The organism is Vibrio sp. Vb2960 (assembly GCF_033337665.1).
GTDB classification, from domain to species: Bacteria; Pseudomonadota; Gammaproteobacteria; order Enterobacterales; family Vibrionaceae; genus Vibrio; species Vibrio alginolyticus.
The window spans coordinates 115,343-173,013 of the sequence record NZ_JAWORD010000007.1; the positions used below are offsets into that span (position 1 = coordinate 115,343).

A 57,671-nucleotide genomic window follows, 5' to 3' on the forward strand; every position below is an offset into this window, starting at 1 on the left:
TAATACGGTATCGAGGTGACCTGATTTTTCACCCGCCGCAACCATGGAGCGGTACAGTTCATCAAACACGTGTGGGTAATCGGCAAAACTGTCGGCAAGCGGATAACCCTCTGTTACTTTCGAGCGAACCGCAGCCAACATAGAACGAATCCTCGGCTTTTCAGCCTGCTCAGAGACCGCACGCAAACACTCTTCCAAAGGCATTCCTGATTGGACTAGCGTAGACAATTGCCGTGTGATGAGTGCCAGCTCAGATGTTGAGATACCGCGCTTAAAGCTGACTGAACCTGAAGACTTAGCCGATTTAGCTTTCGTCTCGACCACTTCAATCGGGATCATCCCTTGCTCTTTGAGTCGCTGGCGCACTTGTCGGGCGTTGTCCCCTTCTATCGTGCCTTTTTTATGCTTGCCTTTTGCATCTAGCGCTTTGTACTCAAATGCCGCCATTAGGTTTCCTTCGTCACTCGCATCACTTCTTCAAGTGACGTAATACCACGACGTACTTTGCTTAAACCATCACTGCGAATACTTGGCGTATGGGCGCGAACGGCTCTCTCAATTTCTTGTTCACCAGACTCTCGATGAATCAACTCTTGCACTTGCTCATCAACCATAATGAGCTCGTGGATACCTGTTCGACCTCGGTAGCCTTTTTGGTTGCACGCTTCACAGCCTTTTGCTCGGTGCAGTTCTAACGGTTCATGCGCTTCCATACCAAACAGTTTTTTCTGTTCCGCATCGGCTTCATACGGCTCTTTACAGCTTGGACAAAGCGTTCGAACTAAGCGCTGCGCTAGCACCCCTAATAACGAAGAAGAAATAAGGAATGGCTCAATACCCATATCACGTAGACGCGTAATCGCACCCACTGCGGTGTTGGTGTGGAGAGTAGACATTACCAAGTGACCCGTTAAGGACGCTTGCACTGCAATTTGTGCGGTTTCTAAGTCACGGATCTCACCGACCATCACCACATCCGGGTCCTGACGCAGAATGGCACGCAAGCCGCGCGCAAACGTCATGTCGACCTTTGGGTTCACCTGAGTTTGACCGATGCCATCAATATCAAATTCGATCGGGTCTTCAACCGTTAGAATGTTGCGTTCGTTGCTATTGATCTCTTGCAAGCCAGCGTACAAGGTGGTGGATTTACCAGAACCTGTCGGGCCCGTCACCAAGATGATACCGTGAGGGCGGCCAATCAAGTGACGGAAGTTGTCATGCACTGAAGGTGTCATGCCCAAACTATGTAAATCAAGACGAGTCGCGTTTTTATCCAACAAACGCATTACCACGCGCTCACCATGTGAGGACGGCATCGTAGATACACGCACGTCCACCGCACGACCACCGATACGCAACGAAATACGGCCATCTTGAGGCACACGCTTTTCTGCGATATCTAGTTTAGCCATAACCTTCACACGAGAAACTAGCAAAGGCGCTAGCTTACGGCTTGGAGTCAGGACTTCACGCAATACGCCATCGACACGGAAACGAATCGAAAGGGTTTTCTCGAACGTCTCAATATGAATATCCGACGCACCTTCTTTGATCGCTTCGCCCAACATGGCGTTGATCAATTTGATGATTGGCGCATCGTCTTCCGATTCTAATAAGTCTTCATCATGCGGCAGTTCTTCAGCCAAAGAGAAGAAATCATCGCTATCAGCACCAATATCTTCCATCAACTGACGCGCTTCAGACGAGTCGCGTTGATATGCTTCGGTCAGCTTTTTATCAAAGGCTTCTTTATCGATAGGTTGCGGTACGAAGCTTTTCTTTAATACACGACGGACTTCAACCAGAGCCGCAGGGTTAAGCGGCTCGACATAGTAAAGAATAGGTGGACGCTCAGGATGCTCTGTCTCCAGCACCAGTTTAAAGCGGTTGGCAAAACTGAATGGCAGACGACGCATACTTGGCGCTGTGTCTAACATATCAACCATTAGTTGTTTTCCATTTGATCAATAAACGCTTGAATCTCTGTTGGGTGCTGACGCTCCTGGCCAAAGGCTGGCATAACCGGGATCTTCTCGTCTGCCATCAACTTCAACCCTTGATCCGCTTTATAAAGCTGTTCTGCGCGAATAAAGTTGTATTTACGCTGCGTAATACCGTCAGCCGTCACACCATCGCGAATAATCGTCGGCTTGATGAACACCATCAAGTTACGTTTTTCTGTTTGCGTGCTAGTTGACTTGAACAGGTGACCCAGTACCGGAATGTCACCCAATAGCGGCACTTTAGACTCACTTTCAAGTGCGCGTTCATCGACCAAACCACCAAGAACCAACATCTGACCATCTTGGATCATGACAGAGGTGTTTAACTGTCGTTTAGCAAAGCGAACGTCAACCGCACCGTTCGCGCCTAATACGTTGGAAACTTCTTGTTCAATGTTTAACTGTACAGAGTCACCTTCGTTAATTTGTGGCACTACTTTGAGTTTGATACCGACTTCTTTACGGTCAACCGTTTGGAATGGGTTGTCGTTGTTTGAGCCAGCCGTAGAGCCCGTAATAACCGGAACCTCTTCACCCACAATAAATGATGCTTCGCCATTATCCATTACAGTGATACTTGGAGAAGATAGAATGTTTGAGTTGGAGTCAGAAGCAACAGCACTAATTAGCGCTGTCCAGTCACCCATGACAATACTCATTGCCGCACCATTTACTCCGCTAAGTGCTGACGCTAGCGTAGAGTAGTCACCTGATTCAGTAACATCATATGGCGTTCGTTCGCCATTAGAGTTGGTATAGTATTCAGTTCGGGTTTGATCTTTTGCTTCTTCTAGACCAACCATCACCTGACCAATCGGGGCTCCTGAGTTACCGTACTGAATTACAGCACCCGTTTCTAATGAACCCCACTGAACACCTAGGTTAATACCATCACCTTCAGACATTTCGACAATTAACGCTTCAATAAGAACCTGAGCACGACGAATATCGAGTTGAGAAATGACGTCTTGTAATGCCATCATAATATCTGGTGGCGCTGTTAAAACTAACGAGTTAGTTGCAGCGTGAGCAGCAATGACGACCTCACCACGCGATGCGCCTGATGTTTTCTGACCGGCTTGCTTTTCAGCTTGCAGGTTATCGGAAACACCTTTCAATACATCCACCAAGTCTTCAGCTTTCGCATTTTTCAGGTACACAACTCGGTTGTTACCTTTTGTCGCCATTTCAACATCAAGTTGACGAATCAAACGTTTCAAGCGGGCTCTTACTTTTGGATCACCAGAAATTAAAATCGCGTTAGTACGTTCATCGGCCACAATTTTAGGTTCAAGGAACTCTGGCGTGCTTTTCTGATTCGCACTTTTATTCAGTGCTTCGACAATGCGTACCATTTCAGCAGCAGATGCATTACGCAGCTCCACCAATTCAATTTCTTTATCGCCGGCTTGGTCAACACGCTTGATGATCTCTGCTAAGCGATTCACTACTGCCGCACGACCAGTAATCAAGATAATATTCGCTGGATCATAATGAACCACGTTACCGGCACCGGCGTTATCAATCAGCTGACGAAGTAGAGGAGACAACTCACGGACCGACACATTACGCACCGCGACAACTCGAGTGATAACACTATCGCCTTGCGCGCTGCCATCACCTAACACAGGGATTGCTGAGGTTTTTGAGTCTTTTGCTTTGATAACCTTAAGTACCCCATTGTCCATCTCTACGACTGCGTAACCGTATACTTCAAGGACATTAAGGAAAAAGCTGTAATATTGCTCTTCGTTAAGTACGTCATAGCTGCGGACATCGATCTTACCGCGTACTGAAGGATCAACAATGATGGTCTTTTCGAGGTTACGACCCACTATGTTGATGAATTCTTGAATATCAGTGCCTTTAAAGCTCGCACTAAATTCGTTTGCCATTGCACCTGGTACGCAGAGTAAACTTCCTGCTAGTAGCCAAGCACTTTTGCTGAACCAATGTTTCACGTATGTCTCCCTGAACTTACGCCGGTTGCCTAAGTCTTACAATTGGATATAGATATCGTACTGTTGGCCGTCTCGCTCAACAGTTAAATTTAATTCTTGCGGATCGCTCATCACTTGCATCAGTTGTACTGAAGAAGACGGATCACTTAAATCGATCCCGTTCAGTTGAACCGCAATATCACCGGGTTGTAGCCCTACATCATTAAATAATGCGGCATCACGACCAGGTGATACTCGATAACCAACAATGTCTCCGTCTTTTTTGACGGGTGAAATGGTGATGTATTTAAAAACGCTTTGTGGATCTTTCGCAATTTCCTCGCGGATTTGCTCTAATTTCTCTCCAACGTCAGACGTCGCTGCTTCTGCTCGCTGAGCTTGCGCCCTAGCTACCTGCGGCGATTCAGATAGCTTCTTATATTCTATACCTTGCATCATTAAGGTCTCGTCTCGACCTTGGTTATCAATGATGACGCGATCCACCAATACCGCTTTTAGCGTCGCACGTGTCCCTTCGATTTCTTCACCCAAACCGTACGTAGCTTGCTTACCTCGGTTAGCAATAACAGCAAGGCTGGTATTGGCATCACTGCTGGCAACCGCACCGACTAGCGTGAGGTTAAGGCGCGTCTTAGGGGCGTCTTTAACAATGGGCTGTTCTACAACTGCCGCTTTTTGCTCAGTGTATTTACCGAATAGGTTGGCATTCTGAAGGGCATTAAAATCTATCGCGTCGCCTTTATTGCTCGCGACAACGCCACTCGCCGATGGACGCCATTGCGGCACTTCCGACGATTGAGGTATGGCTAACCACACAATTTTGCCAAGTATCCATCCGGTTATCGCAATAAACAGACAGGTAAGCAACAAGCTAAGTTTGGCTTGAATGGTATAATGATTGGACTTGATCTGAGCCAGTAGCGGTCTGCTTGATAATCCTGCACTTAGCTCTAAACGTTTCACTGAATGGATTCCTTTATTCTAACGTCCGTCATTTAAGCTATAACGATAGCTATCGACTTTAAATTGCTAAATTTGCAATAAAATTATTACTCAACAAAGAGCAGTGAACTATATCACAAGTTGTCTTTCATACCTTTTTCTTATGCAGTTTTTGCCAACTCCCTTGAAAAAAATACGCCTTGACTCCATCTGTAGGTGAATAATCCATCACTCATTGCCGTATTCGGGCAGTGATTAGATAGCGTAGTGTTCTATGAGTTCCCTAAATGAAGCCGTTAGGCTAGATAAATGGCTATGGGCCGCAAGATTTTACAAAACCCGCTCCATCGCGCGTAACATGGTCGATGGCGGTAAAGTCCACTATAATGGCCAACGAAGCAAGCCGAGTAAAATCGTTGAAGTGGGCGCTGAAGTAAGACTTCGTCAAGGCAACGAAGAAAAAATCGTGATCATCGAACAAATCTCAGATCAACGCCGAGGCGCTCCCATCGCACAAACCTTATATCGCGAAACTAATGAAAGTATAGCGAAACGTGAGGAACACGCGACTCAACGTAAGCTTAATGCCCACAACCCAAGTCCGGAACGCCGCCCAGATAAAAAGCAGCGCCGAGACATCATTAAGTTCAAACACCAATAAAAGCCGGAATTACCAACGAGGAAAGCACTCCATGGCAAATAATGTTTTAAACCGCTACCTATTCGAAGATCTTTCAGTACGTGGCGAGTTGGTACAATTGGATGAAGCGTACCAACGTGTTATCTCCAGCAAGGAATATCCGGCAGCAATAGAGAAACTGCTGGGTGAGCTACTCGTTTCAACTACTCTTTTAACTGCCACTCTTAAGTTCGAAGGTTCGATCACCATCCAGCTACAAGGCGATGGTCCTGTGTCTCTTGCCGTTATCAACGGTGACCATAACCAACGTGTCCGTGGCGTAGCTCGCTGGGAAGGCGATATTGCCGATGACGCAAACATTCACGATCTAATGGGTAAGGGCTACCTTGTGATCACTATCGAACCGAAAAACGGCGAGCGTTACCAAGGTGTCGTTGGATTAGAAGGTGACACTTTAGCAGAAGTGCTAGAAGGCTACTTTGCAAACTCAGAGCAGTTAAAAACGCGCCTATGGATCCGCACTGGTGAGCATGAGGGCAAAGCACACGCAGCAGGTATGTTGATTCAAGTGATCCCTGACGGCACTGGCTCTCCAGATGATTTCGAACATCTAGAGCAGCTCACTGATACAGTAAAAGATGAAGAATTGTTTGGTTTAGAAGCGAACGAGTTATTGTATCGACTATATAACCAAGACAAAGTACGTCTGTACGAGCCGCAACCTGTCGAGTTTCATTGTGGCTGTTCTCGTGAGCGTAGCGGTGCCGCAATCATCACCGTTGAGAAATCTGAAATTTATGACATTTTGGCAGAAGTTGGATCAGTTTCTTTACATTGTGATTACTGTGGCACAACTTATACGTTCGACGAATCTGAAGTCACTGAACTGTATGCACAAGCTTCTACGGACAAGAAAACCCTGCATTAATTTACATAGCTTATCAAGCACGTAATTTACCCTACAAAAGGCCAGCTTAATGCTGGCCTTTTTGTGATCAACCCCTCGTAATAACTAGCCTCAAGCGTAATAAAACAACTGCTTAATTTTAAACAATTAATAATGATTTTGCCCTAGCGCAAAGGATTGCGTGCACGATAGACTATTCCCACCAATATGTGACGGGTTACCTAAAACCTTATTGAAATCATGGGTAAATTTTGAGCTATCTCCCTGTTTTCTCCCCGCCCCGTTGCTAGCATGGTGAGCAGATTAAAATTAAAACATTCTTACAAAATCCCTACAAAATCCTTATAAGGAGCACCTATGACCGTTATGGAACATACTAAGGCTGCAACACTTGATCTAACCAAGCACGGACTGCATAACGTAAAAGAGGTTATTCGCAACCCAAGCTACGAAATGTTGTTTGAGGAAGAAACGCGTGAAGACCTAACCGGTTATGAGCGCGGCGTGGTTACTGAACTAGGTGCGGTTGCCGTTGACACTGGCATCTTTACTGGTCGCTCACCAAAAGATAAATACATCGTCAAAGACGCTACGACAGAAGAACATATGTGGTGGACGTCTGATCAAGTGAAAAATGATAACAAGCCAATCACTCCTGAAGTGTGGGACGAGCTAAAAGAACTGGTCACAAACCAGCTTTCTAACAAACGCTTGTTTGTTGTTGACGGTTACTGTGGTGCAAACCCAGATACACGTTTGAGCATTCGTGTTATCACAGAAGTCGCATGGCAAGCGCACTTCGTTAAAAACATGTTTATTCGCCCGACAGAAGAAGAGTTAGCGACATTTGAACCAGACTTCGTGGTAATGAATGGCGCAAAATGCACTAATCCAAAATGGGAAGAGCAAGGCCTGAACTCAGAAAACTTCACCGTATTTAACCTAACTGAGCGCATGCAACTTATCGGCGGTACTTGGTACGGCGGTGAAATGAAGAAAGGTATGTTCGCGATGATGAACTACTTCCTTCCACTAAAAGACATCGCATCAATGCACTGTAGCGCTAACATGGGCAAAGATGGCGATGTAGCGGTATTCTTCGGTCTATCTGGTACGGGTAAAACGACCCTGTCGACTGATCCTAAACGTGCGCTAATTGGTGATGATGAGCACGGCTGGGATGATGACGGTGTCTTCAACTTCGAAGGTGGTTGTTACGCAAAAACCATCAAACTTTCGAAAGAAGCGGAGCCGGACATCTACAATGCAATTCGTCGTGATGCACTGCTAGAAAACGTAACAGTACGTGGCGATGGCTCTATCGACTTTGATGATGGTTCGAAAACAGAAAACACACGTGTTTCTTACCCTATCTACCATATCGATAATATCGTTAAGCCAGTATCAAAAGGCGGTCACGCGAATAAAGTGATCTTCCTATCAGCCGATGCATTTGGCGTACTGCCTCCAGTATCTAAATTGACACCTGAGCAAACTAAGTACCACTTCCTGTCTGGCTTTACCGCCAAACTAGCGGGAACAGAGCGCGGTATTACTGAGCCAACACCAACTTTCTCTGCTTGTTTCGGCGCGGCGTTCCTAACGCTCCACCCAACAAAATACGCGGAAGTACTGGTAAAACGCATGGAAGCAGCGGGCGCTGAGGCTTACCTAGTGAATACTGGTTGGAACGGCACTGGCAAACGTATCTCTATTCAAGATACACGCGGAATTATTGATGCCATTCTTGATGGTTCGATTGAAGAAGCACCAACTAAGCACATTCCAATCTTCAACCTTGAAGTACCAACGTCACTACCAGGTGTGGATCCTAGCATTCTAGACCCTCGCGACACGTACGTTGACCCACTTCAGTGGGAAAGCAAAGCGAAAGATTTAGCAGAGCGCTTTATCAATAACTTTGATAAATACACAGACAACGCTGAAGGTAAATCCCTGGTTGCGGCTGGTCCTCAGATTGATTAAATCGAGTAACAGCGACGTCGCGTAAACGCAGTGAAAAGTTGGCATTAACTTATCACCTTTACGTAGGCCAAGTTACAAAAATTGCTTCAAGCCCCTCTTTTGAGGGGCTTTTTATTGAATACCACAGAATATTGATACAAGCTAAAGCCTATCTAGTTTTATTTCATAACACACGTAGGTTCTAGCAAAGATGAAAACAGCGCGTCGAGTTCTACTTCTGTTACTGGTTATCTTAGTTGCCATTCCAGCCGCTACGATTGCGCTGCTAACAACATCTTACGCGGACGCAACCTGGCGCTTGCTGTCAAACACCTTTTCTCTTCCCTTCCGGGCCGGAAGCGTGCGTTATGGCTTTCCCTATCACCTAACTTTACAACGCGTGAACACCAGCGGAGACGATGCGTCTTACATCGAGCAAGTCGATTTATGGATGAATCCCGATGTTTATCGCGATGGTAAATGGATCGTTGATAGTTTATTGATTGATGGTATGAGCTTGCAGTATGGCGCACCAAAGCTCCCACCTTTAGACAACGTTTTATTCCATCAAATCGCGCTCAAAAATATTGATTACGCCGACGAGCAGTTCTCTGCCAATGGCATTGACCTTCAAATTCAATCACCACAATGGAATGGTCAATTAATACCATATGGCGAAGTTCAACTTGCAGCTGACCAACTCTATTGGAATGGCGAAGCCTTTAATCAAGTCTTAGTCGATATAGACTACAAACCGCAAGACAGTACGCTTTATGGCACCTCTTTTAACTGGCGTAACAGTCAAATATCTGGGCAAGGGGAGCAGTATCCTCAAGGCTGGTCTTTAGTAAATGTGACCATCAACAAGCTGAAACTGAGTAATACGCAGCGCCAATCACTGCTTGCAAAACCTTGGCACGATCTACCATTTAACATTAATCATATTAATAGCTTAGATTTGCTTAACGCCGATATTGAATGGGGCGACTGGCACTGGCAGAACTTGGATCTTTCTGTGGAAAACGCCACACTGCCACTGTCTCTCTGGAAGACAAAAGCTCAAGTGTCATTGCAGGCGGATAGCGTTCGATTCCAGCAGCAAACCGCAATAGAGCCACGTTTGAGTGCCGCTATCGAGCCAGGAGTAATCCAGCTCAACGAGCTCAGCTTAGATTGGCAGCAAGGTCGAGTGCAAGTTTCTGGATTGTTCACGCCAACACAATGGAAGCTCAAAGAAGCCTCTATTCAAGGCCTCAAGTGGGCAACACAGCCAGAAGACAACCTAAATTGGTGGCACGCCGCCACCAGCGAGTTAGAGCATGTTGCAATCGAACGACTCGACATTGAGCGCAGCCAAATTATCCAGCTATCTCACGAACCTTATTGGCAACTTTCCGGTTTAAATATCGAAGGGCAACAGCTTGATATTAAACAGTCGGCTCAACGTTGGGGCCTTTGGCAAGGCGAATTGGAAGTCAGCGTTGTCAATGCCAGCTATGACCAAATACTCACGTCTCACGCAGCACTTGCCATGCAAAGCAAAGATGGCTTTTGGCAATTGACTCGCCTTTTTGCGCCACTCGAGCAAGGCTACGTAGAAGGCATCGGACAAATAGATTTGAGTACCCCGAGCCAACCTTGGGCGCTCAACGTCAATGCTGATGGTATTCCCTTATCGCTCTTCCACGATTATTTTTTACCCGACACACTGGCTATTGATGGTTTTTCCGATCTCAGCCTCGATCTACAAGGGTTATCAGGTGATCGCAACATGCTGGCCTACAGCTTATCGGGTGAAGTGGAAGCCAATCTCCGAGATACCCGCTTGAAGTCCCAAGCGGATCATTCGCTCAAAGCCATTACCTTAAGTCCACTGCGTTTAAGCGCGCAACGAGGGGAAGTATCCATAAAGCCGGTCACAATCTCAGGAAAAGCCATAAGTGGTAAGGTTTGGGGAACATTTGATATGGCCAACAACCCGCTAAGTGGCATTACTTATCAATTGGAAGAGTCGTGCGGAAACATTGAAGGCGATCTACTAAGTGGTGAAACCCACCGTAATGAGTGCGTGAACGCATCAAAACTGGCCGAGCCTACTGATATTGAGACTCCACAGAAAAATGAACCTTCCATCGAGCAGCCAACCGTAATTGATAACATCAATTTGGAGACTCAAGAGGAAGAGCTTTACGAAGAAGTTATCGAAGAAGATGAAGTACCCGACACGAATTCCGCAGCAGAACAAACCCTCTCACCGACAGAGCAAGAAGGTGAAACAGATAAGCGCCCAGCAGATCAGTCGGCGTTTACCCCATCAGCAACTGAGTAACTGCGAGTAATTCGGTATCAGCATATAGGTACCGACAAAATCCACAGCGGGCGTGTCACCACTATAAATCACTACGTGAATAACGATGCGTGCTTTGCGTCCCGACTCCAATCGGTCTAGGTCACCACTGATCCCATCCAACGAAGTACTCGCCACGGGGTTTTGTTCGACTGGTTGACGATAACGAATCGAGCTGTCGGCTAACACAATATCACCGTGCAGCCCACGCTCTTTAAGCAGCAGCCACGTCATCCCCCACCCTGTCAGGGTTGCTAAGGTAAAAGCTGACCCGGCGAACATGGTGTTATGGGGATTAAGGTTAGGATTAAGCTGCGCACAGCATTCAAACTGGTAACCCGTGTACTGGTTAATTTTGATCCCCATTTTGTCGCTAATTGGGATTTGTTGCTCCCAGCGCTGTTGAAGCTCAGTACACCATTCAGGGCGACGTAACACATTGGCCATCGGATCCAGTTGCTTCACCATTTGCTGATGGCGCACAGGGCCACGCTCATCGGTTAGCTCGCCTCGACGCTCAAAGCCATTTTTTTCATAAAAGGCGATGGCATCTTCACGGGCATTACACACCAAGCGTTTCGCTCCTTCTTGGCGCGCTAACGACTCTAGTGCAACCAAAACCAGCGAACCCATCCCTTTGCTACGGCGATTATTTTTAACCGCCATATAGCGGATCTGGCCATCATTATCCGGCGTAATGTATAAACGTCCAATCGCCATAGGACGACCTCGACCATCAACAATCATGCGGTGATGGCTCATTTCGTCGTATTCATCGCGCTCAGAGCCGATCGGCATACGCCATGGCTCACGAAGCAGTTGCCAGCGAAACTGATAATACTTGTTTATCTGATTATCGGTTTTGGGAGTAATGAGTTTGAACATATCAATCCTTTGAAAGCACAACACTAATCAGTGTCGGAAAAATTACTCCAAGCCAATTCCATGAGCTTGGAGTTAAAGCTTAGACTATGGCGCCTGTGTTACCAGATTAGACCTGCAACCAAAACGTCACTGGACCGTCATTCACCAAAGACACTTTCATATCGGCAGCGAAGCGGCCACGCTGTGTGGGTAAGACTTCTTCACACAAGTCAGAAAAGTAATCATACAAGCGCTCTGCATCAACAGGATGCGCACCGCGAGAAAAGCCAGCTCGCGTGCCCTTTTTCGTATCCGCAGGCAGCGTAAATTGAGAAACCACCAGCACTTTACCTTCCACCTGTTTAACGTTCAGGTTCATCTTGCCTTCGTCATCTTCGAACACACGGTAGGTTGTAACACGCTCCATTAAACGCTTTGCTTTAGCTTCATCGTCGTCCTTCTCTACGCCCAATAAGACCAGCAGACCACGATCAATTTCTCCTACGACTTCACCATCCACACGGACGGCTGCTTCACTGACTCGTTGAATTAGCGCTATCACTACTCTCGCTTCCTTCATCTGTTAACTGAGATTCAGCGGTCGAGTGTATCATGTCTAAATCTTCACTCCAGTGCTCTCGCTCACCAAGCGCAGCCGTAACTTCCGCCCCCAATAACACGATCATCCAGCATAAATACACCCAAACAAATAAGATAGGAATCGCCGCTAACGCGCCGTAGATGAGCTGATAAGACGGAAACTGAGTGATGTAGAGTGCAAAGCCTTTTTTACTCAACTCGAACAGTATCGCGGCGACTGCTGCCCCCATGGCACCATGAGCGAGGTGTACTTTTTTATTCGGCACTAGAATATACAAGCCAAGAAAAGCAAAAAAGGACAGCAACAACGGTAGCCAACGCAGAAATAAATTAAACGCACCAGATAATGTCTCGTTCTCTAAAATTTGCAGCGAAGTCACGTACGACGTCGCCGCAATACTCGCACCGACCATGATCGGCCCTAACGTGAGTACCATCCAATACATAGAGAATGAAAAGACTAAACGGCGCTTATCTTTAACTCGCCAAATGTAGTTTAAGTTCTTATCAATGTTGGAAATCAGCATGACCGCTGCGATGAATAAAAACCCACCGCCAACCGCGCTCATTTTGCCCGTATTCGCCACAAATTCCTGTAATGCCGTATGTACAGCTTCTCCAGAAGCTGGCACAAAATTCTCAATAATGTAGCCTTGCAGCACTTCACCAACGTTCGCAAAAACGGGAAATTTCGACAATATTGATAACAATACCGTCAGCATTGGCACGATGGATAACAAGGTAATGTAGGCAAGATAGCCCGCGTTCACATTCACACGGTCATGCGTTAATCGCTTAAGAAGGTACGTAAAAAACGCGACGCAACTTGGCAGTAGATTGATTAATCTCGCCTTGTAACTCTCTGATAACTGGTTCATAGTTCATCCCATAATTAGCGCCGAGGACATAAGAATGCCTTATTTATTAGCAATTGTACTATCAATTTTCACTTTAACAGGGTGTCAATCTGCTTATTACTCAGCAATGGAGCAGGTTGGGTATCATAAACGAGATATTATGGTCGACCGCGTCGAAGATGCCAAAGAATCTCAACAAGATGCACAAGAAGAATTCACCAGTGCACTTGAAGCCTTATCTGCGATCACCAACTTTGATGGTGGTGAGCTAGAAAATGTCTACAACAACATCAATGACAAATACGAAGATAGCGAAAAAGCGGCTCAAGACGTACGTGACCGTATTGCTGCGATTGAAGACGTATCCGGCGCACTGTTTGATGAGTGGCAAGATGAGCTAGAGCTGTACTCGAGTGCGAAACTGCGTCGTTCAAGCGAGCAAAAGCTACGTGAAACCAAAGCCTCGTACAAAACCATGCTTAGCGCTATGAAGCGTGCAGAGAAAAAGATGACACCGGTACTGGACACGCTGCGTGACAACACGTTGTACTTAAAACACAACCTTAACGCCAGTGCGATTGGTTCTTTGCAAGGTGAGTTCTCTAGCTTAGAGAAGGACATTCAGTTTGCGATCAAACAAATGAACGAAGCGATTGCAGAGTCCGATAAATTCCTACAAAAGCTCAATCAAAAGTAAATGATTTAGACCTCCTCCTAGTGAGGAGGTTTTAGTCGGCGACCTTACCGAGTAAACCGATGACTCTTCGAACAAAGCCTACTCTCTCTGGCACAGTTCCCCATGGTACTTCTATCACTTCATAACCCAACTCAGTATAGACACTCACTAACGACTGATGAATCTCCAATGCTTCTTCAAAGCTGTGCGGACGCACTTCATCTTGTACGTAAATGGATGCTTCAGGTCGACAAGTAAACACCTGACTATGGTACCCAGCGCTTTCGGTTAAGAAAGCTTGGTCAACCTTACAGCCGCCCACTTGTAGGTATGCAATGATGTCGGGGATGGCGCGATCAACAAACGCAACATCATGACAACGCGCATCACTCTTTTGTTTGTCCATCAACCCAAGGCATAACTTGGCAAACTCAGGTAAATTCGTCCACGGCAAAATACCATTTTCTAACTGGCTTTGCTGCTCAATCAAGTCGCGGGACCCTTCAGGAAACGTGGCGTAACCACACGCGTCTAGCGCATTCAGCAGTGTTGTTTTTCCCGCACCAGGCCCACCGGTGATAATAATCGGGTTCATATTCAACTCCAGAAAACAAAAAGCCCCGAGCATAACTCGAGGCTTCTTCTTAATTGAATCGCTTAACGAAAATTATTTCGCGCCACGAGAAGCACGCTTACGGTCGCTTTCCGTTAGGAACTTCTTACGGATACGGATGCTTTCAGGCGTTACTTCTACTAGCTCGTCGTCATCGATGAATTCTAGTGCTTGCTCAAGAGTCATCTTGATTGGCGGAGTAAGAACCTGTGCGTCATCTGTACCTGATGCACGAACGTTGGTTAGCTGCTTACCTTTCAGTGCGTTTACCGTTAGGTCGTTGTCACGGCTGTGAATACCGATAACCATACCTTCGTAAACTTCAACACCGTGACCGATAAATAGACGACCACGCTCTTGAAGGTTGAACAGTGCGTTAGTTAGCGCTTTACCCATCGCGTTCGCGATTAGTACACCGTTTACACGTTGACCGATGTTACCGCCTTTGTGAGGGCCGTAGTGATCAAACGTATGGTAAAGAAGACCTGAACCTGAAGTCAGTGTCATGAATTCCGTTTGGAAACCGATCAGACCACGTGATGGCATAACGAAGTCCATACGCACACGACCTTTACCGTCTGGAGACATGTCTTTCAGCTCACCTTTACGTAGGCCGATGTTCTCCATGATGCCGCCTTGGTGCTCTTCCATTACGTCGATAGTTACCGTTTCGAACGGTTCCATCAACTGACCATCTTCTTCTTTGATGATTACTTCTGGACGAGATACTGCTAGCTCGAAGCCTTCACGACGCATGTTTTCGATCAGGATAGAAAGGTGAAGTTCACCACGACCTGATACGCGGAATTTATCTGGATCGTCTGTTTGCTCAACGCGTAGTGCAACGTTGTGTACCAGTTCCTTCTCAAGACGCTCAAGGATGTTACGTGACGTTACGAACTTACCTTCTTTACCCGCGAATGGAGACGTGTTTACTTGGAATGTCATCGTTACTGTTGGTTCATCAACAGACAATGGTGGTAATGCTTCTACTGCGTTTTGTGCACAGATAGTGTCAGAAATTTTCAGCTCGCCAAGACCAGTGATTGCGATGATATCACCCGCGTTAGCTTGTTCCACTTCGTGACGCTCTAGGCCAAGGTAGCCCATTACTGTACCCACTTTACCGTTGCGAGTTTTACCGTCAGCACCAATAATGGTTACCTGCTGGTTTGGCTTAACGCTACCACGAGTTACGCGAGCCACGCCGATAACACCAACGTAAGAGCTGTAGTCTAGCTGAGAAACTTGCATCTGTAGTGGACCATCAAGGTCAACATTTGGCGCGTCAACAACATCAACGATAGTTTGGAATAGTGGTTCCATATTCTCGCCAGTTTCGCCTTCTTCTAGAGAAGCCCAGCCGTTAAGTGCTGATGCGTAAACTACTTTAAAGTCTAGCTGGTCATCAGTTGCACCTAGGTTGTCGAATAGATCGAACACTTGGTCCATAACCCAATCAGGACGTGCACCAGGGCGGTCAATCTTGTTGATTACAACGATTGGTTTTAGACCGTGAGCAAACGCTTTTTGTGTTACGAAACGCGTTTGAGGCATTGGACCATCGACTGCGTCAACGATAAGTAGTACTGAGTCTACCATCGACATGATACGCTCAACTTCACCACCGAAGTCCGCGTGTCCCGGAGTATCTACGATGTTGATACGGTAATCGTTCCAGTCGATTGCTGTGTTTTTAGCAAGAATGGTAATACCGCGCTCTTTCTCGATGTCGTTCGAGTCCATGACTCGCTCTTCAGCTTCACCGCGAGACTCAAGCGTGCCTGATTGTTGTAGCAGCTTGTCAACCAACGTGGTTTTACCGTGGTCAACGTGCGCGATGATCGCGATATTTCTTAATTTATCAATCTGTGGAGTAGCCATGGATATTGATTCACTTAGATAGATGAAATGCCCCCACGCTGAGAACGGGTGCTCTCTGGCGACATTTGCTGATTAAAAAAACGGCCATAATGTACCAGATTTTAGCAAAAAGCCTAGAAATATGTGATCTACTCCCGAGCATTTCTGCGATTTTTACGCTTAATGCCCATTTTCTTCCTCAGAACGAATTGATTAAACGCAACTTTATTCTAATCGATGCATAATTCAAATTGACTCTTGCTCAAAAACTGGGCTGAATACGCAATGTACCTGTCACATTATGGTGCAACAATGATTTTTGGCACCATAATAGTGCAAGCAAAGATCATTTTGGTGCAAGCAAGTGCACCAAACTAGCATTCAAAAACACAATTGCTTGAAATTAATGGAATATTTTTTTTGGCACGGTTTTGGCTTTAGTGAAAACAGCATCGATTAATGAAAAGTCAAATTGATTAATCAATGCCAGGTTTCATGAGTAATTCATAAATCGAGCTTTTACCGCTTATTAACACTGGAGGTTATCCAAGATGTCAGTAGAAAACGTTCTATCGCTGATCCAAGAAAACGAAGTTAAGTTTGTTGACCTACGCTTCACTGATACAAAAGGTAAAGAGCAGCACATTTCGATCCCTGCTCACCAAATCGACGCAGACTTCTTCGAAGAAGGTAAAATGTTCGATGGTTCATCAGTTGCTGGCTGGAAAGGTATCAACGAATCAGACATGGTAATGATGCCTGACGCATCTTCTGCTGTGCTTGACCCATTCACGGAAGACGCAACACTAAATATCCGTTGTGACATCTTAGAGCCTGCAACAATGCAAGGCTATGACCGTGACCCACGCTCTATCGCAAAACGCGCTGAAGACTTCATGCGTTCTACAGGTGTTGCAGATACTGTACTTATCGGTCCTGAGCCAGAATTTTTCCTATTTGATGACGTGAAGTTCTCGACGGACATGTCAGGCTCTTTCTTCAAGATCGACGACGTAGAAGCGGCATGGAACACAGGTTCTGACTACGAAGAAGGTAACAAAGGTCACCGTCCAGGCGTTAAAGGTGGTTACTTCCCAGTAGCTCCAGTAGATTCATCTCAAGACATCCGTTCTGCTATGTGTCTAGTAATGGAAGAAATGGGTCTTGTTGTTGAAGCGCACCACCACGAAGTGGCAACGGCGGGTCAAAACGAAATCGCAACTCGTTTCAACACGCTAACAACCAAAGCTGACGAAATCCAAATCTACAAGTACGTTGTACACAACGTTGCTCACGCGTTTGGTAAAACAGCGACGTTTATGCCTAAACCACTTGTTGGCGACAACGGCAGCGGTATGCACGTTCACCAGTCTCTAGCAAAAGATGGCGTAAACCTATTTGCTGGTGACAAGTACGGCGGTCTATCTGAAATGGCGCTTTACTACATCGGTGGTATCATCAAACACGCTCGTGCAATCAACGCATTCGCTAACCCATCAACAAACTCGTACAAACGTCTTGTACCAGGCTTCGAAGCACCAGTAATGCTAGCTTACTCAGCGCGTAACCGCTCTGCTTCAATCCGTATCCCAGTGGTACCAAGCCCGAAAGCACGTCGTATCGAAGTTCGTTTCGGTGACCCAGCGGCGAACCCATACCTATGTTTCGCAGCAATGCTTATGGCTGGTCTTGACGGTATCAAGAATAAGATCCACCCAGGCGAAGCGATGGATAAAGACCTTTACGATCTTCCAGCTGAAGAAGCAGCAGAAATCCCAACTGTTGCATACTCACTAAAAGATGCGCTAGCAGAGCTAGATGCTGATCGTGAGTTCTTAACAGCGGGCGGCGTATTCTCTGACGACTTCATCGATTCATACATCGACCTTAAGTCTCAGGACGTAGAGCGTGTAAACATGACAACTCACCCTGTTGAGTTCGAACTTTACTACTCTGTGTAAGGTCGACACTGTGTAAAATGTAAACACAGCAATAAAATATTAGGCTCGCCTCGCAGGCGGGCCTTTTTTGTATTCGCCACTCAAGCTTCGACGTTTAACATGAGGGGATAATAAAAATACGCTTAGAATTTTTCCTTACAGGTCAAAGAGCTAAGCCATTGAAACGTGAAATCATCGAACAAGAGAAGGTGAGCAATGAAAGTTCAGCTTATTCCATCACTGTGTGCACTCAGCGGATTGTTAATCGCCTCTATCGCCTTCGCGCAGGTCGCGTATACGTGGGTAGATGAAAATGGCGTGGTTCACTTTAGTGATACGCCAAACAAAGGAGCAAAAGCGATCGCACTGCCAAACCTTGAAGCCAGCGCACCAGCTCCTGAGGTAGAAAGTACTGAATCGCTCGCACCTCAGACTACGCCATCTACTGCATCACAAAACAAGCCAGAGAAAACAACCGAGAAGCCTCTTCCATTAGAACTCTCGATGCTGACTCCCAAGCACAACGAGACCATCCGCAGCAATCGAGGCATCATCAATATTCAATTAGAAACCAATCGCAAGCTTGGTATCGGTGAGCAATTGCAATTGTTACTCGATGGAAAACCTTATGGTGCACCACAAAACCATATAGTGTGGCAGTTAAACAATATTGACCGAGGCACTCACACACTTGCTGTGCACGCGAAAAGAAGCGGCAAGCTTATTGCATCTACTAGCCCTATAACGGTGCATTTACATAGAGCAAGTGTTAAGCCGACCGTAAAAGGGGCAAAATAGAATATCTGGTGAAAAAAATCACATCACAGCGATGCTTTTCACTTTTTCTTCTAAGATTTATTCGCCATACTTAACGTTCAATTGCACCATTATTGTGCATCGCACAATCTTAAAGCAAAACAAGGACGTAATGTGGATACCAGTCTTCCTAGTGCCATTCTCAACAATATGGTGACAGCAACGCTGATTCTTGATGATGGATTGGCCATCCGTTATGCCAATCCGGCTGCCGAATTGCTGTTTTCTCAAAGCGCCAAACGAATTATTGAACAATCACTTTCTCAATTGATTCAGCATGCGTCGCTGGATCTCGCGCTGCTCACTCAACCGTTGCAAAGTGGCCAAAGCATCACCGACAGTGACGTCACTTTCGTTGTTGATGGCCGCCCTTTAATGCTAGAGGTGACGGTTAGCCCTATCACTTGGCAAAAGCAGTTGATGCTTCTGGTCGAGATGCGCAAAATTGATCAGCAGCGCCGACTCTCTCAAGAACTGAACCAACACGCCCAGCAACAAGCAGCGAAGCTGTTAGTCCGAGGGCTTGCACATGAGATCAAAAATCCGCTTGGCGGCTTACGCGGTGCGGCGCAATTGTTAGAAAAAATGCTGCCAGAGCCCTCTCTCACCGAATATACACACATCATCATTGAGCAAGCAGACCGTTTAAGGGCGCTCGTGGATCGATTACTAGGACCGCAGAAGCCAGGTAAGAAGACACAAGAGAATCTGCACCAAATTCTTGAAAAGGTTCGCCAGCTGGTTGAATTAGAGTCACAACGCTCAATCATCATTGAACGAGATTATGACCCAAGCTTGCCAGAGATTTTGATGGATACAGACCAAATCGAACAGGCAATGCTTAATATCGTCAGCAACGCCGCACAAATTCTTAGCCATCAAGAACACGGGAAAATAACCATTCGCACCAGAACGGTGCACCAAGCCAATATTCACGGCAAACGCTGTAAACTCGCTGCTCGTGTCGAAATCACAGACAACGGCCCAGGTATTCCACCGGAACTACAAGACACGCTGTTCTATCCCATGGTCAGTGGCCGCGAGGGAGGAACTGGATTAGGGCTATCTATTTCGCAAAATTTGATCGACCAGCACAATGGAAAAATAGACGTAGAAAGCTGGCCTGGTCACACAACATTTACTATTTATCTGCCGATCTGAGTGCGCTAAAGGACTTCAAGTCGCGTCAGTTTTTCGGTTTGCTGCAAGGATTACTACATGAGTAAAGGATATGTTTGGGTCGTTGATGACGACAGTTCAATTCGCTGGGTAATGGAGAAAACGCTCTCCTCTGCCAACATCAAATGTGAAACCTATGCCGATGGGGAAAGCGTGTTAATGGCGCTCGAACGCGAAGTGCCGGATGTTCTAGTATCAGACATTCGCATGCCAGGTATTGATGGGTTGGAGCTACTAAAACAAGTACAGCGCGATTACCCAGACCTTCCCGTGATTATCATGACCGCGCACTCAGATTTAGATGCAGCAGTGAATGCGTACCAAAAAGGTGCTTTTGAATATTTACCAAAACCTTTTGATATTGATGAAACTTTAACTCTGGTTGAACGAGCCATTGCACACAGCCACGAAAACAAACGCGAGCAGCTCTCTCCAGAAGACATTCCAGCAGAAACGCCTGAAATTATTGGTGAAGCACCAGCGATGCAAGAGGTGTTTCGCGCCATTGGTCGTCTTTCTCGCTCCTCTATTTCAGTCTTGATTAACGGTGAATCGGGCACGGGTAAAGAACTCGTTGCTCATGCACTGCACCGTCACAGTCCACGTGCTAACAAACCTTTCATTGCGCTCAATATGGCGGCGATTCCCAAAGACTTGATTGAATCAGAACTGTTTGGCCACGAAAAAGGCGCGTTTACGGGGGCAAACAATGTTCGTCAAGGACGATTCGAACAAGCCAATGGCGGCACTCTATTTTTAGACGAAATCGGCGACATGCCATTGGACATTCAAACTCGTTTACTACGCGTTCTAGCTGACGGGCAGTTTTATCGAGTGGGCGGTCACTCTCCGATCAGTGTCGATGTACGAATTGTCGCGGCAACACACCAGAACTTAGAAAAGCTGGTGCACGAAGGTGACTTCCGTGAGGACCTCTTTCATCGCTTAAACGTGATTCGCGTGCAGATCCCGGCACTGCGTGAGCGTAAGCAAGACATTGAAAAGCTTACACAGCATTTTCTTATCCGTGCGGCTGATGAGCTTGGTGTGGAAACAAAAACTCTCCACCCGTCGACCGTGGAGATTCTTAACCGCCTTGATTGGCCTGGCAACGTTCGTCAATTAGAGAATATTTGCCGTTGGTTAACCGTTATGGCCAGTGGTAGCGAAGTGTTACCAAATGACTTGCCAAGCGAACTACTCGAAGAGAAAAAATCCATTTCAGACTCTGCACATGGTAGTTGGCAAGAACAATTGGCGGATTGGGCACGGCATTCACTCGCAGCAGGAGATAAAGAACTACTTTCTTACGCTTTACCAGAATTTGAACGCATTTTATTAGAAGCAGCCTTAGAGCACACTAAAGGTCATAAGCAAGATGCCGCTAAAGTATTAGGCTGGGGGCGAAATACACTCACCAGAAAATTAAAAGAATTGTACTGACAATCACTTACGTGGTGCATTAACAACGAGCGTCGTTTGTCACTCGATATTAATAAAAACATCAGTACAATTGTGGCGCACCACCATCTATGTGATTAGGCGATGTCTACTGCTACGACTCAAATTACACTGCGTACTGCTGTTTTGATTCCATTTGTCATGATCTTCTTACTGGCGATCGGTGTCATTGTCTACGTCCAAAAACAAAGTTACGAAGAAGTGGTCACGGATATCAGTGACAAGCAACTTTCCGTGTTAACCGAAAGTGTCCACGACCACCTCAATAGCTATCTACGTAAGCCTTTTACTGCGGTTATGGCTCTCGCGCACAACGTCAGCTATCACAACCTTTATCGCCCTCACGATACCTCAGACATTCAAAACTACCTGCTGAGTGCATTCAAAAATCTTTACCAATCGATACCGCAGTTGGATGTAATCGCATTTGGTTCAGAAAACGGCGACTTTGCAGGCTTTCGCCGCGAGCTTTCCGACGATTACACCTTAATGGTGCAAGATCGCTACACCGATGGTGATCTGGTTATTTATGGGACCAACCATGTGAGTAACAACATTCGAACGGTTATCTCCCAATACGATCCTCGCACTCGCCCATGGTATAAGCCCGTTGCGGAGAGCCAAAACGCCACTTGGTCTGAAATTTATACCAACGCTGATGAACGCCAGGATATTACGCTATCAGCCATGACGCCGGTGTACAAACACGACCAATTTGCTGGTGTTTTGGTGACAGACATTCGTATCAATACATTCAACGAATTCCTGCGCGAGTTAAAATACAACACTAAAGCGTCGGTCTACATCATGGACCCAGATCATCGTTTAATCGCTCACTCAGGCCCGGGAAGCGTCATCTCATGGGGCACAAAATTTTCGGATAAAGGGCAGCGTTTGCTTGCCGCTGAAAACGCAGACCCGATCATCAAAATCAGTGCGAGCCGCGTCCGGTCTTTCGATCTCAACAACACCAAGCAACCTTATACTTTTTCATTTGAACATGATGGACAACGTATTTTCAGTCGGCTAACCCCGTATCGAGACCAAAATGGCTTAACATGGTTTATTGGCACCTCCATTTCGGAGTCCGAGCTTCTCGGCCTGTTACCAAAAAGCCAGCAAGAGAGTTGGCTCGTTGGCATTATTGTAAGCCTATTTGGGATCGCCATCAGTTGGATCATTTTCAACCGAGTTACCAGACCAATTAACGCGACGGCCGCCGCCGCTCAGCACCTGGCAAATGGGGATTGGGATAGCGGCATGCCAAAGCCTGGTTATGTGTATGAGACAACCGTACTAGTTCATGCTTTTAATGAAATGGCGAACAATCTAAGAGCTTCATTCAAAGCATTGCGTGAACAGTTAGTTTATGACTCTCTAACACGCTTATATAGCCGTCAGGGTTTGGTCGAAATCTGTGAAAATCAGTCTCATCTTTGTCACGGCAGTTTATTTTTACTTGGTATCAACAAATTTAGAGATATCAACGACAGTGTGGGTCATCACAACGGCGACCAGTTGTTGGTCAGCATCGCTGAAAGGCTAAAACAGCAGTTTCGTGACAACGCATTATTGGCTCGGATTGGTGGTGATGAGTTCGCGGTGTTTCTCTCAAATGTCGACACTGAAACCAAAATTAAACAAACCGAGCGTCGATTACAGCAACTCTTTTCCACCCCATTTATGGTGGAAGGCGAGAATGTAGTGATGAAGATTTCACTTGGTATTGTACAAACCCAGCCAAACGAAACCATGCCTTTATGGTTACGCAACGCCAGCATCGCATTAAGTTACGCTAAACAAGACTCACTGACTGGTGTTTGTCACTACAGCCCAGAACTAGCGAGCGCTTCAAAGTTTCGTACGCAAATGCTGACCAAGATCCAAACTGGCATTGAAAACCGAGAGTTTATTCCTCATTACCAACCGATTGTGGATCTCGTCAGTGGCACAGTGTGTGGCGCCGAAGCACTTGCGCGCTGGCATAGCGACTCAGGTATGGTGTCACCATTAGATTTTATCCCAATCGCGGAAGAAAGCGGCATGATCAAAGCCATCGGCCAACAGATTCTGTTACAAGCTTGTCGCGACACTTACCAAGCGATCGAAAGCAAACAGTGGCCGTCGGACTTCCAACTGCATGTGAATATCTCTGTTAATCAACTATCCTGCCCAAGTTTTGTTGATACGGTGACAAGCGTATTGGATATCACGAAATTACCAGCAAGTAACCTCACACTAGAGATCACAGAATCACGTATCATTGATAGCGCACCGACCACACTAGAAAACATGACTAAACTGCGTGAAATGGGTATTGGTATCGCGATAGATGACTTTGGCACCGGCTACTCATCACTGGGTTACCTCCACTCTCTGCCGTTTACCTGCTTGAAGATTGATCGCACCTTCATCAATCAACTCACACAAGAAAACTTAAACAGTTCAGTCGTCGCTGCCGTCATCAATATCACAGCAGGTCTCAAAACTAATGTCGTCGCGGAAGGTGTCGAGGATAGCAATCAAGCACAATTACTGCGCTCTTTAGGCTGTAATCAGGTGCAAGGCTTCTACTACAGCCGCCCTATGCCACTAGAAGAATGGCCAACACATTTGGTGAACATGAAGTAGAAAAGAGCGAGAATCGTTGATTTCCTAGTCATCCTCTACTGACAATCTACCCAACTGTTATTTATACTTAACTGCAAATCTTACCCATGTATTGTCACAGATGATGTTTGGGCCCTGTTCCAGTTCATAACTATCCGGATCGACAAAATGATAACGAAGAACCTTCCTCTTACTGATTTGCACCGTCACCTCGACGGTAACATTCGTACTAAAACGATTCTTGAGCTAGGCCAAAAGTTTGGCATTGCCCTACCAGCGTACGATATTGAGTCTCTCACTCCTCACGTTCAAATTGTCGAAGCGGAACCCTCTCTTGTTGCTTTCCTTTCTAAGCTCGACTGGGGTGTTGCTGTCCTGGGCGATTTAGATGCGTGTCGTCGTGTCGCGTACGAAAACGTAGAAGACGCGCTAAACGCACAAATCGATTACGCAGAGCTGCGTTTCTCTCCTTACTACATGGCGATGAAACACAAACTACCAGTAGCGGGGGTTGTTGAAGCCGTCGTGGACGGTGTGCAAGCGGGTATGCGCGATTTTGGCGTGAAAGCCAACCTGATCGGTATCATGAGTCGTACATTTGGTACTGACGCATGTCAACAAGAACTGGACGGCATTCTGAGCCAGAAAGATCACATCGTTGCCGTTGACCTTGCGGGTGACGAGCTAGGCCAACCGGGTGATCGCTTTGTGTCTCACTTCAAGCAAGTACGCGATGCTGGCCTTGGGGTAACGGTCCATGCTGGTGAAGCAGCAGGTGCAGAGAGCATGTGGCAAGCAATCAATGAGCTGGGCGCAACTCGTATCGGTCACGGCGTAAAAGCGATTCACGATCCAAAACTGATGGATTACCTAGCAGAAAACCGCATTGGTATTGAATCTTGCCTGACGTCAAACTACCAAACAAGTACGGTAGAAACGCTAGAAAACCACCCTCTCAAGCAGTTCCTAGAGCATGGCGTTCTTGCGTGTTTGAACACTGACGATCCAGCGGTTGAAGGCATCGAACTGCCATACGAATACGAAGTAGCGGCACCAGCCGCTGGCCTGAGCCAAGACCAGATTCGCCAAGCGCAAATTAATGGCCTTGAGATTGCATTCCTTTCAGAAGCAGAAAAAGCGGAACTGAGAGAAAAAGTAAAAGATCGCGCTTAAATCCAGCGAAAACATAAAAAAATGCCAGCATCTGCTGGCATTTTTTATATCTTGAATCTGTATCTCTGATTAAATAACACGAGAGAATTGTTGCTGACGCGCCTTCGCTCGCAGGTACTTATCGAAGCTCATACAAATATTACGGATCAACAAACGACCTCGCAGCGTCACACGAATTTCATTGTCATCCACTTCCACCAGCTCATCGTTGATGAAGGTCTGAAGTAGCTGTAAGTCTTCTTTAAAGTACTGATCAAACTTCACTTTAAACTCAGACTCAATGGCTTTCTTGTCTAACTTGAAGTTACAAATCAGCTGCTTAATCACTTCGCGACGGAGCAAATCATCAGAGTCCAGCGAGACCCCTTTCCACAGAGCGTGACGAAGTTCGTTGACTTGAGCGTAGTATTTCTTCAGCTCTTTCTGGTTTTGCGCGTACGCATCGCCGATCATCGAGATTGCAGAAACACCAAAGCCAACCAAGTCACATTCACCTTGTGTGGTGTAGCCTTGGAAATTGCGATGCAAAATACCTTCGCGCTGGGCAACAGCAAGTTCATCGTCCGGCAAAGCAAAGTGGTCCATACCGATAAATTGGTAGCCAGCACCAGTCAGTGTCGCGATGGTGTCTTGCAGAATTGCCATCTTCTCTTCTGCCTTTGGCAGATCTTCGTCTTTAATCTTACGCTGCGCTGCAAATAGCTGTGGCATGTGCGCGTAGTTAAACACGGATAGACGGCCCGGCTGCATCTCTAGTACTTGTTCTAGAGTCTTGGCAAAAGATTCTTTGGTCTGCTTCGGTAAACCGTAAATCAAATCTAGGTTCGTCGAACGAAAGCCTAACTCTTTTGCGCGCGCAACCATCGCAACGATGAACTCTTCATCTTGCTCACGATTCACCAGCTTTTGCACTTCTTTGTTGAAGTCCTGAACACCGATGCTCAAGCGATTGAAGCCCTCACTACGCAGATGATCCAGCATGGTCAGCTCGATTTCACGCGGGTCAACCTCGATACTGATTTCAGCATCGCTGCTAAAAGTAAACTCTTGGCGTAGCAGGCTCATTACACGCGTGATTTGCTTTTCAGAGAGAAACGTCGGTGTACCACCACCAAAATGCAATTGCGTCACGGTGCGACTAGCAAGTAATGCAGCACGTTGACGAATTTCGTGTTCAAGCACGTCGAGGTATTCATCCGCTTTGTGCGAGTGGCGTGTAATGACTTTATTACATCCACAGTAGTAACAAAGCTTGTGACAGAACGGAATGTGAACGTACAGCGATAATGGGCGTTCTGGGTATTGAGTGCATGCCATATCATAATCAGAAATGGTGAACGCTTCATGAAACTCCAGCGCCGTTGGGTACGACGTATAACGAGGCCCGGAATAGTTGTACTTATCCAATACCGCTTGATCCCAGACGATTTGCTGTTTCGATTCAGTGTGTTGATTCGACATGGTGGTACTTTCCGTTAAATGCTAGGGCAACGAAAGCCGTCACCCGATATTCAGAGCCGCTATTTTGCCATACGACGATGACAAGCGTGGCAACGCCGACTGGCTTTTTAAGTATAAAACTAAAGAAGTGCTAGCGTGATCACGATACCCCCATTAGTCATAAGGAGACTATTGAGGGTCGCGCTTAAATCATCTGAATATTGATTTGATTATTCAGTGGCTGGACGTTTTTCTGCAACACTTTGAGCTCCTCAATAATCGCATCAGTGAGGCGGCTTTCCGCTTTATGACGCGTCAAGTTCTGTTGCATACGCTCTTTCTTGGCAAGTTTTTGGCGTTCTTCGCCACGCGCCATATCTTTCACGATGTGGTAAAGCTCAGAAATCGCAGGGTACGTTTTATCGAAATCAACGCGGTCTTCACCTTGTACATAATCCATGATGTTATACACACGGATACTGATTTCAGATAAATCGCACTGGCCTTGAATGCCCGCCTGACACAAGGTATGCACATTCTCAAAAATGTTGGCGTTACGTTTGTCTATCGCCAATTTTTGATGCTTCAGCTGCAATTCCTTTTGCTTTTTCAATTGAAGCAGAAGGTAACCTGCATAAGAAGCGAGTGCGATGATAATCACAACACCAGCAATAGCTAATAAGGTTACATTCATAGCTTAATTATCCTTTATAGTCGTCGAAATTAATGTCGTCGAAATCTGCCAGCAAGTCATCATCGTTGCGCGTGCTTTTCTCAGCAGGTGCAGTGAAGTCTTCCTCTTCTTCAGGTTCCAACAAACCTAGTTGGTCCATTAGCTTCTCAATGCGATCGAGTTTCTCATCGACGAATTTCTGTAGACCTGTGCCCAGGTTTTCACCCGCTTCAATACGGTCTAGCAACACGTTCAATTGCGCGTCATTTTCTAGCATCTCTAGTTCTTGCTCTGCCGACAAACGACGCTCTTGCTTCGTCATTTTCTTCGCAGGTTCAACAATCAGAGGTATTTTCTTTTTGCTGCCTAAGCGCGGGTCGCGATTTTGTGCAGCAGCTTGCTTTTTCTGCTCGTTAACTTCTGAGTTACGGTTACCCGTTTTCAGACCTTTACGCTTTTTAGCACGCTTGCGTAAGCGGCCTTCCACATCAGATTCTGTACGGTTACGAGTTACAACAAACTCAGGTGCACCAGCGGCACCCGGTTTTCTAGATTTTTTACTACGGCTCATTACTGGGGTTTCCTCAGTAAAATTACATCATTACCAATAAATTCGAGTTCGAGCTTATCCCGCTCTGCTAGGAACTGGAACGTGTCACGACTAAAGAACACTACGTGAGTGAGATCGTTCTTATAATGCCATGATTTGAAAGCCTCCACGTCGATGACCATTTTCGTCATCAGGCCTATCCAGCCCCCTGGCTTAACTAAATTCAACCATTGCTTCCACACCAAATCTGGGTGGTAGAGGTGCTCTATCACCTCTGTTGCTGTCATGAAGTCGTACGTTTTTTCTAAAACCGACGTATCAGGGTGGTAATAGAGATCGTACAACGCCATGTTGTGCCCCGCCTCTTCCAGCATCAAGGAGAGCGTTGGGCCAGGACCACAACCAAAGTCGATACCATTTGATTGTGGAGAAATTCGCTCTGTGATCGGGTCAGCAATACGCGACAAAAAGCGTCGGTAACCCAAATCATCGGGGTTGTTCTCATGCAAATCATAGTGAGCTTTTTCGCTTTCCGCATCCAAACGTTGGTCTGGATTTACGAATACCAAGCTGCACTGCTCACATTGAAGATATTCACGACGCTTATCTTCAAAATAATGGTGAGTGCGCTGATTTTGGCATAAAGGACAGGTATGCATGCTGACTTCCTCAAACAGGGATGCGAAACATACCAGAAAGTGAACTCGGATTGGAGTGTTGTTGAGTATTTTTTCAGCAATTTTTGTTAAAAAACTTTGTTTACAACCTATAAAGCTAAATAAGTGCAGTAATCTCAATTCAAGTTACGACTGAGCAAGTCAACGGATATAAAAAAAGCGACAGTCAGACTGTCGCTTTCTAAGTGCCATCAATTGGCGAAACTGTGTTGCACACATTTGGTGCACCAATGATCCCTTTGTTTTTAGAGCTTTCCCTGCCAAAAAGAGTTGTTTTTCATCTTCCTGATGAGTTTTGGCTATCCGTTTACTTCCTGTCTACTGAGCAACTTCCTGTGCCTGATCCGTTTCACTGTCTTAACCGTCAGACGAGATGACCATCCTTATCTGATAGGCTCCCTACCTATCTAAATCCCTTTCTAAATCACCAAGCATCCGAGCTACATCCTTGGAGACCTAAACCGTGGTCTTAAATCCTTACATTCACTCCCTGTGAACGACTTCTACTTTACGCCATCCCGTTATGCTCACAAGTAATGGGTTGAAAAAATAATCCGCCTATTTTTCTAAAAAATCAAAATTATCATTTAATCAAAAACTTAAAAACACTAACAAGAAAAAGCCAACATCAAGTATGGCAAATGTCTCACAAACTGCCGAGCCAACTATCGCTTTCGTATCCAAACTCGACTGTGATATCTGTCACGAACAAAAATGCCCTAGTGGATTCACTAGGGCATTTTTGTACAAGTTGCTCGAACGATGTAGGGACATCTACCCAACCAGCTCAAGATGCAGGATCTTGAGCGATTTAGGTATATTAGTGCAGACCGCCAACGTATTTAGACAGCACTTCGATATCTTCGTCTGTCATTTTCTTCGCGATGTCGCGCATCATGGCATTCATATCATTACCACGGTCGCCATCACGGAATTTTTCTAGCTGAGCTTTGATGTAGTCAGCATGCTGACCAGAAATTTTCGGGAAACCTGAAAGCTCAGTACCATTGCCACGAGGACCATGACATGCAATACATGCGGTTAGGCCACGCTCGGCATCACCAGCGGTATAAAGCGTTTTGCCTTTTGCTACTACATCTTCAGGTGTTGAGTTTTCTGAAACTGGTAGCGAAGCGTAGTAAGCAGATAGGTCTGCGATATCTTCATCGCTCAGTGGCATTGCCATACCACTCATTACAGGATCGTAACGACCTTGTTTACCACCACTTGTCATGCCTAGCTTAAGTTCTTTTAACTGCTTCTCAAGATACTTAGCGTGTTGGCCTGCGAGTTTCGGGTACGTTGTTATTGCACTGTTGCCATCTGCTCCGTGACAGGCGACACAGGTTTGTGATTTTGCTTTACCAGCCTCAATATTACCTTGGGCCCATACTGAGCAACTGGCTAAAAGACTCAAAATTAGCGCTAATTTCTTCATGACATTCCATTATAATTATCAAGCTTCCAGTACCACGGAATGTGAACATACCGCGTACACTCATGGTACAATAGGCGACCTTATGCCGAGCACGGTTATTTTACACATTTTCACAAAAAAGTAATCAATCGACTACACAAAGTCGAGATGGAGTTAACAGTGAGCGTAAAAATTCATTACCAAAATACGCATTTCATCACCAGCGCACCCGATATTCGTCACCTGCCGGAAGACGAAGGTGTCGAAATTGCGTTTGCAGGACGCTCAAACGCTGGTAAATCGAGTGCACTTAACCGTCTAACTAATCAAAAAAGCTTAGCCAAGACATCAAAGACACCTGGTCGTACGCAATTAATCAACCTTTTCAAAGTAGAAGAAGGTTGTCACATTGTCGATCTACCTGGATACGGTTTTGCTCAAGTACCGGTAGAGATGAAAAACAAATGGCAGAAATCTTTGGGTGAATACCTACAGAAACGCGAGTGCCTAAAAGGCTTAGTGGTTCTAATGGACATTCGTCATCCAATGAAAGATCTCGACCAACAAATGATTTTCTGGGCCATCGATAGCCACATTCCTGTGCAGGTTTTGCTAACCAAAGCAGATAAACTAAAAAGTGGTGCACGCAAACAAACTCTACTGAAAGTTCGTAAGCAAGTAGAAACTTTCGGTGGTGACGTTTCTGTTGATGTGTTCTCTTCACTTAAAGGATTAGGTGTCGATCAACTACGTGCAAAACTGGATATCTGGTTTGCACCAGCACTAGCGCACCTGATAGAAGAAGACGAACAAGAGACACCTGCGAGCGATGAAGAATAATTAACAATATTTGTTAAATTTCTTCGACACGGCCCTACCATTTGGTGGGGCTTTTGTTTATCTGAACTAAATAACAGGCAATAAAAATCCCCGCCTTCCTGGCAGGGATAACGGGAGAGAAAAATTGGTAATTATTGTTATGTGACGAAGCATTGCTGAACTGAGATTCGATTTCAATAGGTTAAAAAGCGCTCTTGTTTCCTGTTTATCACCAAACATTCACTCCCAAAACACCCAATAGCATTACAATTCAGACAGTTAAGCCAAGCAAAGCTTCAAAAAGATGTAACTTAGTTTCCTTCAAGAAAAAATAATAGTGTGACTGGCGTAAATTTACAGGATGAATAACGCAATAAATTTGAAGGAAAAATCGAGATTTTGCAGTGACTTAGAAAGGTCAAAAAAGAAGGTTTTTGAAGGCTTACTTTAAGCTACTGATCCAAAAGAATAATTTTCTTTCGCCCAATAAAAAACGCCCCAGTCAAAAACTGACTGGGGCGGCTGAATCAGCCTAATCCAATAACGTGAAACAAAAGGTCTGAAAGATAGAACATCTTACCTCTGTACCCTACGAGTATTAATGTACAACAATTGGTCAGAATTGCAAAGAATTTTTGTAGTTTTTTTTCATGAATTTTTTATTAAGCAACATCAAAGTTAACTTTGCGCTAGCTTTTTTAATCTCAAAAAAAAGCCAGCGTTTGTGCGCTGGCTCATAATTAATTGGTTATTTTGGTCTAAAAGTGACTAATGAGCTTGATCCCAGTTATCACCGTGACCTGCTTCTGCAACCAACGGTACTTTTAGCTCTGCTGCAGATTCCATCAATTTCTGTACTTTACTTTCAATTTCGGACAATGATGACTCTTCAACTTCAAAGACCAATTCATCGTGTACTTGCATTAATAACTTCACACGACCATTGCCTTCTTCCTGAATCCACTGATCAACCAACAGCATCGCTTTCTTAATGATGTCCGCTGCCGTACCTTGCATTGGTGCGTTGATTGCCGCACGTTCAGCAGCTTTACGACGCATCCCGTTGCGCGATTTGATTTCTGGCAAATGCAAACGTCGACCAAAAATCGTTTCAACATACCCTTTATCTGCTGCTGTGCTGCGTGTGTCTTCCATGTACTGCATCACGCCTGGGTAACGTTCAAAGTATGTATCCATGTACGCTTGAGCCTCACCACGAGGAATGCCTAATTGCTTCGCCAAACCAAACGCACTCATGCCGTAAATAAGACCGAAATTAACCGCTTTCGCACGACGACGTTGCTCACTTGAAACGTCCTCAATAGAAACACCCATGATTTCTGCTGCGGTTGCCGCGTGGATATCTTTGCCATCACGGAATGCATCCAACAACGCTTGGTCGCCAGAAAGGTGCGCCATGATGCGTAGTTCGATTTGCGAGTAGTCGACCGCTAAGATTTTATGCCCAGATGGCGCGACAAACGCTTGACGAATACGACGGCCGGCTTCGTTACGAATTGGAATATTCTGTAAGTTCGGATCAGTAGAAGATAGACGACCCGTTGCGGTCACTGCTTGGTGGTAAGAAGTATGCACACGACCCGTTGATGGGTTGATCATCTTCGGCAGTTTGTCCGTGTAAGTTGATTTTAGCTTCGCCAGACCACGGTATTCCAAAATCAGTTTTGGTAGTGGGTAGTCTAGCGCGAGTTCTTGCAGAACTTCTTCATTCGTCGATGGTGTGCCTGATGGCGTTTTCTTCACAACCGGTAAACCCATTTTTTCAAATAGGATGGCTTGTAATTGCTTTGGCGAGTTCATGTTAAACTCTTGCTCTGCAATTTCGTACGCTTTCTTTTCAAGCTCATCAAGGCGAGCGGTAATCTCGACCGACTGCGCACTCAGCTTCATTTCATCGATAAAGACCCCAGTGCGTTCAATGCGCGAAAGAACTGGCACCAACGGCATTTCAATCTCTTCGTAAACTGTCTTCAGGCTTTCATCCTGCTCGATATTAGCAAACAAGCGATTGTGCAGACGAAGGGTCACATCCGCATCTTCTGCCGCGTATGGCGATGCTTGTTCCAGTTCAATTTGGTTAAACGTAAGCTGATTTTTGCCTTTACCTGCAATTTGCTCAAAAGAAATGCAGCTGTGCTGTAGGAAGCGAAGCGCCAAGCTGTCCATATCGTGTTTACCGCCGACACTGTTGTAGATGTACGATTCCAACATCGTGTCGTGCTTGATACCTTTTAGCTCAATGTCGTAACGAGCGAGTACAGACGCATCATACTTTAAGTTTTGACCGACTTTTGCTTTCGCTGCATCTTCAAGAATTGGCTTCAGCTGTTCTAGTACCCAATCACGATCAAGCTGTTCAGGCGCATCTAAATAGTCATGTGCAACTGGCACATAAGCCGCAATACCTTCATCGACAGCGAATGACAAACCAACTAGATTCGCTAGCATGTAATCTAGGTTATCGGTCTCCGTATCAAATGCAAACAGCTCAGCCGTTTGAAGTTTATCTAGCCAAGCATTGAAGGTTTCTTTATCCAGAATTGTTTCATATTGGCTGCGATCGATTGTTACCGCAGAAGTTTCCATCTCGGCTTGAGAAGAAGAAGCTTGTGAAGATCCTGCAAGCTCTACGGCCTCCACAGATCCAGAACCGCCTTCAAGTAGTTCATTCAACCAAGATTTAAACGTCAGTTGGCCATACAGCTTCACTAATTCGTCTTTATTTGGTTCCGCTTTCAGCAATGATTCTGGCGTTTCCTCAAGCTCAACATCCAATTTGATGGTCGCGAGCTCATACGAAAGCATGGCATTTTCTTTGTTGTCGATGAGCTTTTTCGCCATGGTTTTAGAACCACGGAAACCAAGCCCTGCAATATCATCGAGGTTTTCATACAACTTCGTCAGACCACCAATACCTTGCAGTAGTGCGGTCGCTGTTTTATCACCGACACCCGGTACACCAGGAATGTTATCTACTTTATCGCCCATCAGTGCTAAGTAGTCGATGATCAACTCAGGTGGAATGCCAAACTTTTCAACCACACCTTCACGATCCATTACGACGTTCGTCATGGTGTTGATCAAGGTAATGTTATCATCCACTAGCTGCGCCATGTCTTTATCACCAGTACTGATCAATACAGGCATGCCCTTTTGTGATGCTTGGTATGCTAACGTACCGATGACGTCATCCGCCTCGACGCCAGGAACACAGATCAGCGGCAAACCCATTGCACGAATAACATTGTGTAATGGTTCAATTTGACAACGCAGGTCATCCGGCATTGGCGGACGATTAGCTTTGTATTCTGCATACATATCATCACGAAAGGTTTTTCCCTTTGCATCGAAAACCACCGCGATGCGCTCAGACGCAAACTGACGCATCATGCTGCGTAACATGTTCACGACGCCGTAAACGGCATTAGTTGGAATTTCACCATTGCTCATGGTGCCCGGGTAGGCGTGAAAAGCGCGATATAGGTAAGAAGAGCCGTCGATAAGGATCAACGGATTTTCAGGAATACTTGCCATAATTGTCTGTATCCAATTCAGTACTTGAGAGATCTGCCTAGGATGCCATGACTGCTGATCCGAATCTATCTTGTTCGCTCGATCTAGGTCGCGTAAATTTTTCCGACTTTATTCACGAAAACACCAACCCCTGTGGATAACTCTGTTTATAGAAATTATCCACTGGTTATCCAATAACAAAAAACACAAGAAAACATCGACTCAAACCATTGATTTATAATAACAAATTCGCACAACGGCGAGAAGATCAACGATCCTAAAATGATCATCGCATGTGGAAAAGATATTAATAGTGACGTCAAATAGAAATCGTAGAAAAGAAAAAAGCGACCCGAATGGGGTCGCCTAGCAGAAGTGGTAAAGCAAATTCTGTAAATAGAGCAGCTTAACCAAGAAGCTATAAATTACACTGGAAGCAATGTGAGCAATGTCGTGTCAAAAAGAATTCGTGCAAGTTCTCGGAAAAATGTTTCATCACTTCTCAACTTTCAGTTAATTAACTTCTGTTAATAAGTCACTCAACGTCCTTGTGAACTTTCCTCATTCCCTAAGACAGGTTTAATAATAATGATTCTCATTTCGTAGTCAACAGTTAAATGAGAAAAAATCTCATTTATTTTCACATTGCTTTAATGAAATGCACTCGAGATTCTCGAAGATTTACTTTTTCTTCAAACTTTTCAATTATATAGCCATTTCTCAATAACAAGCGAAGCATAGCCGGAAACTGGTTTCGAGATTTCACTTTTAATGTGTTGTAGCCTTGTTCTGCCACCCAATCCTCTTGAGCTTCCAAAAGCAGTTGTGCCACGCCTTCATTTCGAGCTTCAGGGACAACACCACCTAACCAGCTATAGAAAACACCATTCTCTAATTCGTAACCTATTTTGAAGCCGACAATCGTGCCATTTTTTTCTGCAACGAGGATTAAACTGTTTTTCTCTTCTAAACGTTGAGTCATGGAGTCTACCGTTTCTCCTTTCGAAAACTCGGTAACACGCGCCACAACTTGAAGTGCTTCTTCCAATGTGCCTTCACGAATCAGCATTGTCATTGTTCTCTTCTCCAAAATAAAAATACCCAAGCACCTTGGATTGTTACTGTTGTAATCCGCCTGAGGTTACTTGGGTATATACAGACGAACAACTCTTGTTGGTCTGGTATTTCTCACTGAGCGATAATTACTCTTCTGTCGCTTCCGGAGTACGATTTAGGTGTTGAGCAGTTTGTGCATTCTCTTCTGCCAACCACTCAGCAACGTCTTTCGCAAAGTACGTTAAGATGCCATCTGCACCTGCACGTTTGAAGCACAATAGTGATTCCATCACAATTTCACGCTCTTTGAGCCAGCCATTCATGATCGCCGCTTTATGCATCGCGTACTCGCCAGAGACTTGATAAGCAAATGTCGGTACTTGAAGTTCAGTTTTTACTCGGCGAACTACATCTAAGTATGGCATACCAGGTTTAACCATCACCATGTCCGCACCTTCATTGATGTCTAGCGCCACTTCGTGAATCGCTTCATCAATGTTTGCTGGGTCCATTTGGTAGTTTTTCTTGTTGCCGCCTTTTAGATTTGAAGAAGAGCCAACCGCATCACGGAATGGTCCGTAGTAGTTCGATGCGTACTTAGCCGAGTAAGCCATGATTTGAGTATGAATGTAGCCCGCGTTTTCTAATGCTTCGCGGATCTTACCAATTCGGCCATCCATCATGTCTGAAGGCGCAACTACGTCAGCACCCGCTTCTGCATGAGACAAAGCCTGCTTAACCAATACTTCTGTGGTTTCATCATTCATTACGTAACCATCTTCATCGATGATGCCGTCTTGGCCATGTGTCGTGAATGGGTCGAGTGCCACGTCTGTGATTACACCAATTTGAGGAATGTGTTCTTTAAGCGCTCGTACTGCTCGCTGAACCAAACCTTCTGGGTTGTAGGCTTCAGTAGCACATAAGCTTTTAGCGTCTTGGTTTACGACAGGGAAAAGCGCGATTGCTGGAACGCCTAGATTTGCAAGGTATTGTGCTTCTTCTAGCATTAAATCAATCGACAAACGCTCTACACCCGGCATGGACTCCACGCTCTCACGACGATCTTTACCCATAAGAATGAACATTGGGTAAATCAGATCATTAACAGAAAGTTGGTTCTCAGCCATCAAACGACGACTAAAATCGTGCTTACGTAAACGACGCATACGGCGTGCAGGGAATGGACCTTGAATTGATACAGACACCATTTTCTCCTTGTCTGGACGGTTATGATGATCAAATCATCTGGTGAACAAAATCATATCACTCTTGATGCATGTTGCGAGTGACAATCTGGAAAAAGGTAATGAAAAAAACTGAAAATGACCCAGCACTCACACTCAAGTATACTTCGAATACGAAACCAACCATGAAGCACAGAGAGTAACGATGATCGATACCCACGCGCACATCTATGCTAGCGAATTTGATAACGACCGCGATGAAGTAGTACAACGCGCCTTAACGCAAGGCATTAATAAAATCCTGTTGCCAAACATCGATCTGGACTCAATTGAGCCCATGCTAAAAACCGAAGCGGCATATCCTGACGTATGCCACTCAATGATGGGGCTGCACCCTTGTTATGTGGACAGCAATGTTGAACAAACGTTGGAGATCATCCGCGGTTGGTTTGAGAAACACAAGTTTATTGCGGTGGGCGAAATTGGTATCGACCTATATTGGGATAAAACCTATCGTGCTGAGCAAGAAATGGCGTTCGTAGCTCAACTTAACTGGGCAAAAGAGATGGATTTACCAGTCGTTATCCACACTCGTGATTCGATTGAAGAAACACTCACTTTGCTACGACAAGAGCAAGATGCTCGTCTGCGTGGTGTATTCCACTGTTTTGGAGGCAGCTTAGAAGAAGCACAAGCAATCAATGAGCTAGGCTTCCACTTAGGCTTGGGTGGCGTATCAACCTTTAAGAATGGCGGGATGGATAAAGTCATTCCACATTTGGATATGCAGTGGGTCATTTTAGAAACCGACTGTCCATATTTAGCGCCGGTGCCACACCGTGGTAAACGTAATGAACCAGCCTACACTTCTCTCGTTGCACAACGTGTTGCCGACTTGCGTGATGTCGACATCGCAACCATCGATGCCATAACGACTGAGAATGCCAAAAAGCTGTTTAATATTTAATTCACGAGAATTGAAAAAAGCGACGAAATCAACGTCGCTTTTTTATCACCTAAACTATTGAATGAACGATTCAACCCGTTGAAATAGTAGAACAATCCATACAAAATTATTGATAAACATAATAATTAACTAGCAACTCTACTTACTTCTCATATCGTCACTTTACTTCGTCCGCTTTGCAAAACTGTCGACAACTCGACACATTATTTTTCTATACTGATTTACGCCCATTAATTAGCACAAATGTAAAACAGCATGAATATGGAAGTTGAAGTGTGTACACATGGTGCTTACTTACAACGCGTACCGCGCAGTTTTTTTCAAAAGCTGCTGGGCATCAAGGAAGTATACGTATGCACAAAATGTGGTTACGTCATGAAAGTTAAGTAATTAGCCCAAGAAAAAACCAACCGCAAAAAAAAAGCGGCTCAATTGAGCCGCTTTTCACATCTAGATTAGCCTTATTCTTCGGTTTCCGCTTCTACTTCTTCGCTTCGACGAGTATAAAAACGCGCGAAGAACAAACCGACTTCAAACAGTAAACACATCGGAATAGCGAGTAAGGTTTGCGAGATCATGTCTGGTGGCGTTAACACCATACCTACGACAAACGCAGCCACTATAATATAAGGACGTTTCTGTCTTAAATCTTCTGGTGTAGTGGCCCCAGTCCAACACAACAAAATAATCGCAACAGGCACCTCGAATGCGATACCAAACGCCATAAATAGCGCCAGCACAAAGTCGAGATAACTCGAGATATCAGTTGCAAACTCTACTCCACCAAGAGAGATGGCGGTAAAGAAGCCAAACACCAATGGAAATACCACGAAGTAGGCAAATGCCACTCCACAGTAGAACAATAGCGAACTAGAGAACAGCAGTGGCATGATCAATCGACGTTCATGCTTGTACAAACCTGGCGCTACAAATGCCCACACTTGATACAAGATAAACGGCACCGCAATAAATACCGAAGCAATTAACGTCAGCTTAAGTGGCGTAAAAAAAGGTGACGCTACATCCGTAGCAATCATGGTCGCGCCTTCAGGTAGACGCTCTACTAAAGGTGCGGAAACAAACTCGTAAATGTGGTTAGAGAAATAAATTAGTCCGACAAACACGACCAACACTGCGAGGATTGAACGCAGTAGTCGGTTGCGAAGCTCCAACAAATGACTAATTAAAGGTTGTGTCTGCTCGACGGTAGACATGGCAAACCTCTTATTAAAAACCAGATCAAAAAGGAGCTACCAATCACTAGTAGCTCCTCCTAATGAGACTATTCGGCTTTCTTATCTGCCGCTGTAACCTTGCTCTCTTGCGCTTTCACGGCCTCTTCGACTGCTGGCTCTGTTTTTACAGGCTCAGCCTCTGAATCGGTGTTCTTTGCGTAAGGACGATTTACAGATTGCGCTGCCTTCTTCAACTCTTCAACTGAAGATTTCAACTCAGGGGACAAATCATCCATCCCCATTTGTTCTGCTTTGCGCAAGTTTTCTTGCAGCTCTTGGACTTTCAGCTCGTGTGACAATTCGTCTTTGACGCTATTTGCCATACTCTTAGCGGCACCGATAAAGCGAGACACGCTGCGAATAGCATGAGGCAAACGCTCCGGCCCAAGAACGACCAGACCAACAACAGATATTAATACCAGTTCCCAAAAACCGATATCAAACACGTTTTACGCCTGCTCTTTGTCTTTTTTCGTTTCAGGAGCAGCTTCTTTTTTCTGCTGCTCTTCTAGACTTTTTGGTTCGAAGTCTGCGTCTTTGTCATTTTTCGCAGGTTCATCTTCGCTCATCGCTTTTTTGAAGCCCTTAACGGCACCACCCAGATCGCCACCGATACCGCGTAGTTTCTTTGTTCCGAATAGCAATACAACAATTACAGCAATGATTAGAAGTTGCCAAACACTGATACCACCCATTCTCTTTACCTCGGGTCTTTAAACAAACAAAAATATTTCAAGAGTTTAACGTCTATTGACGATAAGCTCGCCAACTAAGCAGCCAAAATGTGACACCTGCGATACCGCAGGCCAACGAAAGCTGCTCAAAAGCATCGTTCACCAATATTGCCGAGCATACGACTAAAGTAGCGCCAACGCCAAACAAAAACTTTCCTGTCGCCTGCTGGCGCTTGCTCTGGCGATACCCTTGATAAAGCTGATCCATACGTTGATTCATCGCTTTACCTTGTTTCAGGCTATCGTAAAGTAGCTCTGGCAGTTCAGGTAATTTCTCTGCCCAAAATGGTGCGCGGTCTTTAATCGCATTCACTAGAGCTTGTGGCCCAACTTGATTCATCATCCATTCCTCCAGGAATGGTTTTGCGGTCTCCCACAAATCAAGTTGAGGATATAGCTGCCTACCAAGCCCTTCCACGTACAACAGCGTTTTTTGCAACAGTACAAGTTGTGGCTGAACCTCCATATTGAATCGACGTGCCGTATTGAACAAATTCAACAACACATGACCAAAGGAGATTTCGCACAATGGCTTAGCAAAAATAGGCTCACACACAATGCGAATCGCGAACTCAAACTCATCGACATTGGTATCCGCAGGCACCCACCCTGAATCCACATGTAACTCAGCCACTCGGCGGTAGTCACGATTGAAAAACGCCAGGAAGTTTTCCGCCAGATAACGCTTGTCTTCGCTATTAAGTGTACCAACGATTCCGCAATCTAGCCCTATCCACATTGGGTTCTCTGGATGTTCGGGTTTGACGAACACATTACCCGGATGCATATCGGCATGGAAAAAGCTGTCTCGGAACACCTGAGTGAAGAACACACTCACACCGCGTTCCGCGAGCAATTTCATATTGGTGCCATTTGCTTTCAAGCCTTCAATATCAGAGACTTGAATGCCATATATTCGCTCAGAAACCATGACAGTTTCATTACTGAAGTCGGGAAAAACTTCAGGAACATACAATTCTTCGCTGCCCTCAAAGTTGCGGCGCAACTGAATGGCATTCGCCGCCTCACGTCGCAAGTCGAGTTCATCAAGCAGGGTTTTCTCGTACTCACGCACGACTTCAACTGGTTTTAAACGACGTGCTTCAGGCATCGCTCCGGCGACTATACGCGCCATTCGGTGCATCAGTTTTAGATCTGAATCAATGACTGGGCGAATATCTGGGCGGATAACCTTTAATACCACTTCTTGGTTAGTGTCTTTTATGCGCGCAGTATGTACCTGAGCAATCGACGCAGACGCCAGTGGTTTGATATCAAACTCGGTAAACCATTTTTCTAACGGACCACCTAATGCTTGCTCCATCTGCTTTTTTGCCAACTCGCCATCAAAAGGCGCGACTTGGTCTTGAAGTAAAGCTAGGGGATCAGCGATATGCGGAGGAAATAAGTCACGGCGCGTCGACATCATCTGACCGAACTTAATCCAAACCGGCCCCAGCTCTTGCAGTGCTAAACGCAGACGTTCACCGAGTGGTTTTTCTGGATGCTTGTTCTTAATCCAAAACAAGCTTTTGCGCAGTAAAAGCGGAGCTTTGGTCAGTTGGTGATCGGGAAGCAGCTCATCTAAGCCGTATTCCAGTTGTACTTTGGCGATGTGGTATAAGCGCTTTAGTTCTGCTGGCGTCATGGTTTCTCCAATGCAGGCTTATCTGCATCCAGCTTATTCAGCAAAGCCGTTAAACGAGCTTCAATGCGAGAAGCCTGGCTGCGAACCTCATCAACTTGGTCGCAGAAATAGGCCACTTCTAACGGAGCGGGAGCCAGTTTCCATTCTTCAGTCACTACTTGTGCAAGATGACGCTGGTGTTTTTCTGCTTGAGACGCAAGAAAGTTGCCGATGTTTTTTGAACCTTGCACAAAGGTATGTGCGGCGACATCGCCAGTCACGCGAGACAACCACTCTTCAACATCTGGTTTGCAATCCACCATCAACTGAGAGAATTTCTGCGCCAATTGAATATCGCCTTCAAGTTCAAGTTTATCTTGTTTAATAAGACGAGTGATGTTGGCCTGATCGCGCAGCTCTGGTAATACACTCAAGTTGAGCGATAGATAGCAGTTAGGCTGCCCTTCGTAATGACCGAGCACATCAATTTGCTGACTAAAAACGAATGTCAGTGTTTTATTGATCTCTTTCAGGTGAACTTGAATAACTTGACCTTTTAGACGCGCTAAACGACGGCCCAATGCAGGGTCGTCTTTGATCAGTGTATTCAGTGACGTTTCAATCACAGCGGTGATAAGTGGTTCAAATGGCATGCCGTTAACCCTTAGAATTTATAACCGCGATGCAAAGCCACAATACCACCAGTTAAGTTGTAGTATTTGGTGTTTTCAAAACCTGCGTCTTGCATCATGCCTTCCAGCGTTTCTTGGTCTGGATGCATACGGATTGACTCCGCTAGGTAGCGGTAACTCTCTGAGTCATTCGCAACTAGCTCACCGATTCTCGGCAACAAGTGGAATGAATATGCATCGTATACTTTAGATAACGGCTCTAGCACTGGTTTTGAAAATTCCAACACCAATAGGCGGCCGCCTGGCTTCAGTACGCGGAACATTGAACGAAGCGCTTTGTCTTTGTCAGTCACATTACGCAAACAAAAACTGATGGTGATGACATCAAAATAATCATCTGGGAACGGCAGTTCTTCTGCGTTGGCTTGAACGTAATGCACGTTACCCACAATACCGTTATCACGCAGTTTATCGCGACCAACGTTAAGCATTGAGTTATTGATATCGGCAAGGATGACATGGCCTTCATCGCCAACAATGCGCGAGAATTTCGCCGTCAAATCCCCCGTACCACCACCTAGGTCAAGAATACGTTGGCCAGGGCGAGCGCCACTACAATCGATAGTGAAGCGCTTCCAAAGGCGGTGAATACCACCTGACATCAGGTCATTCATGATGTCGTATTTTGTTGCCACGGAGTGGAATACTTCGGCAACCTTGGTCACTTTTTCGTCTTTTGCCACTGTAGAGAAACCAAAGTGAGTGGTTTCATTCTCTAACGCTGTATTGGATTGCAAACTTGTGTCCGTCATTCTAATTCCTCTTAGGCAGCGCTTTCCTCTACGGGGCGTTTGTTGACAAATAAAATCGCCCACTGCACTGCGGGCGATTAGTTTACTTTATCCTCAGCCGGATGTCTTTCTACTAACGGGTCATTTTCTGAAAATGCATCACTCTGCGCTAACTGCGCGAGGTCGGAAGAAATCGGTCGTTTAATTTCAACTCCCAAGTGTTTAAAGCTTTCGGCTTGGCGAATCACATTTCCGCGCCCTGTGGCAAGCTTGTTCATCGCACCTTGATAGCTTTGATTCGCCTTATCCAGCGCACCGCCAAGCCCCTCCATGTCGTCTACAAACAATCGTAATTTGTCGTAGAGTTTTGTCGCACGCTGCGCAATCATTTTAGCGTTTTCATTTTGGCGTTCATTGCGCCATAGATTATCAATGGTGCGCAGTGCCACCAGCAACGTTGTTGGGCTCACCAAAATGATGTTTTGCTCCATCGCGTCTTTGATCAAACTTGGATCGGCTTGAATCGCGACTTGGAACGCAGGCTCAACCGGAATAAACATCAGCACATAGTCCAAACTCTGAATACCTTTGAGTTTGTGGTAGTCCTTCATGCTTAACCCTTTAATATGTGCACGTAGAGCAGCTAAGTGCGCATTCAAAGCCTGATCGCGCTCAGCATCAGTTTCGGCGTTGAAGTAGCGCTCATAGGCAACCAACGCCATTTTGGAATCTACAACCACTTGTTTGTTCTGTGGGAGATGAACAATAACATCAGGTTGGTAACGCTTGCCTGCTTCATTTTGTAAGTTCACCTGAGTCTGATATTCGTGCCCTTCACGCAAGCCAGATTCGGCAAGTACCCTAGCGAGCACCACTTCGCCCCAGTTACCTTGCTGTTTGTTGTCCCCTTTCAACGCTTGGGTCAAATTAACCGCTTCGCGCGTCATTTGCTCGTTCAAACGTTGCAGGTTTTTCAGCTCATGCACTAAGGTATGGCGCTCTTTAGCTTCTTGGCTAAAGCTGTCATTTACGTGCTTTTTGAACCCTTCTAACTGTTCTCTAAGCGGTGACAACAAGCCTTCTAAACTCTGACGGTTTTGCAAATCGACCTTCGCGGTTTTTTCTTCAAACAGTTGATTTGCCAAGTGCTCAAATTGTTGTTTCAAGCGTGCTTCTGCTTGTTCTAAAATTTGCAGTTTTTCGGCATTAGCTTGGTTAATTTGCTCATGGCGAGCTTGCTGTTCACGCAGCTGCGTTTCTAGACGTGATTTGTGTTCACGCATTTGGCCAAGCTCATCAAAGTATTGCTGGCGCTCTTGCTTTACAGCCTCGAAGTAACGCAGTTTTTCCATAGCTGCCATCAGCTTTCCGTGCGTTTGACGCACTTCAAACGCGGCTTTATCGCGCTCATCATCTAATTCATCCAACTCTTGCTGAGCATCGGCAAGGCTTTGCTTGACCTGTTCAAGTTGCTGTTGATGAAGCTGTTTTTCTGAAAAAAGTTGTTGCTCGAGAAGCTGAGTTTGGGTGATAAAACGCTGTTTCACCCACCAACCGGCAGCGACACCACTAAGCGTGGCAGCACAAAGAGAAGAGAGAATGAGAGATTGGTACTCAAGAATCCATTGCATAATAGCGAGTTAGCCTGTGTTTTGTATCTATAACAATGGTATTTAGACACTGGATAAATGTCCAGTTTGTTGGATGAAAAATCCTCGCATACACTAGGCCTTCCTATAATATTCTTTCTTCCGCTCAAATTATCCAAACCGAGCGGCACATCATCACGCAGAGGCATCATGAACGAGCGTCGCGCCCTAGGATTTGGGCTCTCAGCAGTATTACTTTGGTCTACCGTTGCAACCGCATTTAAACTCACGCTGGCAGAATTTACGCCGATTCAAATGCTATGCATTGCCAGCATCGTCTCTGCGATTGCACTAACAGTAATCTGTGGTGTGCAAGGTAAACTGGGCCAGTTAAGCGCTACATTTTTCTCAAACCCTTGGTATTACCTACTGCTTGGGTTGATTAACCCTTTGGCGTATTACGTTATTCTGTTCAAAGCATATGACTTGCTGCCCGCATCTCAGGCTCAAGCGATCAACTACAGCTGGGCCATCACCTTAACGCTAATGGCCGCTGTTTTCTTAGGACAAAAGATCCGTGGTAAGGACTGGCTGGCTTGCGGTTTTAGTTATGTCGGCGTGATAGTGATTGCCACACAAGGCAATCTTTTAGGCATGGAATTTGAGAGCCCGTTGGGTGTTGGTCTTGCGCTGCTATCAACACTGCTGTGGGCCGGTTACTGGATTTTAAATACCAAAAATAAGGCGGACCCTGTGGTTGGCGTTCTGCTCGGCTTTTTGGTCGCTATTCCATTCGCCATTGGTTTAAGTCTTTATGAAGGTGCGAACTGGCAGATGATCTCAGCTAAAGGCTGGGCAGCGGTGACGTATGTCGGACTGTTTGAAATGGGGATCACTTTCGTTTTGTGGCTGAGCGCACTCAAATCAACGCAAAACACCGCGCGTATCAGTAATCTGATCTTTGCTTCTCCATTTATCTCACTCATGTTGTTAGCTACCATCATCGGCGAAGAAATTCATCCTTCAACCTTGATTGGCCTGGTATTGATCATCAGTGGCTTAGTCATTCAGCAAGTCTCATGGGGCAAGAAAACCAAAGCGGTAAACGCTTCTTAATCACCTATCAAAAGCCCTAAAAAACGATGCAATAAGTTGGATAAAAAAGAGATATAGATAACATTTTAATGATAGAAAGCACTTTACGCTGCTAGGATTTAGCTACGCGTTGGATACGATACTCACAAAGCCCAATAGCTTACGCTAGATTCTAATATAATTACCTTTGGGCGATTTAGGACTCGTTATTAATTATGTTTCGCTTCGCTATTCCTTCGCCTTTGATGGCAGACTGGCAACACGTTCTGCGACAATGCTGTGATGTAACTCAAGCTCAGGGACAGCTTTATACTCTGAGCGATACTCAGCAGTGGCTATCGACTGAGGTGTCCACCTCAACCCAAAATCATCGTGCTATCGTCGATGTGATAACGCAAGTTGTCGATCACTTTACGCCGACAGATTTTACAGTTAGCCATACCCCCTTTGAAGAGCAAACCTTGAGCATTGGACCGATTTGGCTACCTAATGGCGAATTGCTTGCCGTACTGACATTGACTCACCCTAATGATCAATCAACGGTTGTTTCGGCATGGCTAAGCGCAATCGCGGGGCGGATCAGCTTTGATATCAACTTGCACTGTCAGCAAGAACAAACGCGACATCAAAGCGCGGAAATAAAGCCAACACCAACACTACAAGAGTTTATCGACTGCCTTGAAGACCACGTGTGGATAAAAGGCATGGATGGCCTTTATTCGATGACCAACCGAAGCGTAGAAAACGCGTGGCAAAAAACCAACAGTGAAATCATTGGAAAAGACGATTTTGCCCTGTTTAGCCATGAACGTGCGGAAAAATTCATTGATGCCGATAAATTGGTGGTAGCCACTGGCACGCAAAATATTGTTGAAGAATGCCGTCAAATTGATGAAAACAATAACCCCACTTGGCTAGAAACCATTAAGTCTCCTGTCCGTGATCATGCGGGAAACTTAATCGGCATTCTGGGGATGACACGTAACATCACCCGCCGAAAAATGGTAGAAACGCAGCTCTCCTTAGCGTCCCAAATTTTCAACAATTCGCAAGAAGGCATGGTCATTACAGACCGCAATGCCAACATCATTGATGTAAACACGGCTTTTACCCAAATTACAGGCTACCGCTCTGAAGAGGTGATAGGAAAAAACCCACGAATTCTGCGCTCAGGCCATCATGATCAAGGTTTCTATCAACAGTTGTGGCATCAACTCGAAAACAAAGGCCAATGGAAAGGCGAATTCATCAACAGAAAGAAAGATGGCAGCATTTATCCGCAATTAGCGACCATTAGCGCCGTAATGGACGATAAAAACCACCTTATTAACTACATTTGTGTGTTTGAAGATATCTCTGTGCGTAAGGCACACGAAGAAAAGCTGCAGCGCATGGCTTTTTACGATCCATTAACCAATCTACCTAATCGCACCCATTTACTTAGCTTACTCGAGCAACACATCGAAACCGGACACAAAAACCAGCAGACGTTTGCCACCCTATTCTTAGATATCGACCATTTCAAACACATCAACGATAGCATGGGCCACTTCTGTGGTGACCAATTGCTGTCTAAGTTAGCGATTCGTTTGCAAGATGTGCTTCACCTCAATGCGCATGTGGCTCGCATTGGCGGCGATGAATTTGTGATTATTTTGCCAGACATCCATAGTGATGTTGCCTTATTGGAAACCGTCGGCGATATTCTAAGCGTATTCCAGCAACCATTCGACTTGGCAAATCACGACTCACTTCGTGTCTCGACCAGTATTGGTATTGCCTTGTACCCAAGAGACGGTCAAGACAGTGAAACCTTACTGAAAAACGCAGACACCGCGATGTACTTAGCGAAGAAAAATGGACGCAACGGCTACGCGTTTTACTCACCGGATTTGACCGATAAATCCGTATCCCATGTACGCATTCAATCCGCTTTGCATCAAGCAATAGAAAAACAACAACTCCGGTTAGAATTCCAACCGCAATACAACTTGGAACAAAATTCGATTGTCGGCGTGGAAGCTTTATTACGCTGGCAGCATCCAGAGTTTGGCCTTGTACCACCAGCAGACTTTATTCCAATTGCAGAAAAAACAGGGCTGATTCAAAGCATTGGTGAGTGGGTGTTACAACAAGCTTGTTTGCAAGGTAATGCTTGGCTGGACCAAGGCATCGAGTTTGGCAAAATCGCCGTCAATGTTTCTGCGTTGCAGCTTCAGCAGTCAAATTTCATTCAGCGATTAAGTACTATCCTCGATAACACCGGATACCCTGCCCAACGGTTAGATTTGGAGATCACAGAGAGCTTTTTACTGATCGACCCTCAACAAGCCATTGCATCGTTAAATCAATTACGAGAACTGGGTATTGAGATTTCTCTGGATGACTTTGGAACTGGCTATTCGTCTTTGTCTTACTTGAAAGGTTTGCCAATCAACAAACTGAAAATTGACCGCTCATTTGTCAGTGATGTCCCAAGTAATAGTGACAGCAACGCGATTGTGAATGCCATTATTGCCATGGGAAAAACGCTGTCGTTGAAAGTCGTCGCGGAAGGGATAGAAACTCGGGAACAAGCCGATTATTTATTCGAAAAAGGCTGTATTTATGGTCAGGGATATTTATTTAGTCAGCCAGTGAGCGCTGAAAAACTGTTTCGTTGAACCAGCTTGCTCCTCAAGTCACTCTCGCGGTGCCACGTCCGCGGAGGTGATTTGTTTTGCTTGATTTTGGGTTGATTGGCATAGCTCTAGACGATCAACCAAAATATTGATACAAACCAGCAACGGCACACCGATCAATAGTCCCATTCCGCCCCAAAGCCAGCCCCAAAAAACAAGCCAAACAAAAATCACTAACGGGTTTAAGTTAAACCTTTTCCCCAATAGTGTTGGTGTAACAAACTGACTTTCAATCAAATTGAGCAGTAAATAGATAGACACCACCGTCAGCATAAAACTGACCGACTCCAACTGAAGATAAGCAACAAAGCCAAAGCTCACCATGGATATGACAGGGCCGAGGTACGGCGCAAAATTCATCACGCCTGCAAATGCGCCCCATAGAAATGGATCTTCAAGGCCTAGAACAAAAAACACGGCCCCGACACTCAACCCCAGCCCAGCATTCACTAAAGTGATGGTGCCAATGTATCGAGATAGGTCTTTCTGTAGCGCTTTGACCAACTCAATCGCTTGGCGCTGTTTGGCGAACCCATGTAAGTAAGACACTGACTTTCGAAATAAGCTTCGTCCATGATTGAGCATAAAGTAAACCATAAACAGCACGATCATCGCTTGTGTCAAAATCGTCGGCGTAGTGGTCGCGAGCGTTTTTACCAAAGAAAATACGGTGTTGTTCCCGACCTCATCCATACTCATATCGTTGGCGATATTCAATGGAGTATTAAGGTGATCAGCCGAAGCTTTAGTAACTTCGCTTACTTCTTGCGACACATTTTTCACGATACTGGGCAGCTCAGACCACCATTGCTTGGCGGGCTCCGACATGGCGGCAAGACCAATAATTGAGGCGCCAACGAGGAATGACAGCGTCAACACGACGGTAATAGCACGTGGTAAACCTTTGTCTTCAAGATAATTAATGAAAGGGCTGCACAGCAGAGAAATAAAGGTGCTAAGCACAATAGGTAACAATATTGGCTTGGCAAAATACAGCCCTGGGACGAGTAACAGGACGAGAAGCGTTGCACCAATCGCAGTGTTGGCAGGAATGTTCAATTTCGCTGTCATAATAAGCTCAGAATCGGTAAGAAAATTTTGCGGTGAAATCCGCTATTAGAGTGGTTCGCCCTCTGTCGTCGCAGCGTTGCTTACTTGTGTTGCTGCATTTCCATTTTGCTCCGCATCTGACTCATCCAGAGAAGCTGCCGCGACCGGCTTTGTGAGCGAATCGGTAATATCAGACACGCTGCTAACCAATAGCCCCATTGACGAAATAGAAGAAGTCAGTCGAGACAATCGACCTGCTTTTGCTGCGGTAACGGCAACGACAGCACTAATGCCTAATGTCGTCCAAGGGTTTTCTCTCACAAACTTCTTGGTGGTAAACGTGAACATTTCCATCGACAAACAACATTGCTCTAGAGATGCTTTACCTTCCATCCGCTTGATCCGCATGGCTCGATTGAGCTTTTGTAGCGAGCGCATCCCACCCCTCCTGTAATTGTTCTGTCGTATTTTTGAATCCAAGAAATCCAACTAAACGCTTCTGCCACCAGGCTAAAGCAAATAATGCCAAGCCTAATGATGTGATAAATACACCCACGGCAACATATACGTTGGCAGTTAACTGATAAGCCACCACCCCAGAGGCAAGGCACAAACTGAATACGAACAATACCGACAATAGGGTAAAAACAACGGTACACAGCAAAATCTGACGCACTGCGGACACGTTAACTTTCATCTCCAAGAGGAACAAATCCAACGTTGAACCTGACCATGCTTTTAGCGATTTCGTCAGTTGGTCCAATTGCGCAAGAATGCTGCTCAAACCATTAATGGTTTGTTGGATATCCTGTTCTTCTGCCCCATCAGGGGCTCGGCCGCTGTCTGAAGCCGCCGAGCCTGATTGCTGATTGGTAACTTGCCCTGAGTTATTCATGTGAAGCCTCGCCTTTCTGTTGTGTGGCTTAATCCTTGGTGACCACTATTATTTGATCAGCTTCGAAACCGCCCAACCAGCAAGGAAGGCACAACCTATGCTCAGCAATGGGCGCTCCTTGATTACATTTTCTGCCGACTTAGTCGCCTGCTGAACTTGCTGTGCACCGACATCCAGCTTCTCTTTGGCTTGATCTTTCATCGCGCCAACGGCTTCCGTCGTGGCTTGTTCCGCTAAGTGATATGCTTCTTCTAACTGCTCTTGAGGTTTTACTGTGCTTTCTTTTGTAGTAGCCATAACTAGCCTCCATTAATGAGTTGAATAGTGAATCAAGTGAAACAATGTTTGACCTCACTTACTCCCTACAAAGCCATATCCATGCCAGAATTTTAAGTTGTTGTTTTTTATTGATTTTATTTTTATTTCGATAAAAAGCCGTATCTGTACGTGTAATTCTTTCCAGGCTTTCCCCGCCATTCTTGTAATTTTTTCTTAGCGCCTTACCGACTGTTAGCAAGTTATTGCAAAACAAGATATTAAGTCACTGATTAATAAGACTTAAAGTTCATTGGCATACAACCTGCAACTGAAGACGAAACATCGTGTTTGTATTCCATACGCTCAAACACCCCTATCACCAGTAAATAAGGAGTGGCATATGAAAAATGAAAACATCGCCTCAATCATTGAGCTTATCGAAAGCGGAAATGAAATTTACAACAAGGCCATCGAGAACATCGACAACACTTCTTTGAATAATGTGTTGGTAGAACTGCTCAGAGTACGTGAGCGTGCAGTCATTGAGCTCACTCCCTACTCTCTAGCAAGTAACAATGAAGAATCTGCCGACGACACTCCGGTTTCCTACACCATCAAGGCGCGTGAGGTCTACAGCGACGTGATGAAGGAAGTGTCCTCTGACAAAGAGTCTATGTATTTAGAACAGCTTGAAGGTGTCGAAAGCAAGGTACTCAAAGAGATTGAGAATTTGATTACTTCCCACCCAGAGCAGGCGGATAACTCGGTTCTGCTGAAAGTTCGTAGCGATATAAAAAGCTGCAAAGAAAAACTCAGCAGCATCAGCCTTATTAGCTAAAACTTGATGGTCGCCTTTGCAATAAAGCTCGGTATTGATCAAAGAAATGGCCAACTTGCTTTGGCCATTTCTGACAAGCCCACAGGCGCATTAACATAACCATCACGAGAAATGTCCCACGACAATAGTCATAAATAAAGAGGTCACTATGACATTGGATAACAATCGAGTAAGGGAGCTACTCGTAAAAATGACACACCATCGCCAAACGTGTTTGCCTCTCGTTAACCCGCAATCACATATGACACTCGCAAGAGCGGCATATCGATTCGTGAAAATAGAAAAAGTGATGATCAAAAAGATGGCGAAGCTGTTCTTCGATCAAGATGGTGAACAATTCATTGCAGAAAATGCCACCGAATACGGCGTTGCCGAGTTAGGCAATTACAAAGAAATGCATTTTATGAATAAATTACTGTTAGATGATTTAAAAGCCCTGCTTAGAGCCATTGACGACACCAACTTAACCGCACTTGTTTCTTATTGGTTAGCTGCTTTACAAGTTGAAAACGATGAAATTGAAAAGCACTTACCTCAGGGTGAGTAATTGTACTCGCCCTTCTTTCTTTCACTTTGTTTAACCCTCATCCCCAATCAACCTAGTAAAAGGTGCAGATAGAAAAAAGCCGCTGCATCTACTACGCAGCGACCTTGATAGCCTTTTTACGACGCACACCAAATCATCAAACAACACAGAAAAAGCGCCATGTAGAATACGAAGCAAATGGCGCGTTATCCGCGGATTACAGTGTTAAAGCGAAGCTGATTTACGTCTCTGGCCTGGAACAAATACGTTCAATGACTTTGGACGCAGCTTGATTGCCAGTTGCTCATCAGAATATAGTTCACCATCAATCACATACTCAATCGGTTTATTCGCAGAAATAGTGACGCTCTGAGCCGTCGCGTATTGAAAATGTGTCGATTCTTCCTGTGCGCCTACGCTCGTTAATGTCAGATCCGACAATGCGATAAGACGTCCGCCTAAAGACTCGGTGTTATCTAAATATGTGATATGCAGCTTGCCATCATCAGGCTGCGGCGCATCACCACCTTGGGCAAGCAACGTACTAAATGGAGCGATATTCGCAACGACAAAACTATGGACTTCAAGCGTTTGTGTATTATTGTCGTATTTTCCATCTTCAGTTGGAGCGTCTAACGAAACGGTTAAAGCTTGCGTTTCTTCCGCCACTACAGCATTAAAAAAGCCGGTGAGGTAAGCGAGTTGTCCAAAAACATTTTTCTCTTCTCGCTGAGCGTGCTCGATCATCTTCTGTTCTAGCCCAATACCTAAGACCAACAAAATAAGCCGCTGATTACAGTCCGCAGTATCAATACGTTGGCAGTGTCCGCCAAGCAACGCTTCACACGCTTTTTCGACCGGTGAGAATTTTGCGCCAACGCCATAGAGCACATGACATAACGCATTGGCAGTTCCGAGCGGAACAATACCGAGTTTGAGGTCGGTATCCACCAATTGGCTCGCCACCTCTGTTACTGTGCCATCGCCACCAGCTACGATGATTTGCTTAGCTCCACTTTCTTTTGCCTGTTGTGTTAGCTGCTCGGCGCTGAGGTTTGTGGTGGTTTGATGAATACTCAAGCGATATTTTTTGGTTAGCTCACGAATCAAGTGCTGTTCGTTTTCCTCCCATTTGCCGCCACCTGCAACAGGGTTAACCACCATCCAAGTGGATTGATCCAGCCCCAGTACGCCTTTTTCACTGATCGCTCGTAACGTCCTAATCTGTAATTTATTCAATCTCGCGGTACTGCGTACGTCATTGATTTTTTTCATCACGGATTCAACCGTCAGTGACGGGTCTTTGCTCAGTAAATACGCCGCCACAACAAACACTGAACGACCACGCCCTAACGCACAATGCACAACCACGGCCCGCGAGCACGAGATTTGAGTATCAATCCAGTTAATCGCATGGCGAAGGCGCTCTAGCGTTGGGGCTTTGTGGTCGAGTACCGGAATCGAAAGGTAATGAAACTGCTTGTCGGTCATCGCGCTTTCAAGGCCTGCAAATTCTGCGGTGACATCGACAATACAAGAGATCTCATTGGATTCGAGAAAATCTAAGTCACTCTGAAACAAACGGCGAGATAGGTATAGATTGTCGCTGACTTTTTGGATTGGAGGTACAGTATCACGCCGTCTTTCCCAGGCGTTATACGCTCTAGCCCCCAATAAAAATGGAATGAATGCCCAGCGAATCCACCTGACAATCTTGCCATCTTGGTTTTTTCTAAAAATAGAGGGAATGTCGAATACGTAGGCTACGCTGACCAACGCTAAAGAAAGAGATATCCACAAGAACAGCAGACTAACGATAATTTGAGGCGTATAGATAGCGGCCAATAAACTGATCAGAGCGCCAAGAATATAATATTTGATGATAAACATTCGCTCTCCTTGCCTTCAGCGAGTGCACTTTTTAGTGGAAGTTAGAATACGCGGGGGATTGAGCTTGGATACATGAACTTGAGTAAACGCCTTGATTGAGTGCCTTCCCGTGCCGAAATGGCACGAAAAGGTCCAACACTCTACCTAGCTTGCCATCTCTTCAACATAACCATCCGCTAGTTTCATTTTCTGCTTATCGGTCATTACCTTACCGGCTAACTGGAAGAAACGCTGCTCTTCTTCCTCAAGATGGTGCAACACTTTGTGACGCAAGGTTTTCATTAGGTTGAGCCACGCTGGCGAGCTCATATCGGTTGCATCAAGCTGTGCAATCACTTTATCAATTTCATGATGCTCTGCGATGCCATGGCGAGTGAGATCAATGGTCTTATCGCTATCTATTAAAGGCGCGTAGAAAAATCGCTCTTCTGCCGCTGCGTGCTGTTCGAGTTCCTCTTTAAGGTTGTGATAAAACTCTTCACGAGCGGGGGAATCTCCAGACGTTTCCATCAGAGCATCGAGTAAAAGGCGTTGCTTTTCATGACTCTCTTTCAGTACATCAAATATGTTTTTCATCTTTGACTCCTTATCTGATTGTAAACAATTGGGACAAAAGGAAGGGCGGTGATTGACCGCCCTTCTCTTACATAGCTATGCGTAAAAACCTAACCTGATTCGGCTAACAGTCTTGGTCTTCAGCGTTTAGGTTTTCTTTAATGTTTTCACATTCATCTTCAATCGCATTTTGGGTTTCTTCGGCGGCTTCATCTATCTTTTTGCCGGCCTGTTCCATTGGCCCTTCTTCACTACAAGCTGCCAACGCAAACACCAAACCGAATACTGCGGCGATACGGTAAATAAATGACGTAAGTCGCATGGAATCTCCTATCTATTTACGTTTTTTCTTCCCAGCAGAACAATCACTATTGATACAATTAATGACAATAGGAATAGGTAAAATATCACTTGCGCGATAGAGGCAGCAGCTCCTGCAATACCGGTAAAGCCTAATAGTGCAGAAATTAGTGCCAGTGCCAGAAAAATAAACATCCAACGAACCATAGTGTTACCTCCTAATAAAAGTGGGTTAAATCACTCGGCTCGCTATTATTGAACCACTTCTAGCTTATCAATCACCTTATTTACGTCATTGGTGTTATTTGCAATTGAAATTGCAAGATCATGCTCCGCATCTGAATTAACTTTACCTGCCAACGTTACCGTTTTGTGTTCTGTCGTTACATCAATATCCGTGCCACTCACATTGGTATCCATTAGTAGGCGCGTTTTAACTATAGTCGTGATTTTAGAATCGGTCAGTGTAGCTAAAGCTTCTGAATCAGTTTCTTTCTTGCCTTCATTCACTACTGACAATTCGTTGTTTACTTTTTTCACACCATCAAGACCAGTAACAAGCTCTTCGGCAAGTGATTTTTCAAGATCATTGTTTACCGAACCAGAAAGGGTAACGACCTGATTCTCAACATCGGTATTGATATCAAAAGAGTTGAGATTGCTGTTTAGCAGTAGCGTGGTTTCAGCTTTACCATCTAGCCAAGCGTCCATGGATTCTTTTTCCCATTTATCACTCGCTAAGACTGCTGTAGATGAAGTAGCAAGAACTGACGTAAGTACAATTTTAGCTGCGATGTTATTCATGGTAATTCTCCTTTATTGACGTTGCACTTCCCTAGGAGCAAACCATGTGCCAACTTTATAACTCATTGTTTTTAAGTGACTAATAAAGGAAAGAGGTAAAAATGAGATGAGCAATAAAGTATAAGCATGAATTATTTACACGTAAAAAATGTAATTTTTAATCGGTGATAAAGCCTCCGTCACTTGTGCCGAAATAACCTGATAAAACAGAAAGGCTATTTCTCCAGAATCAATTAATAGCAAAATTATTATTTAAAAAATAAAAATCTGAACAAAAGGAAATATCTACTGATGGCTCTCACCGATATATATCAAAAAGGGGCTAACAACATAAAAATACCGAACAAATCCTTAAATCTATGCTGACAATATTTTGTCTTGTGAAGTGAGAATAATCCACGTACATTGTTTCTGTCATAGTAAAGAGGACATTTCTATGTCGATGCCAAGCCTGTTTCTAAGAATACAAGATCCATCACTTAAAAATGCCATCGCTTCTTGCCAGGAACTGAACAAATTTCGTCTGCATGACATCGATGCCGCAGACCAATGGATTGAAGATTTCCTACAACTCAAACCGGAAGTTGCGATTGTTGAAGTCGCCCACTTTACTAGTGCAGATTATCAACGTCTTTCTAATATCGAAGACATCTACGATATGGACTTGATCATCATTAGCTCAGGCGCTCCAAACGAGAACTTGGATAAGCTGATGAACTTGGGTGCTATTTTTCACTACAGAAAGCCCGTTGATATTGCCATTCTGACGGACACCCTGAGCGAAGTCAGCCAATACTATCAACACAAACAAGATCAAGGGCGTAAAGTGTCCACTAGCGATCTTGACCAATTTGGTCTTTTGGTCGGCTCTTCCTCTCCGATGCATCAGCTCTATCGTATGATCAGGCGCGTTGCTAAAACAGAAGCCAACGTCCTTATTGTCGGTGAAAGTGGATCAGGCAAAGAACTGGTGGCGCAGACCATCCACTTAGCGAGTGAGCGTAAACAACAGCCCTTTATAGCGATTAACTGTGGTGCCATTAGCCCTGAATTGGTTGATAGTGAACTGTTTGGCCATGAGAAAGGCGCTTTTACCGGAGCAAATAAAACTCACCAAGGTGTATTTAAGCAGGCAGAGGGCGGCACCCTATTTTTAGATGAAATCACCGAGATGCCTATCGAGCATCAAGTGAAGCTATTGCGGGTGCTAGAAACCGGAGAGTATCGCCCAGTTGGCAGTAATACAGTTCATATCGCTAATACTCGCATCATTGCTGCTACAAACCGTGATCCTAAAATCGCCATTGAGGAGCAGTTCCTGCGTGAAGATCTGTTTTTCCGCTTATCGCATTTCCCATTAACGATACCGCCACTGCGAGAACGAGGCGGTGATATCGTAGGTCTGGCCAAGCACTTTATTGCGCACCGCAACGCCAATGAGGCAAAAACCAAAACGATTCTTGACTCTGCGATCCAAAAAATCGCTGCACACGACTGGCCAGGTAATGTCCGTGAGCTCAAACACACGATCGAGCGTGCATTTATTTTGGCTGATGACACCATCCGAGATGAACACCTTATCTTCGACACACCACCATTGGAAACAGGCACCAGCATCGAAGACCTTGTTCCGGCGGGCGTTTCGCTAGAAGAGCTAGAAAAAGCCGCCATTCTCAATACCCTTGAAGAGAATCAAGGCAATAAAACGGAATCAGCGCAGGAGTTAGGCATTAGCGTGAAAACGCTCTATAACAAACTCGAAAAGTATCAAGACGAGTAACTCGCTATGGGAATACAAAAAGAGCACTGACTTTTATTCAGTGCTCTTTTTGTATCTTATCTTTTATGCAGTTAGGCTGCGTTTGGTGTTTGATTAAACCCACTGCCCCGCAACAAAGCCGCTCGACCAGCACCACTGAAAATTGTAGCCCCCTAGCCAACCAGTCACATCCATCACTTCACCAATAAAATAAAGCCCTTTAATGTCTTTGCATTCCATGGTTTTCGAGGATAAGTGATCAGTATCGACACCGCCGAGTGTCACTTCCGCAGTTCGGTAGCCTTCAGTGCCATTCGGGGCGATATCCCAATGCTCTAGACGCTCCACAATCGCCGCAAGCTCCTTTTGATTGAACTGTTTTAGCGGTTTATCGACTAGCTCTTTACGTTCAATTAAGACTTCAACCAGACGCTTAGGCAGCACTTTGGCAAGCGTATTCTTGAGTGACTGATTTGGATGCTTCTCACGACTGCGTTCTAATAACTCAGCAACATCATCGTTTGGCACAAGATTGATCAACACCTTTTGTCCGGCCCGCCAGAATGAAGAAATCTGTAACACTGCTGGACCAGATAACCCACGATGTGTGAACAACAGGGCTTCTTTGAACATGGTGCCATCTTCAGCCGTAATTTCCGCAGGTACCGCGAT

The 57,671-nt window shown here is 45.3% G+C and carries 52 protein-coding genes (2 of these 52 running past the window's edge); 18 read left to right on the forward strand and 34 right to left on the reverse strand.

What is annotated here, in order from left to right; genetic code table 11:
• The 4 genes in view from gspF to gspC are tightly spaced (at most 36 nt apart) and all read right to left on the reverse strand, a layout consistent with a single transcriptional unit that may run on beyond the window.
• Nucleotides 1–447 carry the 5' end (the start) of a type II secretion system inner membrane protein GspF gene (gene gspF, locus R7O03_RS08120; RefSeq protein ID WP_033905910.1) on the reverse strand. It extends 771 nt beyond the left edge of the window, so 447 of the gene's 1,218 nt are visible here — the first part of the coding sequence; its start codon is at nucleotides 445–447; the stop codon falls past the left edge of the window.
• Nucleotides 447–1,949 (reverse strand): type II secretion system ATPase GspE, encoded by a 1,503-nt coding sequence (gspE, locus tag R7O03_RS08125; protein WP_005379296.1) that lies wholly within the window; start codon nucleotides 1,947–1,949, stop codon nucleotides 447–449. The genes gspF and gspE overlap by 1 nt, the downstream gene beginning before the upstream one ends.
• Complete coding sequence (gspD, locus tag R7O03_RS08130) at nucleotides 1,949–3,967, reverse strand: type II secretion system secretin GspD (protein WP_005379295.1); 2,019 nt, start codon at nucleotides 3,965–3,967, stop codon at nucleotides 1,949–1,951. The genes gspE and gspD overlap by 1 nt, the downstream gene beginning before the upstream one ends.
• Nucleotides 3,968–4,003: 36 nt before the next feature.
• Nucleotides 4,004–4,930, reverse strand: coding sequence for a type II secretion system protein GspC (gene gspC, locus R7O03_RS08135; protein ID WP_256903251.1), 927 nt, complete (start codon nucleotides 4,928–4,930; stop codon nucleotides 4,004–4,006).
• 253 nt (nucleotides 4,931–5,183) lie between these two features.
• Here gspC and hslR point away from each other — a divergent pair, with 253 nt between their 5' ends.
• From hslR to R7O03_RS08155, 4 genes are all read left to right on the forward strand, one after another.
• Nucleotides 5,184–5,570: a ribosome-associated heat shock protein Hsp15 gene (gene hslR, locus R7O03_RS08140; RefSeq protein ID WP_005379292.1), complete on the forward strand. Its 387-nt coding sequence runs from the start codon at nucleotides 5,184–5,186 to the stop codon at nucleotides 5,568–5,570.
• Between the two features lie 31 nt (nucleotides 5,571–5,601).
• Nucleotides 5,602–6,477 (forward strand): Hsp33 family molecular chaperone HslO, encoded by an 876-nt coding sequence (gene hslO, locus R7O03_RS08145; RefSeq protein WP_213877196.1) that lies wholly within the window; start codon nucleotides 5,602–5,604, stop codon nucleotides 6,475–6,477.
• A gap of 336 nt (nucleotides 6,478–6,813) precedes the next feature.
• Nucleotides 6,814–8,442, forward strand: a complete 1,629-nt coding sequence (gene pckA, locus R7O03_RS08150) for a phosphoenolpyruvate carboxykinase (ATP) (protein WP_054576821.1) — start codon at nucleotides 6,814–6,816, stop codon at nucleotides 8,440–8,442.
• Between the two features lie 190 nt (nucleotides 8,443–8,632).
• On the forward strand, nucleotides 8,633–10,750 hold the full coding sequence (locus tag R7O03_RS08155) for an AsmA family protein (protein WP_054576820.1): 2,118 nt from the start codon (nucleotides 8,633–8,635) through the stop codon (nucleotides 10,748–10,750).
• On the opposite strand, the gene R7O03_RS08160 is transcribed toward R7O03_RS08155, so the two are convergent.
• The 3 genes from R7O03_RS08160 to R7O03_RS08170 form a co-directional block, all read right to left on the reverse strand.
• On the reverse strand, nucleotides 10,736–11,653 hold the full coding sequence (locus R7O03_RS08160; protein ID WP_005379283.1) for a bifunctional GNAT family N-acetyltransferase/hotdog fold thioesterase: 918 nt from the start codon (nucleotides 11,651–11,653) through the stop codon (nucleotides 10,736–10,738). The two genes, R7O03_RS08155 and R7O03_RS08160, sit on opposite strands and share 15 nt — an antisense overlap.
• A 106-nt stretch (nucleotides 11,654–11,759) precedes the next feature.
• Nucleotides 11,760–12,194, reverse strand: a complete 435-nt coding sequence (gene dtd, locus R7O03_RS08165; protein ID WP_005379282.1) for a D-aminoacyl-tRNA deacylase — start codon at nucleotides 12,192–12,194, stop codon at nucleotides 11,760–11,762.
• Complete coding sequence (locus R7O03_RS08170) at nucleotides 12,166–13,110, reverse strand: virulence factor BrkB family protein (RefSeq protein ID WP_033905908.1); 945 nt, start codon at nucleotides 13,108–13,110, stop codon at nucleotides 12,166–12,168. The genes dtd and R7O03_RS08170 overlap by 29 nt, the downstream gene beginning before the upstream one ends.
• A gap of 34 nt (nucleotides 13,111–13,144) precedes the next feature.
• Between R7O03_RS08170 and R7O03_RS08175 the strand changes: the two genes are divergently transcribed.
• A complete protein-coding gene (locus tag R7O03_RS08175; protein WP_005382972.1) occupies nucleotides 13,145–13,786 on the forward strand; it encodes a DUF2959 domain-containing protein in 642 nt (213 codons plus the stop codon).
• 31 nt (nucleotides 13,787–13,817) lie between these two features.
• On the opposite strand, the gene R7O03_RS08180 is transcribed toward R7O03_RS08175, so the two are convergent.
• Together R7O03_RS08180 and typA are read right to left on the reverse strand one after the other, a co-directional pair.
• Nucleotides 13,818–14,360: an AAA family ATPase gene (locus R7O03_RS08180; protein WP_005382971.1), complete on the reverse strand. Its 543-nt coding sequence runs from the start codon at nucleotides 14,358–14,360 to the stop codon at nucleotides 13,818–13,820.
• A 72-nt stretch (nucleotides 14,361–14,432) separates the two neighbouring features.
• Entirely contained in the window at nucleotides 14,433–16,262 is a 1,830-nt protein-coding gene (gene typA / locus R7O03_RS08185) for a translational GTPase TypA (protein WP_005379276.1), read from the reverse strand.
• Between the two features lie 530 nt (nucleotides 16,263–16,792).
• Here typA and glnA point away from each other — a divergent pair.
• The 6 genes from glnA (at nucleotide 16,793) to add (ending at nucleotide 25,420) form a co-directional block, all read left to right on the forward strand.
• Nucleotides 16,793–18,202 (forward strand): glutamate--ammonia ligase, encoded by a 1,410-nt coding sequence (gene glnA / locus R7O03_RS08190; protein ID WP_005379275.1) that lies wholly within the window; start codon nucleotides 16,793–16,795, stop codon nucleotides 18,200–18,202.
• 195 nt (nucleotides 18,203–18,397) lie between these two features.
• On the forward strand, nucleotides 18,398–18,979 hold the full coding sequence (locus R7O03_RS08195; protein WP_047103732.1) for a DUF4124 domain-containing protein: 582 nt from the start codon (nucleotides 18,398–18,400) through the stop codon (nucleotides 18,977–18,979).
• Nucleotides 18,980–19,111: 132 nt separating this feature from the next.
• Nucleotides 19,112–20,158 carry a nitrogen regulation protein NR(II) gene (gene glnL, locus R7O03_RS08200; protein WP_017821940.1) on the forward strand — a complete coding sequence of 349 codons (1,047 nt, stop codon included), beginning with the start codon at nucleotides 19,112–19,114 and terminating at the stop codon, nucleotides 20,156–20,158.
• Nucleotides 20,159–20,215: 57 nt separating this feature from the next.
• Nucleotides 20,216–21,619, forward strand: coding sequence for a nitrogen regulation protein NR(I) (glnG, locus tag R7O03_RS08205; protein WP_005379267.1), 1,404 nt, complete (start codon nucleotides 20,216–20,218; stop codon nucleotides 21,617–21,619).
• Between the two features lie 102 nt (nucleotides 21,620–21,721).
• A complete protein-coding gene (locus R7O03_RS08210; protein WP_138939675.1) occupies nucleotides 21,722–24,268 on the forward strand; it encodes an EAL domain-containing protein in 2,547 nt (848 codons plus the stop codon).
• A 147-nt stretch (nucleotides 24,269–24,415) separates the two neighbouring features.
• Nucleotides 24,416–25,420 (forward strand): adenosine deaminase, encoded by a 1,005-nt coding sequence (add, locus tag R7O03_RS08215; RefSeq protein ID WP_005379257.1) that lies wholly within the window; start codon nucleotides 24,416–24,418, stop codon nucleotides 25,418–25,420.
• Between the two features lie 69 nt (nucleotides 25,421–25,489).
• Here the strand turns inward: add and hemN are convergent, their stop codons facing one another.
• The 5 genes from hemN to R7O03_RS08240 all read right to left on the reverse strand — a co-directional run bounded on the left by hemN (nucleotide 25,490) and on the right by R7O03_RS08240 (nucleotide 30,198).
• The gene (hemN, locus tag R7O03_RS08220) at nucleotides 25,490–26,881 is read right to left on the reverse strand and encodes an oxygen-independent coproporphyrinogen III oxidase (protein ID WP_318131656.1); all 1,392 of its coding nucleotides are present in this window, start codon (nucleotides 26,879–26,881) and stop codon (nucleotides 25,490–25,492) included.
• Between the two features lie 184 nt (nucleotides 26,882–27,065).
• On the reverse strand, nucleotides 27,066–27,554 hold the full coding sequence (locus tag R7O03_RS08225; protein WP_054579549.1) for a DUF2489 domain-containing protein: 489 nt from the start codon (nucleotides 27,552–27,554) through the stop codon (nucleotides 27,066–27,068).
• 7 nt (nucleotides 27,555–27,561) lie between these two features.
• On the reverse strand, nucleotides 27,562–28,104 hold the full coding sequence (yihI, locus tag R7O03_RS08230) for a Der GTPase-activating protein YihI (protein WP_005379252.1): 543 nt from the start codon (nucleotides 28,102–28,104) through the stop codon (nucleotides 27,562–27,564).
• On the reverse strand, nucleotides 28,104–28,742 hold the full coding sequence (locus tag R7O03_RS08235) for a class I SAM-dependent methyltransferase (RefSeq protein WP_005379250.1): 639 nt from the start codon (nucleotides 28,740–28,742) through the stop codon (nucleotides 28,104–28,106). Before R7O03_RS08235 ends, yihI begins: the two co-directional genes overlap by 1 nt.
• A gap of 838 nt (nucleotides 28,743–29,580) precedes the next feature.
• On the reverse strand, nucleotides 29,581–30,198 hold the full coding sequence (locus R7O03_RS08240; RefSeq protein WP_005379248.1) for a c-type cytochrome: 618 nt from the start codon (nucleotides 30,196–30,198) through the stop codon (nucleotides 29,581–29,583).
• A 159-nt stretch (nucleotides 30,199–30,357) separates the two neighbouring features.
• Here R7O03_RS08240 and yihA point away from each other — a divergent pair, with 159 nt between their 5' ends.
• Nucleotides 30,358–31,017 (forward strand): ribosome biogenesis GTP-binding protein YihA/YsxC, encoded by a 660-nt coding sequence (gene yihA / locus R7O03_RS08245; protein WP_031779017.1) that lies wholly within the window; start codon nucleotides 30,358–30,360, stop codon nucleotides 31,015–31,017.
• Nucleotides 31,018–31,764: 747 nt separating this feature from the next.
• Here the strand turns inward: yihA and polA are convergent.
• The 3 genes from polA to hemB all read right to left on the reverse strand — a co-directional run bounded on the left by polA (nucleotide 31,765) and on the right by hemB (nucleotide 36,794).
• Complete coding sequence (polA, locus tag R7O03_RS08250; RefSeq protein ID WP_005379246.1) at nucleotides 31,765–34,551, reverse strand: DNA polymerase I; 2,787 nt, start codon at nucleotides 34,549–34,551, stop codon at nucleotides 31,765–31,767.
• A 619-nt stretch (nucleotides 34,552–35,170) separates the two neighbouring features.
• Nucleotides 35,171–35,605: a GNAT family N-acetyltransferase gene (locus tag R7O03_RS08255; protein ID WP_318131657.1), complete on the reverse strand. Its 435-nt coding sequence runs from the start codon at nucleotides 35,603–35,605 to the stop codon at nucleotides 35,171–35,173.
• 127 nt (nucleotides 35,606–35,732) lie between these two features.
• Nucleotides 35,733–36,794, reverse strand: coding sequence for a porphobilinogen synthase (hemB, locus tag R7O03_RS08260; RefSeq protein WP_031777176.1), 1,062 nt, complete (start codon nucleotides 36,792–36,794; stop codon nucleotides 35,733–35,735).
• 184 nt (nucleotides 36,795–36,978) lie between these two features.
• Here hemB and R7O03_RS08265 point away from each other — a divergent pair, with 184 nt between their 5' ends.
• Nucleotides 36,979–37,740: a TatD family hydrolase gene (locus tag R7O03_RS08265; RefSeq protein WP_213968520.1), complete on the forward strand. Its 762-nt coding sequence runs from the start codon at nucleotides 36,979–36,981 to the stop codon at nucleotides 37,738–37,740.
• 461 nt (nucleotides 37,741–38,201) lie between these two features.
• On the opposite strand, the gene tatC is transcribed toward R7O03_RS08265, so the two are convergent.
• The 7 genes from tatC to rmuC all read right to left on the reverse strand — a co-directional run bounded on the left by tatC (nucleotide 38,202) and on the right by rmuC (nucleotide 44,390).
• Complete coding sequence (tatC, locus tag R7O03_RS08270; RefSeq protein WP_005379234.1) at nucleotides 38,202–38,954, reverse strand: twin-arginine translocase subunit TatC; 753 nt, start codon at nucleotides 38,952–38,954, stop codon at nucleotides 38,202–38,204.
• 68 nt (nucleotides 38,955–39,022) lie between these two features.
• Nucleotides 39,023–39,421: a Sec-independent protein translocase protein TatB gene (tatB, locus tag R7O03_RS08275; protein WP_017635021.1), complete on the reverse strand. Its 399-nt coding sequence runs from the start codon at nucleotides 39,419–39,421 to the stop codon at nucleotides 39,023–39,025.
• A gap of 3 nt (nucleotides 39,422–39,424) precedes the next feature.
• Entirely contained in the window at nucleotides 39,425–39,670 is a 246-nt protein-coding gene (tatA, locus tag R7O03_RS08280) for a Sec-independent protein translocase subunit TatA (RefSeq protein ID WP_005382958.1), read from the reverse strand.
• Nucleotides 39,671–39,722: 52 nt separating this feature from the next.
• Nucleotides 39,723–41,357 carry a ubiquinone biosynthesis regulatory protein kinase UbiB gene (ubiB, locus tag R7O03_RS08285; RefSeq protein WP_005379226.1) on the reverse strand — a complete coding sequence of 545 codons (1,635 nt, stop codon included), beginning with the start codon at nucleotides 41,355–41,357 and terminating at the stop codon, nucleotides 39,723–39,725.
• A complete protein-coding gene (locus tag R7O03_RS08290; protein WP_005379213.1) occupies nucleotides 41,354–41,989 on the reverse strand; it encodes an SCP2 domain-containing protein in 636 nt (211 codons plus the stop codon). Before R7O03_RS08290 ends, ubiB begins: the two co-directional genes overlap by 4 nt.
• Before the next feature lie 11 nt (nucleotides 41,990–42,000).
• The gene (gene ubiE / locus R7O03_RS08295) at nucleotides 42,001–42,780 is read right to left on the reverse strand and encodes a bifunctional demethylmenaquinone methyltransferase/2-methoxy-6-polyprenyl-1,4-benzoquinol methylase UbiE (protein ID WP_005379210.1); all 780 of its coding nucleotides are present in this window, start codon (nucleotides 42,778–42,780) and stop codon (nucleotides 42,001–42,003) included.
• Nucleotides 42,781–42,857: 77 nt separating this feature from the next.
• Nucleotides 42,858–44,390 (reverse strand): DNA recombination protein RmuC, encoded by a 1,533-nt coding sequence (gene rmuC / locus R7O03_RS08300; protein WP_033905890.1) that lies wholly within the window; start codon nucleotides 44,388–44,390, stop codon nucleotides 42,858–42,860.
• 168 nt (nucleotides 44,391–44,558) lie between these two features.
• On the opposite strand from rmuC, the gene R7O03_RS08305 reads away from it, so the two are divergent.
• Nucleotides 44,559–45,464 carry a DMT family transporter gene (locus R7O03_RS08305; RefSeq protein ID WP_017635023.1) on the forward strand — a complete coding sequence of 302 codons (906 nt, stop codon included), beginning with the start codon at nucleotides 44,559–44,561 and terminating at the stop codon, nucleotides 45,462–45,464.
• Nucleotides 45,465–45,658: 194 nt separating this feature from the next.
• Entirely contained in the window at nucleotides 45,659–48,106 is a 2,448-nt protein-coding gene (locus R7O03_RS08310; protein WP_213970623.1) for an EAL domain-containing protein, read from the forward strand.
• A gap of 18 nt (nucleotides 48,107–48,124) precedes the next feature.
• Here the strand turns inward: R7O03_RS08310 and R7O03_RS08315 are convergent, their stop codons facing one another.
• Genes R7O03_RS08315 through R7O03_RS08330 form a run of 4 tightly spaced genes read right to left on the reverse strand, consistent with a single transcriptional unit; the run spans nucleotide 48,125 to nucleotide 50,366 of the window.
• Nucleotides 48,125–49,195 carry an AI-2E family transporter gene (locus R7O03_RS08315; protein ID WP_005379202.1) on the reverse strand — a complete coding sequence of 357 codons (1,071 nt, stop codon included), beginning with the start codon at nucleotides 49,193–49,195 and terminating at the stop codon, nucleotides 48,125–48,127.
• Between the two features lie 45 nt (nucleotides 49,196–49,240).
• Nucleotides 49,241–49,567, reverse strand: coding sequence for a hypothetical protein (locus tag R7O03_RS08320; protein WP_005379200.1), 327 nt, complete (start codon nucleotides 49,565–49,567; stop codon nucleotides 49,241–49,243).
• Nucleotides 49,557–50,069: a phage holin family protein gene (locus tag R7O03_RS08325; RefSeq protein WP_005379198.1), complete on the reverse strand. Its 513-nt coding sequence runs from the start codon at nucleotides 50,067–50,069 to the stop codon at nucleotides 49,557–49,559. Before R7O03_RS08325 ends, R7O03_RS08320 begins: the two co-directional genes overlap by 11 nt.
• Nucleotides 50,070–50,117: 48 nt before the next feature.
• Nucleotides 50,118–50,366 (reverse strand): hypothetical protein, encoded by a 249-nt coding sequence (locus tag R7O03_RS08330; protein WP_005379196.1) that lies wholly within the window; start codon nucleotides 50,364–50,366, stop codon nucleotides 50,118–50,120.
• 361 nt (nucleotides 50,367–50,727) lie between these two features.
• Here R7O03_RS08330 and R7O03_RS08335 point away from each other — a divergent pair, with 361 nt between their 5' ends.
• Both R7O03_RS08335 and R7O03_RS08340 read left to right on the forward strand, forming a co-directional pair.
• Nucleotides 50,728–51,165 (forward strand): DUF2383 domain-containing protein, encoded by a 438-nt coding sequence (locus R7O03_RS08335; RefSeq protein WP_005379194.1) that lies wholly within the window; start codon nucleotides 50,728–50,730, stop codon nucleotides 51,163–51,165.
• A gap of 148 nt (nucleotides 51,166–51,313) precedes the next feature.
• Entirely contained in the window at nucleotides 51,314–51,712 is a 399-nt protein-coding gene (locus tag R7O03_RS08340) for a hypothetical protein (protein WP_005379193.1), read from the forward strand.
• A gap of 204 nt (nucleotides 51,713–51,916) precedes the next feature.
• On the opposite strand, the gene R7O03_RS08345 is transcribed toward R7O03_RS08340, so the two are convergent.
• From R7O03_RS08345 to R7O03_RS08365, 5 genes are all read right to left on the reverse strand, one after another.
• Nucleotides 51,917–53,581, reverse strand: a complete 1,665-nt coding sequence (locus R7O03_RS08345) for a diacylglycerol kinase family protein (protein ID WP_171345949.1) — start codon at nucleotides 53,579–53,581, stop codon at nucleotides 51,917–51,919.
• Nucleotides 53,582–53,725: 144 nt separating this feature from the next.
• Nucleotides 53,726–54,157 (reverse strand): hemerythrin domain-containing protein, encoded by a 432-nt coding sequence (locus R7O03_RS08350; protein ID WP_005379185.1) that lies wholly within the window; start codon nucleotides 54,155–54,157, stop codon nucleotides 53,726–53,728.
• A 103-nt stretch (nucleotides 54,158–54,260) separates the two neighbouring features.
• Nucleotides 54,261–54,458, reverse strand: a complete 198-nt coding sequence (locus R7O03_RS08355) for a hypothetical protein (RefSeq protein ID WP_005379178.1) — start codon at nucleotides 54,456–54,458, stop codon at nucleotides 54,261–54,263.
• An 8-nt stretch (nucleotides 54,459–54,466) separates the two neighbouring features.
• The gene (locus R7O03_RS08360; RefSeq protein ID WP_005379177.1) at nucleotides 54,467–54,643 is read right to left on the reverse strand and encodes a DUF1328 family protein; all 177 of its coding nucleotides are present in this window, start codon (nucleotides 54,641–54,643) and stop codon (nucleotides 54,467–54,469) included.
• Between the two features lie 45 nt (nucleotides 54,644–54,688).
• Nucleotides 54,689–55,240 (reverse strand): BON domain-containing protein, encoded by a 552-nt coding sequence (locus R7O03_RS08365; RefSeq protein ID WP_047103707.1) that lies wholly within the window; start codon nucleotides 55,238–55,240, stop codon nucleotides 54,689–54,691.
• Nucleotides 55,241–55,676: 436 nt separating this feature from the next.
• Here R7O03_RS08365 and R7O03_RS08370 point away from each other — a divergent pair, with 436 nt between their 5' ends.
• Nucleotides 55,677–57,020: a sigma-54 interaction domain-containing protein gene (locus R7O03_RS08370; RefSeq protein WP_005382945.1), complete on the forward strand. Its 1,344-nt coding sequence runs from the start codon at nucleotides 55,677–55,679 to the stop codon at nucleotides 57,018–57,020.
• A gap of 93 nt (nucleotides 57,021–57,113) precedes the next feature.
• Here R7O03_RS08370 and R7O03_RS08375 read toward each other — a convergent pair whose 3' ends face one another.
• Nucleotides 57,114–57,671: the final stretch of an NAD(P)/FAD-dependent oxidoreductase gene (locus tag R7O03_RS08375; RefSeq protein ID WP_005382944.1), read on the reverse strand. It continues 636 nt past the right edge of the window; only the last 558 of its 1,194 coding nucleotides appear in the window; its start codon lies beyond the right edge, outside the window — the gene reads right to left on this strand; the stop codon is at nucleotides 57,114–57,116.

What these genes read in the sequence shown, in the direction of transcription:
- gspE (WP_005379296.1), bottom strand. Translation starts at nt 1,949, where the DNA reads ATGGTTGATATGTTAGACACAGCGCCAAGTATGCGTCGTCTGCCATTC.
- hslR (WP_005379292.1), top strand. Translation starts at nt 5,184, where the DNA reads ATGAGTTCCCTAAATGAAGCCGTTAGGCTAGATAAATGGCTATGGGCC.
- hslO (WP_213877196.1), top strand. Translation starts at nt 5,602, where the DNA reads ATGGCAAATAATGTTTTAAACCGCTACCTATTCGAAGATCTTTCAGTA.
- pckA (WP_054576821.1), top strand. Translation starts at nt 6,814, where the DNA reads ATGACCGTTATGGAACATACTAAGGCTGCAACACTTGATCTAACCAAG.
- R7O03_RS08155 (WP_054576820.1), top strand. Translation starts at nt 8,633, where the DNA reads ATGAAAACAGCGCGTCGAGTTCTACTTCTGTTACTGGTTATCTTAGTT.
- R7O03_RS08160 (WP_005379283.1), bottom strand. Translation starts at nt 11,653, where the DNA reads ATGTTCAAACTCATTACTCCCAAAACCGATAATCAGATAAACAAGTAT.
- R7O03_RS08170 (WP_033905908.1), bottom strand. Translation starts at nt 13,110, where the DNA reads ATGAACCAGTTATCAGAGAGTTACAAGGCGAGATTAATCAATCTACTG.
- R7O03_RS08175 (WP_005382972.1), top strand. Translation starts at nt 13,145, where the DNA reads ATGCCTTATTTATTAGCAATTGTACTATCAATTTTCACTTTAACAGGG.
- R7O03_RS08180 (WP_005382971.1), bottom strand. Translation starts at nt 14,360, where the DNA reads ATGAACCCGATTATTATCACCGGTGGGCCTGGTGCGGGAAAAACAACA.
- typA (WP_005379276.1), bottom strand. Translation starts at nt 16,262, where the DNA reads ATGGCTACTCCACAGATTGATAAATTAAGAAATATCGCGATCATCGCG.
- glnA (WP_005379275.1), top strand. Translation starts at nt 16,793, where the DNA reads ATGTCAGTAGAAAACGTTCTATCGCTGATCCAAGAAAACGAAGTTAAG.
- R7O03_RS08195 (WP_047103732.1), top strand. Translation starts at nt 18,398, where the DNA reads ATGAAAGTTCAGCTTATTCCATCACTGTGTGCACTCAGCGGATTGTTA.
- glnG (WP_005379267.1), top strand. Translation starts at nt 20,216, where the DNA reads ATGAGTAAAGGATATGTTTGGGTCGTTGATGACGACAGTTCAATTCGC.
- R7O03_RS08210 (WP_138939675.1), top strand. Translation starts at nt 21,722, where the DNA reads ATGTCTACTGCTACGACTCAAATTACACTGCGTACTGCTGTTTTGATT.
- add (WP_005379257.1), top strand. Translation starts at nt 24,416, where the DNA reads ATGATAACGAAGAACCTTCCTCTTACTGATTTGCACCGTCACCTCGAC.
- hemN (WP_318131656.1), bottom strand. Translation starts at nt 26,881, where the DNA reads ATGTCGAATCAACACACTGAATCGAAACAGCAAATCGTCTGGGATCAA.
- R7O03_RS08225 (WP_054579549.1), bottom strand. Translation starts at nt 27,554, where the DNA reads ATGAATGTAACCTTATTAGCTATTGCTGGTGTTGTGATTATCATCGCA.
- yihI (WP_005379252.1), bottom strand. Translation starts at nt 28,104, where the DNA reads ATGAGCCGTAGTAAAAAATCTAGAAAACCGGGTGCCGCTGGTGCACCT.
- R7O03_RS08235 (WP_005379250.1), bottom strand. Translation starts at nt 28,742, where the DNA reads ATGCATACCTGTCCTTTATGCCAAAATCAGCGCACTCACCATTATTTT.
- R7O03_RS08240 (WP_005379248.1), bottom strand. Translation starts at nt 30,198, where the DNA reads ATGAAGAAATTAGCGCTAATTTTGAGTCTTTTAGCCAGTTGCTCAGTA.
- polA (WP_005379246.1), bottom strand. Translation starts at nt 34,551, where the DNA reads ATGGCAAGTATTCCTGAAAATCCGTTGATCCTTATCGACGGCTCTTCT.
- R7O03_RS08255 (WP_318131657.1), bottom strand. Translation starts at nt 35,605, where the DNA reads ATGACAATGCTGATTCGTGAAGGCACATTGGAAGAAGCACTTCAAGTT.
- R7O03_RS08265 (WP_213968520.1), top strand. Translation starts at nt 36,979, where the DNA reads ATGATCGATACCCACGCGCACATCTATGCTAGCGAATTTGATAACGAC.
- tatC (WP_005379234.1), bottom strand. Translation starts at nt 38,954, where the DNA reads ATGTCTACCGTCGAGCAGACACAACCTTTAATTAGTCATTTGTTGGAG.
- tatA (WP_005382958.1), bottom strand. Translation starts at nt 39,670, where the DNA reads ATGGGTGGTATCAGTGTTTGGCAACTTCTAATCATTGCTGTAATTGTT.
- ubiB (WP_005379226.1), bottom strand. Translation starts at nt 41,357, where the DNA reads ATGACGCCAGCAGAACTAAAGCGCTTATACCACATCGCCAAAGTACAA.
- R7O03_RS08290 (WP_005379213.1), bottom strand. Translation starts at nt 41,989, where the DNA reads ATGCCATTTGAACCACTTATCACCGCTGTGATTGAAACGTCACTGAAT.
- ubiE (WP_005379210.1), bottom strand. Translation starts at nt 42,780, where the DNA reads ATGACGGACACAAGTTTGCAATCCAATACAGCGTTAGAGAATGAAACC.
- rmuC (WP_033905890.1), bottom strand. Translation starts at nt 44,390, where the DNA reads ATGCAATGGATTCTTGAGTACCAATCTCTCATTCTCTCTTCTCTTTGT.
- R7O03_RS08305 (WP_017635023.1), top strand. Translation starts at nt 44,559, where the DNA reads ATGAACGAGCGTCGCGCCCTAGGATTTGGGCTCTCAGCAGTATTACTT.
- R7O03_RS08310 (WP_213970623.1), top strand. Translation starts at nt 45,659, where the DNA reads ATGTTTCGCTTCGCTATTCCTTCGCCTTTGATGGCAGACTGGCAACAC.
- R7O03_RS08315 (WP_005379202.1), bottom strand. Translation starts at nt 49,195, where the DNA reads ATGACAGCGAAATTGAACATTCCTGCCAACACTGCGATTGGTGCAACG.
- R7O03_RS08320 (WP_005379200.1), bottom strand. Translation starts at nt 49,567, where the DNA reads ATGGAAGGTAAAGCATCTCTAGAGCAATGTTGTTTGTCGATGGAAATG.
- R7O03_RS08325 (WP_005379198.1), bottom strand. Translation starts at nt 50,069, where the DNA reads ATGAATAACTCAGGGCAAGTTACCAATCAGCAATCAGGCTCGGCGGCT.
- R7O03_RS08330 (WP_005379196.1), bottom strand. Translation starts at nt 50,366, where the DNA reads ATGGCTACTACAAAAGAAAGCACAGTAAAACCTCAAGAGCAGTTAGAA.
- R7O03_RS08335 (WP_005379194.1), top strand. Translation starts at nt 50,728, where the DNA reads ATGAAAAATGAAAACATCGCCTCAATCATTGAGCTTATCGAAAGCGGA.
- R7O03_RS08340 (WP_005379193.1), top strand. Translation starts at nt 51,314, where the DNA reads ATGACATTGGATAACAATCGAGTAAGGGAGCTACTCGTAAAAATGACA.
- R7O03_RS08345 (WP_171345949.1), bottom strand. Translation starts at nt 53,581, where the DNA reads ATGTTTATCATCAAATATTATATTCTTGGCGCTCTGATCAGTTTATTG.
- R7O03_RS08350 (WP_005379185.1), bottom strand. Translation starts at nt 54,157, where the DNA reads ATGAAAAACATATTTGATGTACTGAAAGAGAGTCATGAAAAGCAACGC.
- R7O03_RS08355 (WP_005379178.1), bottom strand. Translation starts at nt 54,458, where the DNA reads ATGCGACTTACGTCATTTATTTACCGTATCGCCGCAGTATTCGGTTTG.
- R7O03_RS08360 (WP_005379177.1), bottom strand. Translation starts at nt 54,643, where the DNA reads ATGGTTCGTTGGATGTTTATTTTTCTGGCACTGGCACTAATTTCTGCA.
- R7O03_RS08365 (WP_047103707.1), bottom strand. Translation starts at nt 55,240, where the DNA reads ATGAATAACATCGCAGCTAAAATTGTACTTACGTCAGTTCTTGCTACT.
- R7O03_RS08370 (WP_005382945.1), top strand. Translation starts at nt 55,677, where the DNA reads ATGTCGATGCCAAGCCTGTTTCTAAGAATACAAGATCCATCACTTAAA.